At 71.3% G+C, this 51,652-nt stretch carries 38 protein-coding genes and 2 pseudogenes (1 of these 40 cut by a window edge); 22 read left to right on the top strand and 18 right to left on the bottom strand.

Going from position 1 to position 51,652, the window contains the following annotated elements; genetic code table 11:
* Positions 1 to 141 carry the 5' portion of a hypothetical protein gene (locus tag IA22_RS0121090; RefSeq protein ID WP_014152921.1) on the bottom strand. The gene continues 126 nt to the left of window position 1, outside the view, so 141 of the gene's 267 nt are visible here — the first part of the coding sequence; the start codon lies at positions 139 to 141; its stop codon lies beyond the left edge, outside the window.
* A 187-nt stretch (positions 142 to 328) separates the two neighbouring features.
* Here IA22_RS0121090 and IA22_RS0121100 point away from each other — a divergent pair, with 187 nt between their 5' ends.
* Together IA22_RS0121100 and IA22_RS0121105 are read left to right on the top strand one after the other, a co-directional pair.
* A complete protein-coding gene (locus IA22_RS0121100) occupies positions 329 to 955 on the top strand; it encodes a hypothetical protein (RefSeq protein ID WP_030124481.1) in 627 nt (208 codons plus the stop codon).
* 140 nt (positions 956 to 1,095) lie between these two features.
* Positions 1,096 to 1,788: a hypothetical protein gene (locus tag IA22_RS0121105; protein WP_030124482.1), complete on the top strand. Its 693-nt coding sequence runs from the start codon at positions 1,096 to 1,098 to the stop codon at positions 1,786 to 1,788.
* A gap of 47 nt (positions 1,789 to 1,835) precedes the next feature.
* Here the strand turns inward: IA22_RS0121105 and IA22_RS0121110 are convergent, their stop codons facing one another.
* Both IA22_RS0121110 and IA22_RS0121115 read right to left on the bottom strand, forming a co-directional pair.
* Positions 1,836 to 2,336: a hypothetical protein gene (locus tag IA22_RS0121110; RefSeq protein ID WP_015579576.1), complete on the bottom strand. Its 501-nt coding sequence runs from the start codon at positions 2,334 to 2,336 to the stop codon at positions 1,836 to 1,838.
* A gap of 56 nt (positions 2,337 to 2,392) precedes the next feature.
* Positions 2,393 to 2,992 (bottom strand): 3'-5' exonuclease, encoded by a 600-nt coding sequence (locus IA22_RS0121115; protein ID WP_030124483.1) that lies wholly within the window; start codon positions 2,990 to 2,992, stop codon positions 2,393 to 2,395.
* Positions 2,993 to 3,151: 159 nt separating this feature from the next.
* Between IA22_RS0121115 and IA22_RS0121120 the strand changes: the two genes are divergently transcribed.
* From IA22_RS0121120 to IA22_RS0121160, 8 genes and pseudogenes are all read left to right on the top strand, one after another.
* On the top strand, positions 3,152 to 4,435 hold the full coding sequence (locus IA22_RS0121120; protein ID WP_030124484.1) for a cytochrome P450: 1,284 nt from the start codon (positions 3,152 to 3,154) through the stop codon (positions 4,433 to 4,435).
* A gap of 32 nt (positions 4,436 to 4,467) precedes the next feature.
* Complete coding sequence (locus IA22_RS0121125; protein WP_245229594.1) at positions 4,468 to 5,655, top strand: cytochrome P450 family protein; 1,188 nt, start codon at positions 4,468 to 4,470, stop codon at positions 5,653 to 5,655.
* A gap of 205 nt (positions 5,656 to 5,860) precedes the next feature.
* Positions 5,861 to 6,817, top strand: a complete 957-nt coding sequence (locus IA22_RS0121130) for an arabinan endo-1,5-alpha-L-arabinosidase (RefSeq protein WP_030124486.1) — start codon at positions 5,861 to 5,863, stop codon at positions 6,815 to 6,817.
* Positions 6,799 to 8,253 (top strand): family 43 glycosylhydrolase, encoded by a 1,455-nt coding sequence (locus IA22_RS0121135; protein ID WP_030124487.1) that lies wholly within the window; start codon positions 6,799 to 6,801, stop codon positions 8,251 to 8,253. The genes IA22_RS0121130 and IA22_RS0121135 overlap by 19 nt, the downstream gene beginning before the upstream one ends.
* A 202-nt stretch (positions 8,254 to 8,455) precedes the next feature.
* On the top strand, positions 8,456 to 9,256 hold the full coding sequence (locus tag IA22_RS0121140) for an alpha/beta fold hydrolase (RefSeq protein ID WP_030124488.1): 801 nt from the start codon (positions 8,456 to 8,458) through the stop codon (positions 9,254 to 9,256).
* A gap of 41 nt (positions 9,257 to 9,297) precedes the next feature.
* On the top strand, positions 9,298 to 10,536 hold the full coding sequence (locus IA22_RS0121145; RefSeq protein ID WP_360449207.1) for a PP2C family protein-serine/threonine phosphatase: 1,239 nt from the start codon (positions 9,298 to 9,300) through the stop codon (positions 10,534 to 10,536).
* 190 nt (positions 10,537 to 10,726) lie between these two features.
* Positions 10,727 to 11,812: pseudogene (locus tag IA22_RS0121155) on the top strand (pectinesterase family protein); the annotation flags it as partial.
* A 199-nt stretch (positions 11,813 to 12,011) separates the two neighbouring features.
* Entirely contained in the window at positions 12,012 to 13,019 is a 1,008-nt protein-coding gene (locus IA22_RS0121160; RefSeq protein ID WP_014152909.1) for a LacI family DNA-binding transcriptional regulator, read from the top strand.
* Positions 13,020 to 13,063: 44 nt separating this feature from the next.
* Here the strand turns inward: IA22_RS0121160 and IA22_RS0121165 are convergent, their stop codons facing one another.
* The 7 genes from IA22_RS0121165 to IA22_RS0121195 are packed head-to-tail and all read right to left on the bottom strand — an operon-like array spanning position 13,064 to position 23,942.
* A complete protein-coding gene (locus IA22_RS0121165) occupies positions 13,064 to 13,771 on the bottom strand; it encodes a GH12 family glycosyl hydrolase domain-containing protein (RefSeq protein WP_014152908.1) in 708 nt (235 codons plus the stop codon).
* A gap of 33 nt (positions 13,772 to 13,804) precedes the next feature.
* Positions 13,805 to 16,024, bottom strand: a complete 2,220-nt coding sequence (locus IA22_RS0121170; protein WP_030124490.1) for a glycosyl hydrolase family 95 catalytic domain-containing protein — start codon at positions 16,022 to 16,024, stop codon at positions 13,805 to 13,807.
* Positions 16,021 to 17,997, bottom strand: coding sequence for a beta-galactosidase (locus tag IA22_RS0121175; RefSeq protein WP_030124491.1), 1,977 nt, complete (start codon positions 17,995 to 17,997; stop codon positions 16,021 to 16,023). The genes IA22_RS0121170 and IA22_RS0121175 overlap by 4 nt, the downstream gene beginning before the upstream one ends.
* A gap of 15 nt (positions 17,998 to 18,012) precedes the next feature.
* The gene (locus IA22_RS0121180) at positions 18,013 to 20,253 is read right to left on the bottom strand and encodes a sialidase family protein (protein ID WP_030124492.1); all 2,241 of its coding nucleotides are present in this window, start codon (positions 20,251 to 20,253) and stop codon (positions 18,013 to 18,015) included.
* A 53-nt stretch (positions 20,254 to 20,306) separates the two neighbouring features.
* Complete coding sequence (locus IA22_RS0121185) at positions 20,307 to 21,242, bottom strand: carbohydrate ABC transporter permease (RefSeq protein WP_051087225.1); 936 nt, start codon at positions 21,240 to 21,242, stop codon at positions 20,307 to 20,309.
* A 5-nt stretch (positions 21,243 to 21,247) separates the two neighbouring features.
* Positions 21,248 to 22,267 (bottom strand): ABC transporter permease, encoded by a 1,020-nt coding sequence (locus tag IA22_RS0121190; RefSeq protein ID WP_015579589.1) that lies wholly within the window; start codon positions 22,265 to 22,267, stop codon positions 21,248 to 21,250.
* A 1-nt stretch (position 22,268) separates the two neighbouring features.
* On the bottom strand, positions 22,269 to 23,942 hold the full coding sequence (locus tag IA22_RS0121195) for an extracellular solute-binding protein (RefSeq protein ID WP_030124494.1): 1,674 nt from the start codon (positions 23,940 to 23,942) through the stop codon (positions 22,269 to 22,271).
* Positions 23,943 to 24,352: 410 nt separating this feature from the next.
* Between IA22_RS0121195 and IA22_RS0121200 the strand changes: the two genes are divergently transcribed.
* The 12 genes and pseudogenes from IA22_RS0121200 to IA22_RS0121255 all read left to right on the top strand — a co-directional run bounded on the left by IA22_RS0121200 (position 24,353) and on the right by IA22_RS0121255 (position 41,038).
* A complete protein-coding gene (locus IA22_RS0121200) occupies positions 24,353 to 27,286 on the top strand; it encodes a glycoside hydrolase family 3 C-terminal domain-containing protein (RefSeq protein WP_030124495.1) in 2,934 nt (977 codons plus the stop codon).
* A pseudogene (yicI, locus tag IA22_RS34200) lies at positions 27,283 to 29,461 on the top strand (alpha-xylosidase). Before IA22_RS0121200 ends, yicI begins: the two are co-directional and overlap by 4 nt.
* Positions 29,462 to 29,652: 191 nt before the next feature.
* The gene (locus tag IA22_RS0121210) at positions 29,653 to 30,099 is read left to right on the top strand and encodes an SEL1-like repeat protein (RefSeq protein ID WP_015579593.1); all 447 of its coding nucleotides are present in this window, start codon (positions 29,653 to 29,655) and stop codon (positions 30,097 to 30,099) included.
* 267 nt (positions 30,100 to 30,366) lie between these two features.
* Positions 30,367 to 31,914, top strand: a complete 1,548-nt coding sequence (locus IA22_RS0121215; protein ID WP_014152898.1) for an aldehyde dehydrogenase family protein — start codon at positions 30,367 to 30,369, stop codon at positions 31,912 to 31,914.
* A gap of 71 nt (positions 31,915 to 31,985) precedes the next feature.
* On the top strand, positions 31,986 to 33,557 hold the full coding sequence (locus IA22_RS0121220; protein WP_014152897.1) for a GMC family oxidoreductase: 1,572 nt from the start codon (positions 31,986 to 31,988) through the stop codon (positions 33,555 to 33,557).
* Positions 33,554 to 34,618, top strand: a complete 1,065-nt coding sequence (locus tag IA22_RS0121225) for a quaternary amine ABC transporter ATP-binding protein (protein ID WP_030124497.1) — start codon at positions 33,554 to 33,556, stop codon at positions 34,616 to 34,618. Before IA22_RS0121220 ends, IA22_RS0121225 begins: the two co-directional genes overlap by 4 nt.
* Entirely contained in the window at positions 34,618 to 36,600 is a 1,983-nt protein-coding gene (locus IA22_RS0121230) for an ABC transporter permease (RefSeq protein WP_014152895.1), read from the top strand. The genes IA22_RS0121225 and IA22_RS0121230 overlap by 1 nt, the downstream gene beginning before the upstream one ends.
* Before the next feature lies 1 nt (position 36,601).
* A complete protein-coding gene (locus tag IA22_RS0121235) occupies positions 36,602 to 37,585 on the top strand; it encodes an ABC transporter substrate-binding protein (protein ID WP_014152894.1) in 984 nt (327 codons plus the stop codon).
* Between the two features lie 114 nt (positions 37,586 to 37,699).
* Positions 37,700 to 38,269, top strand: coding sequence for a PadR family transcriptional regulator (locus tag IA22_RS0121240; protein WP_014152893.1), 570 nt, complete (start codon positions 37,700 to 37,702; stop codon positions 38,267 to 38,269).
* Positions 38,266 to 39,006 carry an ABC transporter ATP-binding protein gene (locus IA22_RS0121245; RefSeq protein WP_015579599.1) on the top strand — a complete coding sequence of 247 codons (741 nt, stop codon included), beginning with the start codon at positions 38,266 to 38,268 and terminating at the stop codon, positions 39,004 to 39,006. The genes IA22_RS0121240 and IA22_RS0121245 overlap by 4 nt, the downstream gene beginning before the upstream one ends.
* Positions 38,996 to 40,327, top strand: coding sequence for an FtsX-like permease family protein (locus IA22_RS0121250; RefSeq protein ID WP_030124498.1), 1,332 nt, complete (start codon positions 38,996 to 38,998; stop codon positions 40,325 to 40,327). The genes IA22_RS0121245 and IA22_RS0121250 overlap by 11 nt, the downstream gene beginning before the upstream one ends.
* 87 nt (positions 40,328 to 40,414) lie before the next feature.
* Positions 40,415 to 41,038 (top strand): maleylpyruvate isomerase family mycothiol-dependent enzyme, encoded by a 624-nt coding sequence (locus IA22_RS0121255; RefSeq protein ID WP_030124499.1) that lies wholly within the window; start codon positions 40,415 to 40,417, stop codon positions 41,036 to 41,038.
* Between the two features lie 14 nt (positions 41,039 to 41,052).
* On the opposite strand, the gene IA22_RS0121260 is transcribed toward IA22_RS0121255, so the two are convergent.
* The 8 genes from IA22_RS0121260 to xylB form a co-directional block, all read right to left on the bottom strand.
* Positions 41,053 to 42,243, bottom strand: coding sequence for a low temperature requirement protein A (locus tag IA22_RS0121260; protein ID WP_014152889.1), 1,191 nt, complete (start codon positions 42,241 to 42,243; stop codon positions 41,053 to 41,055).
* A 220-nt stretch (positions 42,244 to 42,463) separates the two neighbouring features.
* Entirely contained in the window at positions 42,464 to 43,564 is a 1,101-nt protein-coding gene (locus IA22_RS0121265) for a zinc-binding dehydrogenase (protein WP_245229593.1), read from the bottom strand.
* 16 nt (positions 43,565 to 43,580) lie between these two features.
* The gene (locus IA22_RS0121270; protein WP_014152887.1) at positions 43,581 to 44,066 is read right to left on the bottom strand and encodes a DUF4334 domain-containing protein; all 486 of its coding nucleotides are present in this window, start codon (positions 44,064 to 44,066) and stop codon (positions 43,581 to 43,583) included.
* Positions 44,067 to 44,164: 98 nt separating this feature from the next.
* Positions 44,165 to 46,054 carry an ABC transporter ATP-binding protein gene (locus IA22_RS0121275; protein WP_014152886.1) on the bottom strand — a complete coding sequence of 630 codons (1,890 nt, stop codon included), beginning with the start codon at positions 46,052 to 46,054 and terminating at the stop codon, positions 44,165 to 44,167.
* Positions 46,055 to 46,147: 93 nt separating this feature from the next.
* Positions 46,148 to 47,515: a cytochrome P450 gene (locus tag IA22_RS0121280; protein WP_030124500.1), complete on the bottom strand. Its 1,368-nt coding sequence runs from the start codon at positions 47,513 to 47,515 to the stop codon at positions 46,148 to 46,150.
* Between the two features lie 156 nt (positions 47,516 to 47,671).
* On the bottom strand, positions 47,672 to 48,496 hold the full coding sequence (locus IA22_RS0121285) for a hypothetical protein (RefSeq protein ID WP_030124501.1): 825 nt from the start codon (positions 48,494 to 48,496) through the stop codon (positions 47,672 to 47,674).
* Positions 48,496 to 49,782, bottom strand: a complete 1,287-nt coding sequence (locus IA22_RS0121290; protein WP_015579608.1) for a VWA domain-containing protein — start codon at positions 49,780 to 49,782, stop codon at positions 48,496 to 48,498. The genes IA22_RS0121285 and IA22_RS0121290 overlap by 1 nt, the downstream gene beginning before the upstream one ends.
* Before the next feature lie 71 nt (positions 49,783 to 49,853).
* Complete coding sequence (gene xylB / locus IA22_RS0121295) at positions 49,854 to 51,335, bottom strand: xylulokinase (RefSeq protein ID WP_030124502.1); 1,482 nt, start codon at positions 51,333 to 51,335, stop codon at positions 49,854 to 49,856.
* Between the last annotated feature and the right edge of the window lie 317 nt (positions 51,336 to 51,652).

The raw sequence follows: 51,652 nt of genomic DNA on the forward strand, positions 1-51,652 counted from the left end.
CTGGCGTCCTCCCGCCGCCGAATTGTCGTAGGAGAGAAGACCGAGGACGGACAGGAGCACGCCTGCCAGGTACACCGAGCGGACGCGCCGCAGCTGCCGCAGTGCACGGGGAGCGAGAGCAACACGCTTCACGAGAGCCATGCTTGACCTCGTACCCCCGTTGGCGGGGGATGAGACGTCGGTCGGCCGATTCTCCTGGGACGAATACGGTCCGGCGCCCTGGCCGGGTGCCGTCGTCGCCCTCCGGGTGGGGTGCGGCAGCGTGACGGCGACCGACTGCGGGCACTCGACGGGCTGACCGTCGTTCGCCCACCGTGAGGATCCGGCCATGGCCCTGGTACAGCTCGACCTTCCCGACCCGACGGCGCTGCGAGGACGCTGGGCGGCCCTCGCCGCTGTACAGGCCGCTGCGGGGAACGGCGATCAGTGCCAAGGGAGTTCGTCGCTGTGGCACTACGACGACGGGCACGGCAGCTGGGCCGAGCTGCACCACCTGGACGCGGGGCGGGCGGTGCTGCTCGGGCAGGACCGGAACGAATCCAGGACGTTCTACGCGGAGGCGTCCGACTTCTTCGAGGAGCCCGGGACGGACCTGCTCGCCGGAGCGCCCGGCTGGTGGGAGCCGCCGGTGCGCCGCGTGCGCGAGGCGCAGCTCTTCCTCGGGTTCGTGTACGGCTTCGACGGCGGCGCCTGGAAGCGTGCGGACTACGACGCCGAGGACGGGTTCACGGCCTTGCGACTGCCGGCGCTCAGCGTCGGGTGGACCCGTGAAGCGGTCGTCGCCGTCATCAGGGGAACGGCCGGTGCGGAGAGCCGTGAACCGTCCACGGATTCCGTCGACGCGCTGATCGCCGCCGACGCCGCCCTCGACGCGGCCGCGGTGGCTGCCGTCGTTCCCGCCGGCTGGGACGCGGATGCCGGGGCGGCGGCGGCCAGGGCGTTCCTCCCCGGATGACCGAATGACCGGATGAGCTGACGCGGGCGCACACGTCGCGCCGCTAGGCAACCCTGCCCGAGTGAACTCCTTGACCGGCAAGTATCTTGATTGTTGAAATACATGTAGAGGTGCAAGGTACAGGTCAGAGGGAGTCCCGAGTGATCTCGTCGGTGTTCGCCGTGCTCGCGGTCGCGCAGTTGTGCCTGGCGGTGGCCGTGGGGCGCCACTGGCGTGCGGCGCCAGGGCTGTTGGTCGCCGTGCCGACGCTGGTGTGTGCGGCGTTGGTCTGGGACAACGGCGTGATCGCTCTGGGGAGTTCGGTGGGGGCCGGGCCCCTGCTGGAGTCGCTGAGCGCCCCCCGCTTCGTGGCGCACGCGCTGCTGACGCCCCTCCTCGTGCTCTGGTCGTTGTCCGCGGCGGAACACGCGGGGCTGCACCGGGCGAAGGGTAGGGGAGCGCGCGGCGCCGCCGTCGGCCTCACGGTCCTCCTGGTGGCAGCGGGCGTGCTCCACGACATCCTCGGCCTGACGCTGCGTGCGGAGCGCTGGGCGGACACCCTGCGCTACGTGAACGACGCGGCGTCGCCGACAGGCCCACTGCCGGCCATCGTCACGGGTCTGGTGGTCCTCTCCGCCGGGATCGTGGTGTGGCGGAGTACCGGGTTCGTCTGGCTGGCGGTCACCGCCGCCGTGATGGTCACGGTCTCCGGAGCGGCCGTACAGGTGCCCGTGCTCGGCAACGCGGGGGAGGTCGTCCTCAACGTCGGGCTGCTCCTGACCGTACGCAGGTTCCTGCCCGTGTCCGCGCGACGGGCCCGCGCCGAGGCGGCTCCCGTCGAGGCGCATCCGTAGACCGGTGACTCGCGCCGGGGCGTCCCGGGATCCGGGCCGCCGCCGCGCTACTCGCAGCGCCCCTCGTCCACGCTGACGGCGAGATCCAGCTCGACCTTGTCCAGCGTGGGCTCGGGCTCCGGCGGGGACACGCCGACGCAGTAGACGGTGTCGACGTCCTCGGAGCCGACCTCGAAACGGTCCACCCCCGCCGGGGCGTCCCGGTCGTAGGTGTCGTCCACCTCGGAGACGCTCACCGGGCCACCGCTCGAGGGGCCCTCACCGCTGTCCTCGATCGCGTCACGGATCATGCTCCGGTAGCCGCCGGTCCAGGAGGCGAACGTCTGGTCCTCGGCCTCCAGGGTCCGGGCCGCGGAGTGGACCGCGTCGCGCAGTTCGCCCTCGCTCCATGACGAGCTCGCGTGGAGGGAGTAGAGGGCCACCACCGCGAACACCAGCGAGCCGATGATGAGTCCGAGGCCGATCGGATTGCGTGGGTTGTAGACGTATCGGGTGGTTCCCCACTCCGAGCGTCGGAAGACGGGCTCGTCATCGTGATCTCTGCGCACCGGACGAGCCTAAGGGCCGCGCCGTGATCCTTGATGACCGAGCTCCGCGCCACCCGTCACATGGCGGCGCCGGGCGGGACCGCCGCCGCGGGCCACGCCCCGCGGCCCACCAGATCCAGCACGAGCGCGGCGATGTTCCACGCGTCGTCCTCGCCGCGGTGATGGCGGCCCTCCAGCGGCAGTCCGGCGATGCGCAAGGCCTGGTCCATGCCCGGCTTCCTGCGCAGCCCGTAGGACTCGGCGAAGACGGCCTTGGCGTTGGTGTGCGTGCGCTCCGTCGGGAAACCGAACGGGTAGGCCACCCCGTCGGCCCGGCTCTGCCGGGCGAACTGCCGCCGGTCGTAGTCGCCCCAGCTCGCCCAGGGGCGCTCCCCGGCCCCGTACTCCTCGACGAGGATCCGGCACGCCTCCGCGAAGGTGACCCCCCGGTCCACCTCGGCCTGGGTCAGTCCGGTCAGTTCGGTGCAGAAGCCGCTCACCGCCGAACGGGCGGGGCGGACCAGGACGCGGTGGCGGGACGAGCGGCGCCCCGCCGACAGGTCGACGACGGTGAGACCGATCTCGATGATCTCGTTCACGGAGCCGGGCGGCGGTTGCCCGTCCCAGCAGGTGGCTTCGACGTCCATCACGTTCAGCAGAGAGGGGCCGTGGCGCATGGGGCCGAGCGTAGGGGCGTGTGCCGGGTTCCGGCATCACCTTTTCCATGGTCGCCGGTGTCGCGATCACTCCCCGAAGCTTCACCCGATCTCCCTATAGTGGTGCCGCGTTGATCGTATGGCCGCAACGCGCGAAGCCGTCTCCCAGGAGTCCGTACGATGACGACCCCCTTCTTATCCGGCGCGCCCGCATCCGGCGGCTGCCCCGCCCACGCCGCCACCACGCCCGTGCCGCTCGGCGGGCCCGCCTTCCGGACCGAACCGCAGGCCCTGTACCGGAGCATGCGGCACTCCTACGGGCCCGTGGTGCCCGTGGAACTCCCCGGCGGCTTCCCCGCCTGGCTGATCGTCGGGTACCGCGAGCTCCACCAGGTCACCAGCGACGGTGAACTCTTCCCGAGGGACGTCGGCCTCTGGAACCAGTGGGAGCACATACCCGCGGACTGGCCGCTGCTCCCCATGGTCGGCCGCCCCATGCCCTCCATCTACTTCACCGCGGGTGCCGAGCACCGGCGGCACTCCGAGATGGTGGTACCCGCGCTGGAGGCGGTGGACCCGTTCGAGATCCGCGAGCACTGCGAGCAACTGGCCGACAGGCTCGTCGACAGCATCTGCGCACGGGGCACGGCCGATCTCGTCGCCGAGTTCGCCGAGCCGCTGCCCGTACTCGTCCTCGCCCGTCTCGTCGGGTTCCCCGACGCGGAGGGGGCGGACATCGCGCGGGTCCTGAAGGACCTGGCCGACGGAGGTCCGGGCGCCCACGAGGCGTACGGGCGCTTCGGCGCGCACATGCGGCGGCTGGTGGCGGCCAAGCGGGAGACGCCCGGCGACGACGTGACCTCCCGGATGCTCGCCGACCCCGAGCCCTTCACGGACGAGGAGTACGCCCTCGACCTGATGGCCGTCACAGCCGCCGGGCACCTCACGACGGCCGACTGGATCAGCAACTCCCTGCGGCTCATGCTCACCGAGGACCAGTTCGCCGACTCCCTCACCGGTGGACGGCGCAGCGTCGGCGACGCGATGAACGAGGTCCTCTGGGAGGAGAGCCCCACCCAGATCCTCGCCGGACGCTGGGCGGTCCGTGACACCCAGCTCGGCGGCCGGACCATCCGCGCCGGGGACATGCTCCTCCTCGGCCTGGGCGCGGCCAACACCGACCCGCTGATACGGCAGGAGATCACGTCCGGCGGCGGGCACCACGCGGCCAACGGGTCGCATCTCGCCTTCAGTCACGGGGAGTACCGCTGCCCCTTCCCCGCGCAGGAGATCGCGGAGACCATCGCCCGCACGGCGATCGAGGTCATCCTCGACAGGCTGCCCGACCTCGGACTCGCCGTCCCCGCCGAGGGCCTCGTCCGGCGCCCGTCCGCCTTCCTGCGCGGGACGACCGCGCTGCCGGTCCGGTTCGCTCCCGTACAGACGACAGGAGACCTGCTGTGAAGTGCCCGTACGCCACCGTGGTGATCGACCCCATGGTCCAGGACCTCGACGGTGAGACCGAACAGCTGCGGGCCTCTGTCCCGCTCGCCCGCATCGAGCTCCTCGGGGTCCCCGCCTGGACCGTCACCCGGCACGCCGAGGCACGTCAACTCCTGCTCGACACACGCCTGGTGAAGGATCTGGACGCCTGGGAGCTCTGGCAGCGCGGAGAGGTCACACATGCCTGGCCGCTGATCGGCATGATCGACGCGGGCCGCTCCATGTTCACCGTGGACGGCGAGGAGCACCGCAGGCTCCGGACGAAGACCTCGCAGGCCCTCACACCCCGCCGGCTGGAGGCGATCCGGCCGGACATCGAGAAGTTCACCGACGACCTGCTGGACGCGCTGGCCGAACAGGGCGAGGGCGGGGCCGTCGACCTCAAGGCCGTGTTCGCCCAGCCGCTCCCGATGAAGGTGGTCGGGCTGCTGATGGGGGTGGACGAGGCGCTGCACCCCATGCTGACCCGGCAGTACAAGGCGTTCTTCTCCATGCTCACCCCGCAGGAGGACCGGCTGGCGCTCCTCGCCGAGCTCGACGTCTTCTACACCGAGCTGGTCCGGGAGAAGACCGCGCGTCCCACCGACGATCTCACCAGCGCGCTGATCCTCGCGGAGGAGGGCGGGGAGCCCCTCACCGAGGAGGAGGTCGTGGGCAACCTCAAGGCGATGGTCGCGGCGGGACACGAGACCACGATCGGCCTCATCCTCAACGCCGTACGCGCCCTCCTCGCCCATCCCGACCAACTGCGCATGGTGCTGGACGGCGAGGTCCCCTGGGACACGGTGATCGAGGAGACGCTGCGCTGGGACACCCCCACCACCCACCTCCTGATGAGGTTCGCCACCGAGGACATCCAGGTCGGCGACCAGGTCGTCGCCCAGGGGGAGGGCGTCGTCATCTCCTACCGGGCCATCGGCCGCGACACCGCCCAGCACGGGGACGACGCGGGCGCCTTCGACATCACCCGGCCGACGCCGATACGGCACATGACCTTCGGCCACGGGCCCCACATCTGTCCCGGCGCGGCACTGTCCCGTGTCGAGGCCGGCATCGCGCTGCCCGCGCTGTTCGGACGCTTCCCGGAGCTCAGGCTCGCGATCGAGGACGACGGGATCCGCAAACTGCCGGTGATGACGCAGAACGACATGGAGGCGTTCCCCGTACTCCTCCACGGCTGACGGCCTGCGGGGGAGTCGCGGCGGGACCTTACGAGCTCTCGCCGCAACTCCCCTTGTGTGCCTGTCCGTTCGGGATTCCGGACGGTGTCCGGTCTCTCGGTGTAAGTGGGTGGCGCGCGGCAACCGAACCCCTCCTCCGCGGCGACTGCGGGGTGGACCGCCCACCCCCGACCCCCATGGAGGTCCCCTCGTGAGCCGCACATCGATGAGAGCCCTCGCCGTGGTCCCCGCAGCGCTGCTGCTGGCCCTCGTGCCGGGCAGCGCGTCCGCGTACCCCAACCCGGGTGTCGTCAACGGCGACATCGTCGTCCACGACCCCAGCATGATCCGCGGCCCGTCCGGCCAGTACCTGCTCTACTCGACCGGTGAGGGCCTCCAGCTGCGCACCTCCACCGACCGCACCGCCTTCGGCCGTTCCGGGAACGCCTTCACCACCAAGCCGAGCTGGTGGAAGAACTACTCCTCTGCGTCCGACCCCTGGGCCCCGGACATCTCGTACCGCGGCGGCACGTACCTGATGTACTACGCCGTCTCGTCCTTCGGCTCCAACACCTCGGCCATCGGCCTCGCGGGCTCCGCCACCGGGCAGGCCGGCAGCTGGAGCGACTACGGGATCGTGTACACGTCGAACTCGTCCAGCGACTACAACGCCATCGACCCCAACCTGTTCGTGGACGACGACGGCAGGTGGTGGCTGTCCTTCGGTTCCTGGTGGACCGGTATCAAGATGATCCGTATCGATCCGTCGACGGGCAAGCAGTACGCCGGGGACACCGCCCGCCGCTCCCTCGCCTCCCGGCCCACCGGCACCAAGGCCGTCGAGGCACCCTCCATCGTGAAGCGGAACGGCTACTACTACCTCTTCGCCTCGTACGACACCTGCTGCGCGGGCACCAGCTCGACGTACAAGATCAAGGTGGGCAGGGCGACCAGCGTCACCGGTCCCTACAAGGACAGGAACGGCGTCAGCATGCTCAGTAACGGCGGCACGGCCGTCATGGAGTCGCACGGCCGCTACATCGGACCCGGCGGCCAGTCGATCCTGGCGGACTCCGACGGCGACCTGCTCGTCTACCACTACTACGACGGCCAGGACAACGGCACCCCGAAGCTCGGTGTCAACCTTCTGAACTGGAGCAGCGGATGGCCCGTCGCCTACTGACCCTGCTGAGCGCCCTCCTGCTGGCGCTCGCCCTCGGACAGCCGTCGCCGGCGTCGGCGGCCGAGGGCCGCCCGTACTCCAACCCGGTCAAGGCGCAGAAGGGGGCCGACCCCTGGATCTCCTACCACGAAGGCAACTACCACCTGGTGTCGACGAGCTGGACCGACGTCATCACCATACGGAAGTCACCGACGCTGGCCGGGCTCTCCACCGCGCCGAGCGTGCAGGTGTGGCAGGGCGACGCGGCCTCGCGCTGCTGCAACATCTGGGCGCCCGAACTGCACTACTCGGGCGGGCGGTGGTACCTGTACTACGTGGCCGGCCGGAACATCGCCGACTACAACCCGACGCAGCGCGTCCACGTGCTGCAGAGTGCCGGTTCCGACCCGATGGGACCGTACACGTACCGGAACCAGCTGGGCAGCGGCTGGATGCTGGACCCGAGCGTGCTCACGGTCGGCGGGCAGATGTACCTGCTGGGCAGTGCGAGCGGAGGAGGGACGCAGAACCTCGTCATCGCCCCGATGTCGAACCCGTACACGCTCAGTGGTTCGTTCTCGACGATCTCGACGCCCACCTACGACTGGGAGAGGTCCGGAGGCACGGTCAACGAGGGGGCCGAGGTGCTCCAGCGGGGCGGGAAGGCGTTCGTCGTCTACTCCGCCAGCGGCTGCTGGGCCCCCGACTACAAGCTGGGGCAGCTCACGCTGACCGGGTCGAACCCGCTCTCCGCGTCCTCGTGGACGAAGAAGTCAACCCCGGTCTTCCAGCGGAACGACTCCGCCGGGGTGTACGGGCCGGGCCACAACGGTTTCTTCACCTCGCCCGACGGCGCGGAGAGCTGGATCGTCTACCACGCCAACGACTCGGCGTCCGACGGCTGCGACAACGGACGCACGGCGCGGTCGCAGAAGTTCAGCTGGAACCCGGACGGCACACCGAACCTGGGCACACCCGTCGCCCTCGGCACCACACTGGCCGGTCCCTCCGGTGAGACGGCCGCGACCCCGGCCGCGTACACCGTGGTCAGCCGGGCCACCGGGAAGTGCCTCGACGTGAGCGGTGCGTCGACCGCCGACGGCGCCGACGTCCGGCAGTGGACGTGCGACGGCAGCGCGAAGCAGCGATGGCGCGTCGAGGACCGGGGCGACGACACGAGCAGGCTGGTGAACGTCTCGTCGGGCAAGGTGCTCGACACGGCGGACTGCTCCGCCGCCGACGGCGCCGATCTGCGCCAGTGGACGTGGCTCGACAACACCTGCCAGCGCTTCCGTCTCGTCACCACCGAGGCCGGCGGCTGGGTGCGCATCGTCAACCAGGCCACCGGGAAGGTCGCCGACGTCGCGGACTGCTCCACGGCCGACGGCGCCGACGTACGGCAGTGGACGTGGCTGGACAACACCTGCCAGCAGTTCACACTCGTGCCGGTCACCTGAGGCCGCCCCCGGCCGATCCGTGCCGCAGCTCACGGCTCCTCCTCGTGGGCTGCGGCTCCATGCCGAGGCCCAGAGTGCCCTGGGGTGCACACCGGGTGACGGGCAATGTGTGCATGGCAGATAACCGAGTGTGATTCGCACCGGTGGGAGGCCTGCTGCGTCAGACCGGGCTGTCGTGTGCCGGAAGTGTCACGATGTAGGTATGGATGTGCGGAAAAGGAACCGGGTGTCCGTGACGGGCCGCAAGGACGGCCCGGTGGTGGTGCTCGCCCATGGATTCGGGTGCGACCAGAATCTGTGGCGACTTGTGGTGCCCGAACTGGAGAAGCACTTCCGGGTGGTCCTCTTCGACCACGTGGGGGCCGGGGGGTCCGACGTGTCCGCCTGGAGTCCGGAGCGGTACTCCACCCTGGACGGCTACGTCCAGGACGTGATCGAACTCTGTCAGGAGCTCGGCCTCGGACCCGTGACCTTCGTCGGGCATTCGGTCAGCTCCATGATCGGCGTTCTCGCCGTCGTGCAGGAGCCCGGACTCTTCGACAAGCTTGTCCTTCTCACCCCGTCGCCGTCCTACATCGACGACGGCGACTACCGGGGAGGTTTCAGCGAGCAGGACATCGACGAACTGCTCGATTCGCTGGACAGCAACTATCTGGGCTGGTCCGCGACGGTTGCCCCTGTGATCATGGGGAATCCGGACCGCCCCGAACTGGGCGAGGAGCTGACGAACAGCTTCTGCCGAATGGATCCGGAGATCGCCCGGGTGTTCGCGAGAGTCACCTTTCTCTCCGACAACCGCGCGGACCTGTCCAAGGTGAGCGTCCCGACGCTCGTCGCCGAGAGTGCACGGGACACGCTCGCCCCGCGCGAGGTCGGCGCCTTCGTGCACAGGCAGATCCCCGGCAGCGAGCTGGTCACCCTCGACTCGACGGGCCACTGCCCGCAGCTGAGCGCCCCGCAGGAGACGGCCGAGGCCATCATCGCCTTCGTGCAGGGGTCGTGACGGTGCCCCCGGGCGGCGAGGAGGCCGACGAGTCGTGGGCCGTGGGAGACCGTGACCAGGAGCAGCTGCCGTTCACCGCACTGCTGGAGGACAGCGTCGAGGACCTGTACGAGAACGCGCCGTGCGGCTACCTCTCCACCCTGATGGACGGCCGGATCGCCAAGGTCAACAGGACCCTGTTGCAATGGCTCGGATACCGGCGCGAGGAACTGGTGGGCCACAAGCAGTTCTCCGACCTGCTGACGATCGGCGGAAAGCTCTACCACGAGACGCACTTCTCGCCCCTGCTGCGTATGCAGGGAGAAGTCAGCGGCGTCGCACTGGAACTCAAGGCCGCGGACGGCAGCCGGCTGCCCGCCCTGGTCACCTCCACGGTCAAGAAGGACGGCGACGGTGAGCCGCTGCTGATTCGCACCACCATCCTGGACGCCCACGACAGGCGCGCCTACGAGCGAGAGCTCCTGAGGGCGAGGCAGGAGGCGGATCACGAACGTGAGCGCCTGCAACGGCTTGCCACGACGCTGCAGCGGACCCTGATCCCGCCGGCCCTCGAACCGGTTCCCGGCCTGGAGGTCGCCGCGCGCTACCACTTCGCCTCCGCCGACGAGGTGGGCGGGGACTTCTACGACCTGTTCCCGCTGGCTCCCGGACGCTGGGGGTTCTTCATGGGGGACGTGCGGGGCAAGGGCGCGAACGCGGCCGTCGTGACGTCGCTGGCGCGGTACACCCTGCGGGCCGCAGCGGTGTCCGACCCTGTGCCGGCCGCGGTGCTGGCCAACCTCAACACCGCCCTCAACCGGGAGTTCCAGGAGGACGAACCCCGCTTCTGCACCGTGATCTTCGGCCTGCTCACGTCCGAGGGGGAGGAGACGGGGTTCCATGTCGTCCTCGCGGGAGGCGGCCACCCCCCGGCCGTGCTGCTGCGCGCCGACGGCAGTGCCGACCACGTCCCCACGCCAGGAGGCCAACTGCTCGGGGTCGTTCCCGACGCGCATTTCACCACCGCCACGCTGGAGCTGCGACCCGGCGACACGCTGCTGCTCTACACCGACGGTCTGACCGAGGCGCGCACGCCCGGCCTCGGTGGACGCTACGGCGACGAAGCACTCCTCGACTTCGCGCGGAGCCTCGCCCCCGTTCCGGCGTCCGGAGCCGTGGCGGCGCTCACCGACCTCCTCGGCTCGTTCGGTGAAGGGCTCGACGACGACACCGCGCTCCTCGCGATGGGCGTGCCCCGTGAGCACCGGGACGGTGAGGAGACCGGCGCCGGACCGCGGTAGGCGGGGAAAACGGAGGGCCGCGATGCTGCCGACGGCACCGAGGCCCTTCACCGTGGCCCCCTCCCGGGTCATCGGTGCCGCCGGCGCGGCACCTTCGGCCGTGGCGTCAGGGCCCGGCAACCTTTCGTGCGACCGCGGCGACTGACGGATGGAACCCCACCTCTTCCCTCGACGAACGGATCAGGCCATGGCAGCCGACCGACCACGACGCGCCGTCACTCACCCCGGGCCGCGGAGAGCGATGACGGCGGGGGCGGCCACGCTGCTCGCCGCCGCCACGGTGTGGACCTCCGGGTCCGCGTCCGGCACCGAGGCCGCGACCACCCTCACCGTCGCCAAGGACGGCAGCGGGCAGTACACGACCGTGCAGGCGGCGGTCAACGCGATCCCCGCGGGCAACACCGCGCGGGTCGTCGTCTCCATCAGGCCCGGCACCTACCGGGAACTGGTGAAGATCCCGTCCACCAAGCAGAACGTCACCCTTCAGGGCAGCGGAGCGAGTCGCAACGACACCGTCATCGTCTACAACAACGCCTCGGGCACGCGGAAGCCCGACGGCTCCGGCACCTACGGCACCAGCGGCAGCGCGACCGTCGCGGCGGAGGCCAACGGCTTCCAGGCCCGTAATCTCACGATCTCCAACGACTTCGACGAAGCCGTCAACCAGAACCTGAGCGGGCTCCAGGCCGTGGCCCTGCGCACCGCGGCGGACAAGGTCTTCCTGGACTCCGTGATCGTCACCGGTGACCAGGACACCCTGCTGCTCGACACCGCCTCCAAGGCGACGCTCGGCCGTGTCTACATGACGAACTCCTACGTCGTGGGCAACGTCGACTTCATCTTCGGACGCGCCACCGCCGTGATCGACAAGTCCGTCATCACGCTGAAGAAGCGCTGGGACGGCAGCTCCGCCGGCTACATCGCCGCCCCGAGCACGGCCGCCGACCGCAGGGGCTTCCTGATCACCGGCTCGACCGTCAACGGCGACGTCTCGGCGTCGTCCTTCTACCTCGGCCGCCCGTGGCACGCGGGGGGTGACGCCACGCTCGACCCCATGGCCACCTTCCGCGGCACCACGCTCAGCTCGGCGATCAGGTCCGCCCCGTGGACGGACATGAGCGGCTTCTCCTGGAAGGACGACCGTTTCGCGGAGTACCGGAACGCCGGGCCCGGATCAGGCTCGGCGAGCAGCAACCGGCCCCAGCTCACCGACGCCCAGGCCGCGGAACAGGAGACCGCCGACTGGCTGGCGGGCTGGACACCCTCGGCCTCCTGAGTCACCGTGTGTGAGGGCGGCGGACCGTCGCCCCGAGGTCGGTCGAAGCGCTTCGACTCCACTCTGGACAGTGACTGTGAGCGAGTCTAGGCTCCACGTTGTCTGTGCATGTCAGAGTGCGAAGGGGAGCACAGCACGGCGCTGTCGAAGCGCTTCACCAGCTCTCCCTTGCGGTCGTCCACTGTAGGGGAGAAGCCGAATGGTCACGCTTGCCGAGGTCGCCCAGCACGCCGGAGTCTCCGCGAGCACGGTGAGCTACGTCCTCAGCGGCAAGCGGTCGATCTCGGCCTCCACCCGGGAACGTGTCGAGCTCAGTATCCAGCAGCTGGGGTACCACCCCAACGCCGGTGCGCGTGCTCTCGCCAGCAGCAGATCCAACATCATCGCCCTGATGGTGCCGCTGCGCACGGACATGTACGTCCCGGTGATGATGGAGATCGCCATCGCCGTCGCCACGAGCGCCCGTACGCACGGCTACGACGTCCTGCTGCTCACCGGCGAGGAGGGCCCCGCGGCGGTCCGCCGGATCGCGGGGAGTTCGCTGGCGGACGCGATGATCCTGATGGACGTCGAACTGCACGACGAGCGGCTCCCGTTGCTCCGCGACTCGGGACGCACCGCCGTCCTCATCGGCCTGCCCGCCGACACCTCGGGGCTCACCTGCGTGGACCTCGACTTCGAGGCCACCGGAGCGCTCTGCGTGGACCACCTGGCCGGCCTCGGACACCGCGAGGTGGCGGTGATCGGCGAGGCGGCGGCGGTCTACGAACGTCACACCGGCTTCGCGGAACGGACGGTGGACGGGATCCGGGCCAAGGCGCAGGACGCCGGGGTGCGGATACTGCACCGCCCCTGCGAGGGCGGCTACGCGGCGATGGCCGGCACCCTCGCCCGCATCTTCGACGAGCGGCCGGGGACGACCGGCTTCATCGTCCAGAACGAGGCCGCCGTCGAGCCGTTGCTCAACCTGCTCCAGCAGCAGGGGCGCGCGGTACCGGAGGACGTGTCCGTGGTGGCCGTCTGCCCCGACCAGGTGGCCACACAGGCGTCGGTACGGCTCACCTCCGTGGCCATTCCGGCGCAGGAGATGGGGCGCCGGTCGGTGGAACAGGTGGTGGCGAAGCTGGGCGGCCGGGGCACCGACGAGGTCGACCTGCTGGAGCCGGTCCTGACGGTGCGCGCGAGCTCGGGCCCGGCACCGGTCTGAGCACGGCGACGGGCCGGGACGCGCCCGGTCCGTCGCCGCGGCGATCAGCTCGACGAGACCTTGAAGCCGTTGGTCGTGAAGTTCAGCCCGCCCGACGACGAGGTGATCTCGTAGCCGAACTGGACGTCACCGATGGTCTCGTTGCCCCACCAGCCCTTGGTGTCCTTGATCCACTTCAGGATCGGCAGGATGTTCACGGTGCCGGAGGACGAGTCCGAGGTCCGCAGGAACGAGAAGACCTCGTTGGCGCCGTTGCTGCCCTTGTACACGGCCCAGGTGTGCCCGCCGAGCGTGACGGTCCCCTGCGAGGTGCCCAGGGGCCCCACGGCGCCGTTGTAGTTCACCCAGAGCATCACCTCGTAGTCGTAGTCCGTGTCCCAGATGTCGTACGACGTGTTGTACGCGCCGGACGACGGGACCGTCACGTTGTAGGTGCTGGTCAGCGACGAGAGCGACGTGATCGGCTTGTTCACGATCTTCTTGGCGTTCGGGTAGGACTTGATGCCACCGGTGTTCGGGTGGTTGGCCGTCACGCCCCAGTTGCTCGACGAGTTGGCCCAGATGCTCTGGGTGCCCGCTCCGGAACCCCAGATGTTGTTGTAGAGGATGTAGCCGTCGGACGTGGTGTAGTTGCCCCACTGCTCCGACGAGGTCCAGATCGCGGCGTGGGCGGGCGCCGCCGCGAAACCGATCAGCGCGGCCACTGCCGCCGTCGGGGCCAGCAGCAGCCGGGTCAGGGTGGATCGTGCCATGGGGTGTTCCTTCCATGTGGGGATGGAGGACTGCTACCGCGGCCCCAGGGTGAGGACGCGGTCCACGCCGGCCGTCAGCTCCAGCGGAGCCGTGGGGTTCCCGGCGGAGGTCTCGGTGAGGGTGAGCCCGTCGCCCGTACGCAGGTCGACGACGGCGTCGCGGGTGGGGCGCAGCACGGCGGTGGCACCGTCCTCGGACCACCGCAGGTCCAGGTGGGCACCGAACCGCGTACGCACGCCCCGCAGTTCACCGGCCGGACACGCGGCCGGGACGGCGGGCAGCAGCACCAGACGGCCGGGCGCCGACTGGACGAGTGACTCGATCACGACGGCGGGCAGGGTGTGCGCCGCGTCCGCGTTGTAGACGTTCCGGGAGGGGTAGTGCGCGCTCATCAGGGAGTCGTGGAAGAAGTCGCCGCCCAGCACCGCGCCCAGCGCCGCCGACACCCGCGACGCGTCCCGCAGCCGGGCGGCGATCAGGGCCTGGTGCAGGTGCCCGTGGGCGGAGTCGTTCTCCGAGCCGCGCAGCTCCAGCGCGCGGTGCGCCGCCGTGGCCAGCTCCGGGGTGTCGTACGGATTGATCGCGTCCAGCGGCCACACCGGGTACAGATGACTCAGGTGACGGTGGTCGTACGTCTCCCGCAGACCGGGCCACGCCCACTCGGCGAGCGCCCCGTCCTCGTTCACCAGGTACTCCGGGAGCCGGGCGGCGAGTGACCGCCACAGGCCGGCCGACGGGTGGGCCGGCGCGTGCTCGGCGGCCGTCGTCAGGGCATGGCGGGCCGCCGCGATGTCCATCGTGGCGTTGACCGTGCCCCAGCTCGCGTTGGCCGGCCGGTTCTCCGGGGAGTACGAGGGCACGATCGCCAGGCGTCCGTCCGGATCCTCTCGGCCGAGGAAGTCCTCGTAGAACAGGGCCGCCTGTACGAGGGCGTCGACGAGATTGCTGTCCGGAACCCCCGTCGTGACCTCGGCGTTCTCCAGGAGCGGCTGCAGCAGCCAGTCCGCCCCGGCGGTCCACAGATGCAGCGGATAGGCGCGCTGGAAGTGCCGGGTGTGCCCGGAGGCGCCGTCCGTGTGGGACGGCGCGACGATGCCCCGGGCCCCGAAGAGCGCCCGGGCGTTCTCCTGCCAGTCGGCCAGCTGTCCCTGGACCAGAGCCGCGTGCGCCTCGGTGACCTCGGGGAGGGCGGCCGCGGCGGCGGAGGCGACCTGGAGGTTCAGGTTGGCGTTCGTGGTGAAGGCTCCGGACCACGCGGTGTCCCAGTCTCCCGTCCACAGACCGGTCAGCCGGGGCGGCAGCATCCCCGAGGCGGAGAGCAGGTGGTAGCGGCCCGCCGCGAAGAGCCTCTCCAGCAGCGCGGGGGACGTCGGGTGACGCAGCAGCTCGCTGCCGGACAGCTCCCGTTCCGGGGCGGCGTCCCGCAGGGTGAAGGAGGCACGCCCGTACGCGGCCCGGTGCGGCGTCCGGTGGCGGTCGAGCAACGCGGCGTAGTCCTCCCCGGGCAGCCCGGCCCACAGCTCGCCGAGGTCCGGCCTGCCGGCCCCCCGGACGACGCGGGTCGTCAGAGTGAGGCTCCGCGCCCCCTCGATCCGGATGCCCTCACCGGCCACGAGGACCCTTCCGCCGTCCACCCGCGCCACGGTGACGCCCGTGTAGCCGAACTCGCCGCCCGGATACCCCACCCGCAGCGCCAGGCGCGCGCCGTCCGGGGTCAGCACCGTGGAGCGGCCCACCGCCAGCCGCGCGGGGGCGCCCGGCAGGACGTGGTCCAGCACGAGGTCGGCGGTCAGCCCCGGGTCGGTGACGTGCTGCACGACCACGTCGTCGGCCCGCGACACGAAGACACCGCTGCGCCACGCCTCGTACGACGCGGTCACCTCACCCGTGGTGAAGTCGACCTCACGCCGGTAGCCGGCCACCGCCTCGTGGAGCCCACGGGTGCGGCGCACCCGGGTACGGAAGGCCGGATGGAAGGGCTGCACCCACACCAGCGGGCCTCCCGCGCCGAAGTCCTCCGCGGCTTTCGTGTCCCCCGACAGAAGCGCGTCCTGCAGCCGGCCGAGCCGGTCGGCGAGCTCCGGTGCCCGCAGGCCCTCGCTGCCGTTCGGCCGCACCAGGGTGTGGTGGTTGACGATCACCCGGTCGTCGGCCGGATCGCCGAACACCATCGCCCCGTGACGGCCGTTGCCGCTCAGGAACGCGTCCTCCCAGCGGGTGGCGGGGCAGGGCTCCCACGTGCCGTCGATCATGCGCGGACGTCTCCGAGCACGGCCACGCCGTAGCGCTCCAGCTCCACGCCCCCGTCGGCGGCGTCGCCCGTGAGCAGGTCGACGTAGCGGCCCGGCAGCTCCACCGCGGCGGGGGACCGGCCGTGGTTCAGCAGGAACAGCAGCGCGCCGCGCCGGACCGCCTCCACCCCCGGGGGCAGTCCCTCCAGGACGGGGCGCACACCGGCGTCCGCCGCCACCCGGCCGAGCAGACCGCGCAGGGCCTCGGGCCCGGGGAGCGTCGAGACGTACCAGGCGGTTCCCTTGCGGAGTACCGCCGGAAGCCCCTCCAGCTCACCCCCTCGGTACGCGGCCACGGTCTCCGCGCTGCCGTCGGGCTCCAGCTCCTCCGACCACAGGGTGCCGTCGAAGCCGTCGCACCCCACGGTCGCCCCCGCGTCCAGCGGCCACCACTCGTGCACCGTGCGGATGCCGAACAGCTCACGCAGCCTGGCGTCCATGCCGCCCGGCCTGATCCGGTCGTCCGTGTCCACGACTCCGGTGAAGAACCCGCACACCAGGGTGCCGCCTCCCCGGACGTACGCGACGAGGTTGTCGACGGCGGCGTCGCCGAGGAGCTGGAGCTGGGGCACGAGCACCATGCGGTAGGCGCTCAGGTCGCCGCCGGGGCGGGCGAACTCCGTGCTGATCCCGCTCTCCCACAGCCCCCGGTGCCAGGTCTGCACGAGCTCCGTGTACGAGACGAGGGAGGACGGCCTGCCCTGCTGGGTGCTCGACCACCAGGCGTCCCAGTCGTGGAGCACGGCGACGTCGGCGGTCACCTCGGTACCACTGACCTCGGCGCCGATGAGGGCGAGTTCGGCACCGATGCGCCTGACCTCCCGGAAGGTGCGCCCTTCCTCACCCGCGTGGCTCAGCATCCCGGAGTGGAACTTCTCGGCACCCTGCCGGGACTGCCGCCACTGGAAGTAGCAGAGGGCGTCCGCGCCCCTGGCCACGGCCTGCAGCGACCACAGCCGGTTGAGGCCCGCCGGCTTGGGGTGGTTGACGTCGCGCCAGTTCACCGGCCCCGCGGCCTGCTCCATCACCATCCACGGTCCGCGTGCCTGGGAACGGGTCATGTCGGCGAGCATCGCGTTGTACTGCCCGCCGTGCGGGTCCGTGGGATCCGGGTAGACGTCGACGGAGACGATGTCCTCCTGCTCCGCCCAGGCCCAGGCGTCCTGGCCCGACCACAGCGGCATGAAGTTGGTCGTCACCGGGATGTGCGGGGTGTGCCGGGCGACGATGTCCCGCTCGGCGGTGTAGCACTCCATCAGGGCGTCCGAGGTGAACCGCTTGAAGTCCAGCTCCTGCGCGGGGTTGCGCATGTACTGCGCCCGGCGCGGCGGCAGGATCTCCGCCCACGTGTCGTAGCGCTGGCTCCAGAACGCCGTGCCCCACGCGTCGTTCAGCGCGTCCAGGGTGGTGTAGCGGGAGCCCAGCCAGCGGCGGAAGTGACCGGCGGTCTCGTCGCACCAGCAGTGCGTGCAGTACTCGTTGTTGATGTGCCACACGGTGAGCGCCGGATGGTCCGCGTACCGTGCCGCCAGGTCCTCGGTGAGCGCGGCCGCATAGCGCCGGTAGACCGGCGAGCTCGGGCAGAAATGCTGCCGGGAACCGTAGTTGACCAGCGCGCCGTCCTCGGTACGCGGCAGCGTCTCCGGGTGCAGGGCGCCCATCCACGGAGGAGGGGACGAGGTGGGCGTGGCGAGCACGGCTGAGATCCCGTGGGCGGCCAGGAGGTCCAGAAGCCGGTCCAGCCAGCCGAACTCCCGCGCCCCGGGACGCGGTTCGATCATCGCCCAGGAGAAGACGCCGACGGTGACGGAGTTGACCCCGGCCTCCGCCATCAGCCGGACGTCGTCGGCCCACACCTCCTCGGGCCACTGCTCGGGGTTGTAGTCGCCTCCGAAAAGGATGCGGCCACGGGCGGCGTCGTGCAGGGACGGCATGGACGTCTCGTTCCTCTACTGGGGATCTGCGTACTGGATGCCACGGCCGTTGGTGCCCAGATAGACACGGCCGTGGACGCGGGGGTCGCCGGTGATGACCTCGCCGGTCCACCCCCACCGGTGGGCGTCGTCGTTGATGCGGACCCAGGTCGCGCCGGCGTCGTCCGAGCGCAGCACGGCCACGCCGTCGTACGTCGCGGAGACCCGCCCGGTCTGGAAGACGGCCGGGTAGCCCGCCCGCCCCTTCCGAGGGGCCGCCTTCCCGAACCCGAGGGCGTGCGATGCCTGGCAGCCGGCCACCCGGGTGAACGTCACGCCGCCGTCCGTCGAGCGCAGCAGTCCGGCGTCCTTCGCCGACAGCCACAGGTCGCCGGAGCGTCCCGGTGCCGCGGCGATACGGAACTGCGCGTCCCCCGACGGCAGCCCCTTCGCGCCCTCGGTGAACGTCGCGCCCCGGTCCGTGGAGAGGAGGACCGTCCCGGTGTCCGTGTCGTACGCGTAGAAGCGCCTCGGGTCGAGCGGATCCGCGACCGGCGCGGCGCCTTCGGGGAAGGTGGTCACCTCGGCCCAGGAGGCGCCGCCGTCCGTCGAGCGGTGCGCCGCGTACGTCGTGCCGTCCCAGTGGACGAACGACCACAGCAGCGTCGCCCCGTCGGCGGACACCGCCACCGGGCCGGGGGCCGAAGGGGCGATCGCCGGCTGGGAGGCGAAGGGCTGCCAGCTCACCCCGCCGTCCCGGGAGTACGCGCCGGCCCGGTCGGAGCCGGAGGGCCAGCCCGTCCGGACGACGTACGACGGCTTCAGGGTGGCCAGGGCGAGTCCCGTCGCCGTGCCGAACACCGGGTTCGAGGCCATCCCGAGTGAGGGTGACGAGGTCAGGGAGTCGTGCCGCATCACTCCGATGTCGCCCAGGCCGCTGAGCAGCCGGGCACCCGAGGGCGGCGCGATGAGCTGGCGCACCGCCGACTCCTCCAGGCCCCGGACCTCAGGGGCCCAGTGCACCAGGTCGCGCGTTCCGAAGACCGTCGCGCCGGTTCCGTACAGGACGTGGCGCGAGTCGTACGGGTCCAGTGCGACGGCCTGGATCCACCAGCCGAACTTGGGCTCCCCGCCCCACTTCAGATAGGGCGTCTCCGACACGTCGAGCACGGCCGTGTCCTTGAGCGAGGTCCAGCTCGCCCCGCCGTCCGTGGACCGGAACAGGGTGTCCACCGGCCCCCAGCGGTTGTTGGTGGAGACGACGACCGTACCCGGCCGGGCCGCGTCGACCGCGACCCCGCCGTACCCGAACGCGTCGCCGTCGCCGGGGGCGACGGGGGTCACGTCGGTCCAGCCGCCGGTCGCCGTGTCCAGTCGGTGCACCGAACCGTCGGACTGGTTGTTCGGGCCCGGTCCGTCCGCGTACGTCACGTACAGCGCACGGCCGCCGGCGTCATGGGCCGCGCGGACCGGAACCCTCGTCGCGCCGCCGGCGGACGGCTGCCCGGGTACCGCCTCCCAGCCGCCGGAGGCGGTCCTGCGGTAGAGGGCCGCGCCGCCGCCGTCCCCCCAGCCCGCGTACACCGTGCGGCCGGCCGCCACCAGCAGGGTGACGCCCTGACCGCCGGCGGACGGCGTGGCCGGGAAGGAGGTGTCGGCGGACCAGGTGGCCCCCCGGTCCCGGGAGCGCAGCAGCCCGTCGTGCCGCGTGCCGAGCCAGAGGGTCTCGCTGTCGAGGGGATCGACCAGGAGCCGTTCGCCGCAGCCCCGGCCGTCCTCGTTGGCCCCCAGGCGCACGGTGAGATCCGTACGCGCCCAGGTCGCACCGCGGTCGTCGGACCGCAGAACCGCTCCCGGGGACGCCCACTCCTGGGCGTAGGTACCGAGTGCCAGGTACAGCCGGTCCGGGTGCGCCGGGTCGACCGCCATCGCCTCGACACCCAGCAGATTCCAGTCGTCCCACCCGATGTGGTCGGTGAGCGCCGTCCAGCGGGACCTGCGGTCGTCCCACCGGTAGGCGCCCCCGATGTCCGTGCGGGCGTAGGCGAGACCGCGTACGGCCGGATGGAACAGGAGTCCCGTCACGAAGCCCGTCCCGCCGATCGCCGCGGTGCGCCAGCGGTACGGCTCGGACCTCCCGGGCCGGGGTGCTGCGGCGGCCCCCACCGCCGCCGGAAGCACGGACACCGAGGCCGCGACCACCGCCGCGCCGGCCAGGACGCTCCGGCGCCGGGGGTGCGAGGCGGGTTCCGGCTGTGGGACGGACGAAGCGCGCATGACGGGGACCCTCCGATGGGGGAGTGCGGGACGTGCGGGACGGGTGCGGCGGTTCAGCCCTTGACGGCGCCGGTGAGCATGCCTTCCTTGAAGTGCTTCTGGACGAACGGCGACAGGAACGCGACCGGGATCAGCGCCAGCACCATGACCGCCATCTGGACGGCGAGCAGGGACAGGTGGCCGGTGTTGATGACCTGCGTGAGCCCCGTGGGCCGCTCCTGCTTGAGGACCAGCTGGTTCATCACGTTCTGCAGCGGCAGCATGTCCGGGTCGCTGATGTAGATCGACGCGTTGAACCAGGCGCTCCAGTAGCCCACCGCGTAGAACAGCGTGATCACGGCGATGACCGCGCGGGACAGCGGCATGACGATCTGCCACAGGATGCGGAAGTCGCCCGCGCCGTCGATACGGGCGCTCTCGATGAGTTCCTGAGCCGTGCTCATGAAGAACGCCCGCAGGACCAGGATGTTGAAGACGTTCAGCGCGCTGGGAAGGATCAGCGCCAGATACGAGTCCGTGAGACCGAGCCCCTGGACCACCAGGTAGGTCGGGATCAGTCCCGCGCCGAAGAACATCGTGGCCAGCATGAAGACGAGCAACGGACGGTGCAGCACGGAACCGGTACGCGAGAGTCCGTAGGCGCACAGGACCGAGACGGTCATGCTGAAGAGCGTCCCGACCACGGTCACACAGACGCTGATCAGAGCCGCGCGGGTGACCTGGCCGCCGCCCAGGAGCTCCTGGTAGGCGACGAAGGTGACGCCGCGCGGGATCACCACGAGCCCGCCGGCTTCGGTGATGGTCCTCACCGAGGACAGACTGGTGACGATCACGACCCAGAGGGGGAAGAGGACGGCCAGGCAGATCAGGACCATCATCACGCCCTTGGAGGCGAGGCCGGCCTTCGACGGCTCCTCCTCCCACACGGGACGCAGACGACCACGGGTTCCCGGCTTCACACCACCCAAGCCGGTCAGGCCGGAGAGCAGGCTGCTCACTTCCTGTACACCCCCTGCTCACCCATGAGATGGGCGACCTTGTTGGCCCCGAGGACCAGCAGCAGACCGAAGATTCCCTTGATGATTCCGACGGCCGCCGCGTAGCTGAACCCGCCGTTGGTGATGCCGACGTTCCAGACGTAGGTGTCCAGCACCTCCGACGCCCCCGGGCCGACCGCCGTGCGCTGGAGCAGGATCTGCTCGAAGCCGACGGTCAGCGCGTTGCCCACCTGGAGCACGAGCAGCAGGGCGACGACGGGACGCAGGGCGGGCAGGGTGATGTGCCACATCCGGCGCCACCGGTTCGCGCCGTCCATGGCGCTCGCCTCGTAGAGGTCGGGGCTCACGGCCGCGAGGGCGGCGAGGAAGACGATGACGCCCCAGCCGGCGTCCTTCCAGATCATCTCGAAGGTGATCAGGAACTTGAACAGACCGGGGTCGGTCATCAGGTCGAAGCCCTCGTGACCGTTCTCCCGGAGTGTCTGGGCGATCAGCCCGGCACCGCCGAACATCTGCTGGAACACCGTGACGACCAGCACCCAGGAGAAGAAGTGCGGCAGATAGAGGATCGCCTGGGCCACCGCTCGGACCCGGGGCCGCACGAAGCTGTTGATGAACAGCGCGAGCAGGATCGGCACCGGGAAGAAGAGCGTCAGCTGCAGGAGGAAGATCGTCAGGGTGTTCCGCAGCGCCGACCAGAACAGCCGGTCGTTCACCATCTGCTGGAACCACTCGAACCCGACCCACGGGCTCTGGGCGATCGCCTGGAACGCGTTGTCGGCGATGTACGGGTCGTAGTCCTGGAACGCCACGACGTTCCCCGCTAGGGGGATGTACGCGAAGACCAGGAGCAGGACCATCGCCGGCAGTGTCATCAGGATCAGCGTGCGGTCCCGGCGCAGCCGGTGACGCAGCGGCATGTCCTTGGTGACGGGCCGGTCACCGGCCGCCGCCCTCGTCTTGACCGGCGGCGTCCCTGACTCCTGCGCGCGCCGGTCGTCTGTGCTCAGTGACATGTCAGGAGGCCGACTCACCGGTCTCGTCGAGCAGCTTCTTGTACCAGTCGCGGAGCTTGTCGCCGCCCTTGGTCTTCCAGTCGGAGACGGCCTGCTGCATGTCGCCGACCTTCTTGCGGCCGCGCACGATGTCCTTCTCGAGGTCCTCGAACTGCGCGTTCAGCTCGGTGTAGCGGGTCGGCTCCTGGATCTGCATCCCGTGGAAGAGGGGCTTCTTGAGGTGCGCGCCCTGGCGCTGCTGCCACTCGATGACGCCCTTGGCGACGTCCGGGAAGTCCGGGTAGGCGCGGAACGGGGCCGGGGACGCCACGTACTCGTAGGTGGCGAACACCTGGTTGTTGCCCTGCTCCGTCTTGACGAGGATGCCGTCCTTGAGGGTGTGGTGCGTGCCCTCCAGGCCGTAGGCCTTCAGACGCTGCTCCTTGGTCCCGTAGGGGGCGGCGGTGTAGTTGGCCAGGGCGAGGACGTCCTGGATGGTCTTCTTGTCGGCGTTCTTGTTGACGAAGCACCAGATGTTGGACGGCGACGCCTCGTAGATGACCGGGTCACCGCCCGCGGCGGCGAAGAAGTCCATCGCCCCCATCCGGAACTCCGGCTTGTCGAGGCGCTGGACGGCGGTCGCGGCGTACCAGTCGGAGATGTCCGCGTTGTACATGAGGACGTTCCCCGAGGAGAACGTGGTCCGCATGTCACCGGTCTCGGCCTTGGCGTCCGGGTGCACGAAGCCCGCCGAGTACAGGGAGCGCGACCACTCCAGCGCCTCCAGGTACTCGTCGGTCTCGTAGCGGTTGACCAGCTTGCCGTCGACGAGCTTCCAGTAGTACGGCTTCTCCGGCAGGACCCCGAAGAAGACGAACGCCGACCACGTCATGTCGCTGCACGCCCACACCTTGCTCTTCGGGGCGTTGATCTCCTTGCAGAGGTCGTAGAACTCCTGCGTGGTGGTGGGGACCTCGTACCCCTTCTCCTCGAAGATGTCCGCGCGGTAGAAGGGCGTGATGTTCGGCGTCGCCTCGGCCGGCATGGGGAGACCGCGCAGCTTGCCGGCGAAGATCGCCCGCTGCCAGGCGCCGGTGGGGATGGCCGCCAGGTTCGGGTAGTCCTTGACCTTGTCCCCCGACAGGTAGGGGCCGAGGTCGGCGAACTTGTTGGCGATGGCGCTCGGTATCTTGCCGCCCAGTTCCCACCCGGGGACGACGACCGCGTCGGGGATGTCGCTGGAGGCGAGCACCGCGCCGAGCTTCTGGCCGTAGACGTTGCCGTCCTGGTTCTGCCACTTGACGGTGACGCCGGCCGCCTCGTCCATCGCCTTCCAGTACGGGTTGCCGTCACCCGGGGAGGTGCCCCACAGCGGTGCCATGACCCTCAGCTCGCTGCCCTGGCCCAGCTTCTTCGGCACCGACACCGCGAGCTGGTCGGCCGGGAGCGCGGTCGTGAAGCCGTCCGCGGAGCCGTTCTTGCTCGGTATGTCCGGGGTGACCGCCTTCGAGGGGACGTAGGCCGGAAGGATGTCCTTCAGCTTCTTGCCCGTGGTCGTGCCCTCGTTCTTCGCACCGCCGGAACCGCCGCCGCAGGCGGTGAGCAGCGGCATCCCGCCGCCCACGGCTGCCGCGACGACCACGGAGGAGGCGAGGAATCGTCTCCGGCTGGGAGCGGAGGGGGAGTTCGGCGTCATTGCGTCAACCCTTCGTGGTGCAACAGGACGGCCCGCGGCGGCGACTGCCGCTCGGCCCTGTGTCTGAGGTAGGGGCGTTACCGGCCGAGCCGGTGGAACTGCACCGGCTGAGCTGAAGCGGTCAACGGGCTGCCTCGTCGAAGCGCTTCGATGTTGCAGCGACATTAAGTGAAGGGTCCCGGGGGCACAAGAGTTCGTTTCGAGATTCCTCCGACCTGTTTCCGAACCGTTTCCCGGGCCGACGCGGCTTCGATACGTCCACATGAACCTCTTTGCGGCGGTAGCACCCTTGACACCCGCGGGGTGGGGCGCAGAGCATCGAAGCGCTTCGAAAGATCTTGTCTGCGTATCGAACGGTCTTTCGGTGCCGGCAGACCGGAAACCTCCCACCTCTCCAAGGGGCCCCGCACGTGACGGACCATCCGCTTCCCTTCCGCGACCCGCAGCTGTCCTTCTCCCGGCGCACCGACGACCTGCTCGGACGGCTCACGCTCGACGAGCGGATCGCGATGCTGCACCAGTTCGCCCCGGCGGTGGAGCGGCTCGGGCTCGGCCCGTTCCGTACCGGACAGGAGGCCCTGCACGGGGTCGCCTGGATGGGCCCCGCCACGGTCTTCCCGCAGGCCGTCGGCCTCGGCGCCACCTGGAACGACGAGCTGGTCCGCCGCGTCGGCGAAGCCGTCGGCAACGAGGTGCGGGCCAAGCGCGCCCAGGACGACCGCGTCGGCCTCAACGTCTGGGCGCCGACGGTGAATCTGCTGCGCCACCCGCTGTGGGGCCGGGGCGAGGAGGGATACTCCGAGGACCCGGCGCTCACCTCCGCCATCGCCGTCGCCTACACCCGGGGGCTGCGCGGGGACCACCCGCACTACTGGCGCACCGCACCCGTGCTCAAGCACTGGCTCGCGCACAACAACGAGACCGAACGCGACACCGCCTCCTCCTCGGTCCGCCCGCGCGTCCTGCACGAGTACGACCTGCGGGCCTTCCGCGACGCGGTGCGGGCCGGGGCCGTGGCCGGTGTCATGCCCGCCTACAACCTCGTCAACGGGCGCCCCAACCACGTCTCGCCCCTCCTCGAGCAGCACCTGAGGAGCTGGACCGACCAGCCGCTCGTCGTCTGCTCGGACGCCGGCGCGCCCTCCAACCTGGTCGATTCCGAGCACTACTTCGACACCCACGAGGAGGCCACCGCGGCCGCCCTGAAGGCGGGCGTCGACAGCTTCACCGACCACGGCACGGACTCCACGGTCATGACCGGCCGCATCCGTGACGCACTGGCCAAGGGGCTGCTCGACGAGAGCGACATCGACACCGCGGTCCGCCGGCTGCTCGCCATGCGCTTCGCGCTGGGTGAGTTCGACCCGGAACTCGACCCGTACGCCCAGGTGGACGACCTGGACACCGCGGAGCACCGGGCGCTGGCGCTGGAGGCGGCGGAACAGGCGGTCGTCCTCCTGAAGAACGACGGGCTGCTGCCCCTCGCGCCCGGGCAGGGACGAACCGTCGCGGTGGTCGGACTGCTCGCCGACGACTGCAAGCTCGACTGGTACAGCGGCACGCTCATGCACCGCTCCACCCCGCTCGACGGGATCCGCGAACGGTACGGCGCCGAGAACGTCCTGCACACCGAGGGCGTGGACCGGATCCGGCTGAAGACCTCCGACGGCTGGCTCCGGGTACCGGAGGCCGACGGCACGCAGGACGGGGAGGCGCGAGGCGCGGAAGGCGCGCTCGACCCCGCGCTCCTCGCCGGCCGCACCGACCTCCCCCCGCTGACCTGCGGCGACGAAGCCACCGAACTCGCCCTCGTCGACTGGGGGGACGGTGTCCTCACCCTGCGCACCGACGAAGGGCTGTACCTCTCCGTCGCCGACGACGGATACGTCAGGGCCTCCGCGGACGAGCCGGGCGGCTGGGTCGTCCAGGAGACGTTCCGCAGGGAAGAGGTGGAGGGGCACGACGGCGGGCACCGCCTTCTGCACATCGGGACGGGTGGGTACGTCTCTGTCGCCGCCGACGGCGCGAAGGTTGCCGTGTCCGGCGAGAAGATCTCCCGGGAGGACGCCACGGTCTTCGAGTCCGAGACCGTCGAGTCCGGCGCGGACGCCGTGGCCCGGATCGCCGCGGCCGCCGACACCGTGATCGTCGTCGCGGGCAACGACCCCCACATCAACGGCCGCGAGACCGAGGACCGCACCACCCTCGCCCTCCCGGCCCAGCAGGACCGTCTGTGGCGCGCGGCCCACGCCGCCAACCCGCGTACGGTGCTCGTCCTGTCCTCCGCCTACCCGTACGCCGTCGTCGACGCGGCCGCCGCACTGCCGGCCCTGCTCTGGACGGCGCACGGCGGCCAGGCCGCGGGCACCGCCCTCGCCCGTGTCCTCGCCGGTGACGTGTCCCCGGCCGGGCGCCTGCCGCAGACCTGGTACGCGAGCGACGACGATCTGCCCGGCCTGTTCGACTACGACGTCATCGGCTCACGGCAGACGTACCTCTACTTCGGCGGCACCCCGCTCTTCCCGTTCGGACACGGCCTCGGATACACCGACTTCACCTACTCCGGACTGCGGGCCGAGGCCGACGGCGATCAGCTGAGGGTGTCGTTGACGGTCACCAACGACGGGACGACGGCTGCCGACGAGGTGGCCCAGGTCTACGTCCGCGCTGCCGGCCCGGCCGAGGCGCCCGCCCCCGAAGGGCTGGGGCGCCGGCTCCCCGGGCTCGGCGACCCCTCGGACCTGCCGCTGCGCAAGCTGGTCGGCCACCGCCGATTGCACCTGGCCCCCGGCGCGGCCCGAAGTATCGAATTCACCGTCCCGTTGGAGGAGTTGGGGCACTGGAACGTGGCGCACGGCCGGTGGGCCGTCGAGCCGGGCGGCTACGAGATCCTCGCGGGCGCGTCCAGCGCCGACATCCGCCTCACCACCACGACCGAGGTGGGCGGCGAGGCGCTCGGCCCCCGGCCGGTGAAGGAGCGAGGCATCGAGGCAGCCGACTACGACCGGCAGCAGGGCACGGAGCTCGTGGACCGGGCGAAGACGGAGGGCGACGCCGTGGCGCCCGCCTCCGCCGACGACGAGGGGCGTCTCGTCTACCGGGCCTGCGACTTCGGCGACGGCGTGCGGGCACTGGCGTTTCAGGTCTCGGGGGAGGGGCGTGTCACCGTCAGCGCGGCCGGGCACAACTCCCTGATCCAGTTCCCCGACACCGGTGGCCCGTACTCCTACCGCACCGTGGAAGTCGCTGTCGACCTCCGCGGAGTGCAGGAACTGCGCATCGGCCTCACCGGGTCCGTGCGCCTCGCCCGGATCGACGTCGTCCCCGGCAAGGAGTCCGCGTGAAGTTCACCGACGGCTTCTGGCTCATGCGCGAGGGCGTCCGCGCCTCGTACGCGACCGAGATCCGTGACCTGAGGGTCGAGGACCACCGGTTCACCGCGTACGCCGCGGTCAAGCGCGTCGCCGCACGCGGGGACACGCTCAACACCCCCTTGATCACAGTCGAATGCTTCTCCCCGGCCGAGGGCGTCATCGGCGTCCGCACCACCCATCACGCGGGGAAGGCCCGTCGGGGACCCGACTTCGCGCTGTCGGCCGACGACGCCACGGCCCCCTCGGGCACCACCCGCCGGGACGGAGCGGTCACCGAACTCACCAGCGGGCCCCTGACGCTGCGGATGGACGGCGACGGGCCCTGGGGCATCACCTTCCTCGACGGCGACGGCAAGCGCCTCACCCGGGTGGACCCGAAGGGGACGGCGTTCGCCACCACGCCCGACGGCGTCCACCACATGATCGCCCAACTCGCCCTGGACGTCGGCGAGAACGTCTACGGTCTCGGCGAGCGCTTCACCCCGTACGTGAAGAACGGCCAGACCGTCGACATCTGGCAGGCCGACGGCGGCACCAGCAGCGAACTGGCCTACAAGAACATCCCGTTCTACCTGTCGTCGCGCGGCTACGGCGTCTTCGTCAACCACCCCGGCAAGGTCTCCTTCGAGGTCGGCTCGGAATCCGTCGGGCAGGTGCAGTTCAGCGTCGAGGACCAGTCGATCGAGTACTACGTCGTCGCCGGCCCGACCCCGAAGGACGTCCTGTCCCGCTACACGGCCCTGACCGGCCGGCCCGCGCTGCCGCCGGCCTGGTCGTTCGGGCTCTGGCTGACCACGTCCTTCTGCACGTCGTACGACGAGGCCACCGTCACCTCCTTCGTCGACGGCATGGCCGAGCGCGGCATCCCGCTGAGCGTCTTCCACTTCGACTGCTTCTGGATGCGCGAGCTCCATGTGGATCAACCCCTACATCGCCCAGAAGTCGGCCCTGTTCGCGGAGGGCGCCGAGCACGGCTATCTGGTGCGCCGGCCCAACGGCGACATCTGGCAGTGGGACCTGTGGCAGCCCGGCATGGCCCTGGTCGACTTCACCAACCCCGCAGCCCGGGCCTGGTACGACGACAAACTGCGGGCCCTGCTCGACCAGGGCGTCGACTGCTTCAAGACCGACTTCGGCGAGCGCATCCCGACGGACGTCGTCTGGCACGACGGCTCCGACCCTGAGCGGATGCACAACTACTACGCGCAGATCTACAACCGCACCGTCTTCGAACTCCTGGAGAGGGAGAGGGGCGCGGGGGAGGCGGTGCTGTTCGCCCGGTCGGCTACGGCGGGCGGCCAGCAGTTCCCCGTGCACTGGGGCGGCGACTGCTTCGCCTCGTTCACGGCGATGGCGGAGTCGCTGCGCGGCGGGCTGTCACTGAGCCTGTCCGGCTTCGGTTTCTGGAGCCACGACATCGGCGGCTTCGAGGGGACCCCCGACCCGGCCGTCTTCAAGCGCTGGCTCGCCTTCGGCCTGCTCTCCTCGCACAGCCGCCTCCACGGCAACGTCTCCTACCGTGTGCCGTGGGAGTTCGGCGAGGAAGCGGTGGACGTGGCACGGAAGTTCACCCTGCTCAAGCACCGGCTCATGCCCTACCTCTACGGCGTGGCCGCCGAGGCGCACCGTACGGGTGTCCCGATGATGCGGCCCATGCTCGCGGAGTTCCCCGGTGACCCCGCCTCCCGCACCCTGGACCGGCAGTACATGCTCGGCCCGGACCTGCTGGTCGCGCCCGTCTTCACCGAGGACGGCGAGGTCGAGTACTACGTCCCCGAGGGCACCTGGATCTCGCTGCTCACCGGCGAGCGCGTCACCGGGCCCGCCTGGCGGCACGAGACCCACGGCTTCGACAGCGTGCCCCTCCTGGTCAGGGACGGTGCCGTACTCCCGTGGGGCGCCGACGACCAGCGCCCCGACGGCGACTGGCTGGAGGGCCTCACCCTGCGGGTCTTCGGCCCCGGCACCGGGGGGACCACGGTCACCGTCCCGGACCTGGCAGGCGACCCGGCGGCGGTCTTCCGTGTCGTCCGGGACACGGCCGGGGTGCACGTCACGGCGGAGGGGACCGACCGTGCCTACCGGGTGAGCGTCGAGGAGTCCGGCTCGGTGGCCGAGGGGTCCGGGACGGTCACCGTCGTCTGAGCCGTCCGTGCCGACCGGCAGCCCGCCGTGCGCCCCCGCAGGGTCGCACGGCGGGCTGCGTCTTTCCCCGGGGCCGGTCCGCCGCGGCCACCGGACCTGCCGGTCCTCACCCGCGTGTGCTCACATGTGCGATTTCCCCGCTGTGAGGGGGAACGGCCCTCTACTCTTCCTCTACACGGAGGGGGATCGCCATGGCCGGCTTCCTGCTGTTCGTCGCCGCGGTACTGAGCATCGTCGGAGCGGTGTCGGAGCGCGAGGTGTTCACCGAAGTGAGCTGGATCGTCTGGGCACTGGGCATCCTCCTGCTCCTCAAGTGGTTCGTGCGGCACCGGAAGTACGGAACCCCCGAACGCCTGATGGCCTCCGTGGCGGCCGGCGACCCGCGCGCCCTGCGGAGCCTGGCGATGATCGCGAAGACCGGCAACGACTACGACGAGGCCGAGCGCCTGCTGCGCATCGGCGTCGACGGCGGCGACGTCGAGTCCATGTGGGAGATGGGGCGCCTGGTCGAGCACCGCGACGGCCTGGAGGCCTCGGAGCCGTGGTTCCGGATGGCTGCGGAGCGCGGACACTTCGTCGCCAAGCGTTTCTTCCGGCCCGGCAGCGCCCTCAACAGGGACGGCGAGAACCCGCTGTAAGCGCGCGATCACCGCGCCCCGCCGCGTGCCATGTCCCGCTGCGGACCCCGTGCGCACACCGGGCGGCGGCCGCGCCGTGCCGGTCGCCACCGCGCACGCCGGGCAGTGAGACATGTCACTGGCCGTGAAGTGTTCGGCATACATTCCGCCCGCTCGGAGAGATGTCCAGGCTGCCGGTGTGTGCCGAACCCGTGGCCCACCGGTCCGGAACAGCTCTCCGCGCCCCGGCCGGCGCGGAGTCCCAGGCACGGAAGGCGGACCTCATACATGTCGGCTACCCCTACGTCGGCTCCTCACGCAGAGGCGCCCGCCCCGGTGGCGCTCGAAACCGTCCACATCGACGGGAAGTGGCTCCCCGCGGCCTCCGGAGCCACGCGGGAGGTCCTCGACCCGGCGGACGCCACCGTCCTGGCTCTCGTCGCCGAGGGCGGCGCCGAGGACGCCGACGCAGCCGTGGCCGCCGCACGCCGCGCCTTCGACGACGGCCCCTGGCCCCACAAGCCCGTCGCCGAGCGCGCCGAACTGCTGCGCAGGGTCGCCGGACTCCTCCAGCGGGACCGCGAGGAGATCGCGATCACCGAGAGCCGCGACACCGGCAAGACCCTGGAGGAGGGCCGCGTCGACGTCGACGACGTCACCAACGCCTTCCGCTACTTCGCCGACCTCGTCATGAACGAGAGCGGCGGCCGGGTCGTCGACGCCGGCGACCCCGATGTGCACAGTGTCGTCGTGCACGAACCGGTCGGCGTCTGCTCCCTGATCGCCCCGTGGAACTACCCGCTGCTCCAGGCCAGCTGGAAGATCGCCCCGGCCCTCGCCGCGGGCAACACCTTCGTGCTCAAGCCCAGCGAGGTCACCCCGCTCTCCACGGTCCACCTGATCCGGCTCCTCGCCGAGGCCGGACTGCCCGACGGTGTCGCCAACCTCGTCACCGGCGCCGGCGACCCCGTGGGCGCCCGGCTCTCCGAACACCCCGACGTCGACCTCGTCTCCTTCACCGGCGGACTCGCCAGCGGTACGAAGGTCGCCCAGGCGGCCGCACCCACCGTCAAGAAGGTCGCCCTGGAACTCGGCGGGAAGAACCCCAACGTCGTGTTCGCCGACGCCTGCGCCACCGAGGAAGGCTTCGACACCACCGTCGACCAGGCCCTGAACGCCGCGTTCTTCCACAGCGGCCAGGTCTGCTCCGCCGGCGCCCGTCTCATCGTCGAGGAGTCCGTCCGCGACCGCTTCGTCACCGAACTCGCCCGCCGCGCCGACGCGATCCGGCTCGGCCGGGGCACCGTGGACGGGGTCGAGTGCGGACCGCTCGTCTCCGCGCAGCAGCTCGCCAAGGTCGAGGCGTACGTGGCGTCCGCCCGCGAGGAGGGTGCCGTCGTCCGCTCCGGCGGCGCACGCCCGGAGCCCTCGGACATCCGGCCCGCCGCGGGCTACTTCTACCGTCCCACCGTCCTGGACGGCTGCCACCGCGAGATGAAGGTGGTCCGCGAGGAGACCTTCGGCCCGATCCTCACCGTCGAGACCTTCCGTACCGAGGAAGAAGCCATCACCCTGGCGAACGACACCGACTACGGTCTCGCCGGCGCCGTATGGACCACCGACGCGGGCCGTGCCCGGCGTGTCGCGGGACGGCTGCGGCACGGCACCGTCTGGATCAACGACTACCACCCCTACCTTCCGCAGGCCGAATGGGGAGGCTTCGGCAAGTCCGGCACCGGCCGCGAACTCGGCCCCACCGGGCTCGCCGAGTACCGCGAGTCCAAGCACATCTACCAGAACCTCAACCCGCGCCCCCAGCGCTGGTTCGCCGGCTGAGAGCGACCGCCCCGCCCGGCTGTTCGCAGCACCACGTACACGCAAGAACCTTGCAGAAGGAGCAGTGACCGATGCCCCCGTCCCCCAGCACCGCACGCCCCGAACCTGTCGACTACGTGATCGTGGGAGGCGGTACGGCCGGTTCGGTCATCGCCTCCCGCCTCACCGAGGACCCCGACGTCACCGTCACCGTCATCGAGGGCGGCCCCACCGACATCGACCGCGACGACGTCCTCACCCTGCGCCGCTGGCTGGGCCTTCTCGGGGGCGACCTCGACTACGACTACCCCACCACCGAACAGCCCCGCGGCAACTCCCACATCCGGCACAGCCGCGCCCGCGTCCTCGGGGGCTGCTCCTCGCACAACACGCTGATCAGCTTCAAGCCGCTGCCCGGCGACTGGGACGAATGGGCCGAGGCCGGGGCCGAGGGCTGGGACGCCGCGGCGATGGACCCCTACTTCGACCGGCTGCGCAACAACATCGTGCCCGTCGACGAGAAGGACCGGAACGCCATCGCCCGCGACTTCGTCGACGCGGCGCAGACCGCGGCCGGTGTCCCGCGCGTGGACAGCTTCAACAAGAAGCCCTTCCACGACGGCGTCGGCTTCTTCGACCTCGCCTACCACCCCGAGAACAACAAGCGCTCCTCCGCGTCCGTCGCCTACCTGCATCCGCACATCGAGGCCGGAGACCGCCCCAACCTCACGATCCTGCTGGAGACATGGGCGTACCGCCTCGCGTTCGACGGCAAGCGGGCGACCGGGGTGCACGTGCGGGGCAAGGACGGTACGGAGACGCTGCTGCGCGCCACCCGTGAGGTGATCGTCTGCGCGGGCGCGGTGGACACCCCGCGCCTGCTGATGCACTCCGGCGTCGGCCCCGCGAAGGACCTCACCGCACTCGGCATCCCCGTCCTCCACGACGCGCCCGGCGTCGGCGAGAACCTGCTCGACCACCCCGAGTCGGTCATCGTCTGGGAGACCGACGGGCCGATCCCGGAGAACTCCGCCATGGACTCCGACGCGGGCCTCTTCGTGCGCCGGGACCCCGGATCCAGGGGGCCGGACCTGATGTTCCACTTCTACCAGATCCCCTTCACCGACAACCCGGAGCGCCTCGGCTACGAGAAGCCCGAGCACGGTGTGTCGATGACCCCGAACATCCCCAAGCCGCGCAGCCGCGGCCGGCTCTACCTCACCAGCGCAGACCCCGAGGTCAAGCCCGCCCTGGACTTCCGCTACTTCACCGACGAGGACGACTACGACGGCCGCACCCTGGTCGACGGCATCAAGCTCGCCCGCGAGATAGCGAGGACCGAACCGCTGGCCCACTGGCTCAAGCGCGAGGTGTGCCCCGGCCCCGAGGTCACGTCCGACGAGGACATCAGCGAGTACGCCCGCAAGGTCGCGCACACCGTCTACCACCCGGCCGGAACCTGCCGGATCGGGGCGGAGGGCGACCCGGCGGCCGTCGTCGACCCGCAGTTGCGGATCCAGGGCCTGGAGGGCATCCGCATCGCCGACGCGTCCGTCTTCCCGGCCATGCCCGCTGTGAACCCCATGATCGGCGTCCTGATGGTGGGCGAGAAGTGCGCAGAGCTGCTCCGAGCGACCCCGACCACCGGAGGCGATGTCCGATGAGTGAAGCCAGTACCCCCGTGTTCAGCGTCAGGAACCTCTGGAAGGTCTTCGGCCCCAAGGCCGAACGCGTCCCCGGCAGCGAACTCGCCGAACTGCCGGCCGCCGAACTCCGCGAGCGCACCGGCTGCACCGCCGCGGTGCGCGACGTCTCCTTCGACGTCGAGAAGGGCGAGGTCTTCGTCGTCATGGGCCTGTCGGGCTCCGGCAAGTCCACCCTCGTGCGCTGTCTGACCCGGCTCATCGAACCCACCAGCGGCACCCTCGCCATCGACGGCGAGGACGTCCTGGCGATGGACACCCACCGGCTGCGCGAACTGCGCCGCCACCGCGCCGCGATGGTCTTCCAGCACTTCGGGCTGCTCCCGCACCGCACTGTGCTCGACAACGTCGCCTACGGCCTGGAGATCCAGGGCCTCGGCAAGGCCGAACGGCGTGCCAAGGCCGCCGAACTGGTCGAGAAGGTCGGCCTCGCAGGCCTGGAGGACCGGCGCCCCTCGCAGCTCTCCGGCGGCCAGCAGCAGCGTGTCGGGCTGGCCCGCGCCCTCGCCGTCGACCCGTCCGTCCTCCTCTTCGACGAACCGTTCAGCGCGCTCGACCCGCTGATCCGGCGTGAGATGCAGGACGAGGTGGTCCGCCTGCACCGCGAGGAGGGCCGCACCATGGTCTTCATCACCCACGACCTCAGCGAGGCCCTCCGCCTGGGCACCCGCATCGCGCTGATGCGCGACGGCGGCATCGTCCAGCTGGGCACCCCCGAGGAGATCGTCGGCTCGCCCGCCGACGACTACGTACGCGAGTTCGTCCGGGACGTCCCCCGCGAGCAGGTCCTCACCGTCGCCACCGCCATGCGGCCGCCGACCGCGGGCGAGAGCGAGAGCGGACCCGCCCTCCGGCCGCGCGCCACCGTCTCCGAGGCCATCGAGGCCGTCTCCCGCTCCGGCGGCCCCGTCGCCCGGGTGATGGACGACGGCAGGCTGCTCGGAGTCGTCGACCACGCGTGCCTGCTCGACGTCGTCGCCGGGACGGGCGAGGGCATCGCAGCGCGTGAGGTGACCGTCTGATGGCCACCGCCCAAGCCACCACCCGCACCGCCTCCGGACCCCCGGGCAAAGGCGCCCTGGCCGCCCTGCGTGAGCGGCCCGCCCTCGCCAAGATCCTGGCGCTGCTGGTCGTCGCCGCCGTCGCCGTACCCCTCGCGCACGCCCGCTGGGGCGGCGGGGTCTGGCCCGGCGCGCTGACCGTCGACCTGAGCGGCCCGCTCGGCGAGGTCAACGACTGGATCATCGGCAACCGCGACAGCCACCCGCTCTTCCTGTACTTCTTCGGCCACATCAGCAACGCCGTCGTCCTGTCGGTGCGCGGGGTCTACCTGGCGCTGCTCGCCCTGGGCTGGGCCGGTGTCACCGCCGTCGCCGCCCTCGTCGCCTGGCGGACCGCCGGATGGCGCCTCGCGCTGACCGCCGGACTCTCCTTCCTCCTCTGCGGGCTCCTCGGCATGTGGGTGCCGACCATGCAGACCCTGGCCCTGATGGTCGTCGCGGTCCTCGTCTCCGTGGTGCTGGGCCTGCTCCTCGGGCTCGCCGGGGGCCTCTCGGACCGTACGTTCCGTGTCCTGCGCCCCGTCCTGGACACCATGCAGGTGCTGCCCGCCTTCGCGTATCTGCTGCCCGTCGTGCTGGTGTTCGGCATCGGCGTGCCCGGTGCGGTCCTCGCCACCGTCGTCTACGCGGCGCCCCCGATGGCACGGCTCACGGCGCTCGGACTGCGCGGGGCCGACCCCGGTGTGATGGAGGCCGTCGCGTCGCTCGGCGCGACCGGGAGGCAGCGCCTGCTCAGCGCGCGGCTCCCGCTGGCCCGCAAGGAACTCCTCCTCGGTCTCAACCAGACCATCATGATGGCGCTGTCGATGGCGGTCATCGCGTCCGTCATCGGCGCCGGCGGCCTGGGCGACCGCGTCTACCAGGCGCTCTCCTCCGTCGACGTCGGAGCCGCGCTCGCCGCAGGCATCCCGATCGTGCTGCTCGCCGTCGTCCTGGACCGGACGACCGAGGCGGCCGGCCGCAGGATCGGCGCCGAGCCCACCGGCCCCGCCGCCCTGCGCGGAGCGCGCGGCTGGGGGCTCGCCGCGCTGATCGCCGCGGCCGTCGCCGTCGTGGGCCGCTTCACGGGCGGCCGGATCTGGCCCGAGGGCACTGTCGTCCCCATCGCCGAGCCCGTCAACACGGCCAAGGACTGGATGGTCGATCACCTCTACACCGGCGTCCCCGTCATCGGCGGAACCGCCGACTGGGCCGCGCACTTCACCAACTGGGTCCTCAACCCGCTCCGCGACGGACTGCAGGGGCTGCCCTGGTGGGCCGTACTCCTGATCGTCGCCGCCCTCGCCTGGACCATCGGCACCTGGCGCACCGCTGCCACCGCCGTGCTGGCCATGGCCGCCATCGGTGTGCTCGGTGTCTGGGACCTGTCGATGGACACGCTCAGCCAGGTCGTCGCCGCCGTCGCCGTCACGCTCGTCCTCGGCTTCGGCATCGCCGTCGGCGCCGCCCGCAGCCGACGCCTCGAACGGCTGCTGCGGCCCGTCCTCGACGTCTTCCAGACGATGCCGCAGTTCGTCTACCTCATCCCGGTCGTCGCCCTGTTCGGCGTGGGCCGCGCCCCCGCCGCGGCGGCGGCGGTCGTCTACGCGCTGCCCGCCGTCGTCCGCATCACCACCCAGGGCCTGCGGGGCGTCGACCCCGCCGCGATGGAGTGCGCCCGCTCGCTCGGCGCCACCAGCGGCCAGCGACTGCGCCAGGTCCAGATCCCGCTGGCCAGGCCCGCGCTGCTGCTCGCCGTGAACCAGGGCGTCGTCCTCGTCCTCGCGGTCGTCATCATCGGCGGACTCGTCGGCTCCGGCGCCCTCGGCTACGAGGTCGTGTTCGGCCTCGCCCAGGGCGACCTGGCCACCGGTCTCGTCGCGGGCGCCGCCATCGTCTGCCTCGGACTGATGCTGGACCGGGTCACCCAGCCCACCACCCGCCGCCAGCGGAAGGAGAGCTGACATGGCTCGCACCCGTGACCGCGCCCGTCTCCGTACACCTGCGGCCGTCGCCTCGGCCGCCGCCCTGCTGGCCGTCACCGGCTGCGGCGCGGCGGACATGACCAAGCAGGCCTCCCCGTTCGCGGCCCCCGCCGACATCAGGACCGTGACGCTGTCCGTCCAGTCCTGGGTCGGCGCCCAGGCCAACGTGGCCGTCGCCCAGAAGATCCTCGAGGACGAACTGGGCTACCGCGTCGACCTCGTCCAGACCGACGAGGTGCCCGCCTGGGACGCTCTCAGCCAGGGCAGGGTCGACGCCATCCTGGAGGACTGGGGGCACCCCGACCAGGAGCAGCTGTACGTCAAGGACAAGAAGACCATCGTCCCGGGCGGCGACCTCGGAGTCACCGGCCACATCGGCTGGTACGTCCCCAAGTACTGGGCGGACGAGCACCCCGACGTCACGGACTGGAAGAACCTCGACAGGTACGCCGACGAACTGCGCACCGCGGAGAGCGGCGACAAGGGCCAGCTGATGGACGGTTCCCCGTCCTACGTCACCAACGACAAGGCGCTGGTGAAGAACCTCGACCTGGACTACAAGGTCGTCTTCGCCGGCTCCGAAGCCGCCCAGATCACGCAGATGCAGCAGTTCGCCAAGGAGAAGAAGCCCTTCCTCAGCTACTGGTACCAGCCGCAGTGGCTGTTCAACGAGGTACCGATGGTCGAGGTGAAGCTCCCGGAGTACTCCGACGCCTGCGCGGCCAAGGACCCGGCGGACATCGACTGCGCGTACCCGACGACCCCGCTCCAGAAGTACCTCAACGCGGACTTCTCGAAGCGCGGCGGGGACGCGGCGGCCTTCCTGAAGAAGTTCCGCTGGTCCGAGAAGGACCAGAACGAGGTGTCCGAACTCATCGCCTCCGAACGGCTGTCACCGGACGAGGCGGCGGGCCGCTGGATCGAGGAGCACCCGCAGACCTGGAAGCGGTGGCTGCGGGGGTGACCTCGGCGTAGGACTTCCTCCCCGCTTCCCGTCAGCCGCCGCGGCACCAGCCGCGGCGGCTGACTCCGTCCTCACTATTCACTCAGTACATGTACTGAGGATATAGTCGGCGGCATGAGCACCCGACACGTCCTCCTGGGGCTGCTCGCTGCCGGTCCCTGCCACGGCTACGACCTGAAGCGGCAGTACGACGCACGGTTCCCACAGGCCCGTCCGCTCGCCTACGGGCAGGTCTACACCACCCTGCAGCGACTGGTGCGGGACGGCCTGGCCGCTGTCGACGGCACCGATTCCGACGGCGGCCCGGAGCGCACCCTCTACCGTTCGACCGACGAGGGTTCACGCGAACTGGCCCTCTGGACGGACCAGATCACCGCCCCGGCCCCCTTCGTGACGAACGAGATCTTCGCCAAGGTGGTGGTCTCGATCCTCGTCGCCGCAGCCGGAGCACCGACAGGACCCGACGGGCGGAAGCCGGACGCCGCCGCGCACCTGAGGGCGCAGCGCGCCGCCCACATGGAGCGGATGCGCGAGCTCACGGCGCTCAAGACCGCACCGGGCGCAGATCTCAGCACGGTGCTGTCCGCCGACTACGCCCTTGCCCATCTCGACGCCGACGTGCGCTGGATGACCACCACGACGGCTCGCATCGACACCCTGACAGCGGAGGTCAACGCAGCATGAGCACACGGGAACCACGGCCCTCCCCGGAGTCGTCCGCGCTGATCTCGGCGCACGGACTGAGGAAGTCGTACGGAAGGACCGAGGCGTTGCGGGGCGCGTCCCTCGAACTGCGCGAGGGCGAGATCCTGGCTGTCGCCGGGGCGAGCGGCAGCGGCAAGTCCACCTTGCTGCACTGTCTTTCGGGCATCGTGCGCCCGGACGAGGGCGTCGTCACCTACGGGGGCGAACAGCTCGGTCTGCTGCCCGAGGGCCGGCTCGGCGAGCTGCGTCGCAGCGACTTCGGGGTGGTGTTCCAGTTCGGGCAGCTCATCCCCGAGCTCACCGCGCTCGACAACGTGGCGATGCCGCTGCTGCTCGCCGGTATGCGTCGCGGTCCGGCGCAGCAGCAGGCGGGGGAGTGGCTGGAGCGCTTCGGTGTCCGGGGGCAGGCGGAACTGCGGCCCGGTGAGATGAGCGGCGGTCAGAGCCAACGAGTCGCGCTGGCAAGGGCGTTGGTCACCGGTCCCCGCGTGGTTTTCGCCGACGAGCCGACGGGGGCCCTCGACACCCTCGCCGGGGAACAGGTGATGACCGCTCTCGTCCACACGGCGCGGGAGTCGGCCACGGCGGTACTGCTGATCACCCACGACGCGCAGGTCGCGGCGTACGCGGACCGCGAGGTGGTGATGAGCGACGGAGTCCTCCGATCCGGATCGGACGACGTCGTCGGTCAGGAGGCTGCCCGCCGTGAAGGCTGACATCCGTATCGCCTGGATCCTCGCGCGCGGCTCGGAACGCCGCGAGTGGTGGAGAGCCTCGCTCACGCTGATCGGTGCCCTGCTCGCCACCGGCTCGGCGCTCGCCGCCGTGACCGTCGCCGCCGTGTCGGGCCAGGTGTCGCTCCCGTACGCACACGGTCTGCTGGACCGGCCCGGTGAGCGCGCGGGGGTGGTGTTCACCCTTGTGCTCCTGCTCGTGCCCGTGCTCGGTTTCCTCGGCCAGTGCGCGCGTATCGGAGCCGTGCACCGCTACCGCCGGATGGCCGGCCTGCGGCTCGCGGGGGCGTCCCCCGGGCAGGTGCGCAGGATCGCCGCCGCGGAGTCCGCGATCGCCTGCCTGGCCGGCTCGTCGGCCGGACTCGCCCTGTTCCTGGGGCTGCTCGCCCTGACGGGGCACACCCCGCGTCCGGTGGCCTGGGCGGGCCTTGTCGCCGTCGTGGTGGCCGTGCCGGTGGCCGCTGCCCTGGTGAGCGCCCTCGCCCTCCGTCATGTCGTCGCCGCGCCCCTCGAGTACGCGCGCAGGACGGTTCCGTCCGCAGGCCGACGGGCGGCCCTCGGCTTCCTGATCGCGGCCACGTCGATCGCCCTGTCCGCACTGCTCCTCCTGTTTCCGGTCGGCCGCCGCGTGACACCGCCCGTGCTGCTGGTCCTGGCGCTGGTGCTCCTCACCGGAGCCGGCGCGATCTGGGCGGCGGGCGCGTCGGCCGCGTTCATCGGCCGCACGCTCACCCGCCGGGCGAGGCGACCGGCGGTCCTCATCGCGGCGAGCCGGCTCGCGCACGACCCGTGGGCCGCCGCGCGCACCCACGCCGCCCTGCTCCTCGTCACCGTCGTCGCCGTGGGCTTCGTCGGGGTGCGCGCGGTCCTGCTCGACACGCTCACGGACTCCGCCCGCCCGATGAGCCTGGCCTTCTACACCACCGGGATCGACCTCGCCGGATCCGCCGTGCTGGTCGCCCTGGCGATCAGCGCCTGCGCGCTCGCCGTGGGCACGGCCGAGTCCCTGGCCACCCGTCGCAGGGGCCTGGCGGCCCAGGCCGCGGCCGGGGTGCCGCACAGGGTCCTGGCCGAGGCGGTGCTCCTCGAGACCGCCCTCCCGCTGGCTCCCGCACTCCTGCTCGCGGGGCTCGGCGGCACGGTGGTGTACGTGGGCTACGCCATGATCGTGGTCACGGCATCCGTGCCCCTGCTGCCGCTGCTCGTCCCCGTGGCGGTCCTCGTGCTGTGCCTGCTGGCGGCGGCGACGTCGTTGCCGCTGCTCCGGCGCGCGGTGAATCCGGCGGAGCTGCGCTTCACCTAGCGGATTCCGCGGTACACCCGACCGATGAGTTTCCCGGACGCGGTGGGTCTGCAGGGGTGGAGGGTGCAGTCGGCCGAGGAGGTAGCCGTGAACGATGTCTGGCCCCTGGTGCACGCGGAGCGTGCGGCGCTCGTCGGGGACCTCGAGAGCCTCGACGACGGGCAGTGGGAGGAGCCGTCGCTCTGCTCGGGGTGGACCGTGCACGACGTGGTCGCCCACCTGGTCGACACGGCCCGGACGACACGTCTGGGCTTCCTGCTCGGTCTCGCCGGGGCACGGTTCGACTTCGACCGTCAGAACGCCCGGGGAGTCGAGCGCGAACGGTGCGCCTCGCCGCGCGACACGCTGGAGCGGCTGCGGCAGGCCGCCGCGCGCACGTCGACCCCGCCGGCGCCCCTCGACAGCCGGCTGGTCGAGGAGATCGTGCACGGAGAGGACATCCGCCGGCCGCTGGGGATCGCCCGCTCCTACCCGCGGGAGGCCGTCGTCCGGTCGCTGCGTCTGCAGGTCCGGACTCCGGCCTCCTTCGGCGGGGCCAGGGAACTCGTGGCGCGCACCAGGCTGACGGCCTCGGACGCCGGACTGTCGATCGGCGAGGGGCCCGAGGTGTGCGGGCCCGCGCTGTCGCTGCTCCTGGCCGTCTCGCGTCGGCGGGTGGCGCTCGACGACCTCGGCGGACCGGGTCTCAGCGCACTGGCCGCCGGGATCTGACGGGTCCGTGCGCGTCAGTCCTCCGAGAGGTCCGCCCCACCGCGCGCTCGCGCCGACACGACCAGGGTCGCGGCGACCAGCGCGGCGGCGATGACTCCGGTGGCGAGCACCGGGCTCGGGGTGAACGTCATCGCCAGCACCGCGACGACCGCCGTCGGGTGGATGAGGTCGTTCCGGCTGCGGATCTCGGCGCCCCGGTGGTGCAGCACCCATACCAGGGTGATGAACACCGCCACCGGAACGGTGAACGCCGCCGCGGCGGCGTGGTCGGAGAGGTGGCCGTGACCGGTGGTCCGGGCGACGCCCAGGGCCAGCCCGGCGCCGACGGCGGCGGCCGACGCGAAGACGGCGTAATGCCCGTAGCCCCAGAGGATCGCGGACCTCAGGTTCGTCAGCCGGCGTGGGGCGTTCTGGGCGAAGTAGAGCCACCACAGGGCGAAGACGGTCAGCAGGCCGCCGACGACCAGGGTCGCGATGTCCCCGAGTGCCGTCTCGTCGTCGAGGGCCGTACGGACGGCCACCGTCGCCGCGGTGATGGTCTCGCCGAGGACGATCAGGGTGAACAGGCCGTAGCGTTCGGCGATGTGGTGGGGGTGCCAGGTGGTGTTGCCCGCGCTCTCCGCCCAGACGGGGACGGCGAGTTCCGCGACGACCAGGACCGCGAAGAGGGGCAGCCCCCAGTCGTCGGGCAGGGCCAGACGGGCGACCCAGCCGATCTGGACGACCAGGATCCCGACCGCGTAGCGCATGCAGCAGCCGCGGTGCTCGGGATCGGAACGGGCCGCCCGCAGCCACTGGGTGACCATGGCCAGCCGCATGACGACGTAGCCCCAGGTGATGACGGTGAAGTCCTCGTGCTCCAGGGCCTCCGCCGCGCCGGCGGCCAGCACGAGCGCGCCGGCGATCTGGACCAGGGTGAGCAGCCGGTACGGGACGTCGTCGGTGTCGTACGCGGAGGCGAACCAGGTGAAGTTCATCCACGCCCACCAGATCGCGAAGAAGACCATCGCGTAGCCGAGGACCCCGTGGCCGACGCGGCCTTCGGCGAGTTCGTGCTCGAAGGCTCCCGCGGCCTGGGCGACGGCGGCGACGAAACACAGGTCGAAGAACAACTCGAGCGCGGTCGCCGCGCGGTGTTTCTCACTGGCGAGGCGGGCGACCATCGGCCGGTGCCACGTGCCGGCGGGGGACTGGGGCTGACTCATTCGTACCTGGTTCCATCGGTGGGGAGACGTTCGGGCCGGGCCCGTCCCGAGGGTGGGCCGGACATGTCGGGACCGATCGCGCAGACCACCGGCCTGGTCGGCCGGCTCGACGGACACCGGTCACGTTACGAGCGCTCCCCGAGGACGCGCAACGACGACAGGCCGTCGCCACCGGGCAGGGCCCCCGCGCGGACCTCGCGCCGTGGCACCGTGCGCGGGTTCAGAAGGACGTGATGACGACCCGTGCGACGTCCGGGTCCCGCAGGGCGGCGTAACCGGCGTCGATCTCGTGCAGCCCGATCCGCCGGGAGACCAGGTCGTCCAGGTTCATGCGCCCGCGCAGATAGAGATCCGCGTACCGGGGGATGTCACGCCGGGGGTCGCCCGATCCCATGACGAGGCCCTGGATCCGCTTCTGCTCCAGCAGCAGCCGGGGCAGGGACAGCTTCAGGTGCGCCCGGCCGGCGGCCAGCCCCACGAGGTGGACGCCGCCGCCGAGAGCCGTCATGCGGAGCGCCTGCTCCGCCGTCGCCGCCACGCCCACCACGTCGAGGGCGTGCCGCACCCCGCCGCCCGTCAGTTCGCGGACCACCGACACGGCGTCCGTGGACGCGGAGTTGACCACGTCCGTGGCGCCGAAGGCGCGCGCACGCCGCAGGACACCGTCCCGCACGTCGACGGCGATGATCGGTGAGGCACCCGCGATCCTGGCCGCGCCGATCGCGTTGAGCCCGACGCCTCCCACGCCGATCACGGCCACGCTCTCGCCCGGCCGGACCCGCGCACCGTTGAGGACGGATCCCGCGCCCGTCAGCACCCCGCAGCCCAGCAGGGCGGCCTGGGCGAAGGGCAGCCCGCGGGGGACGGCGGTCAGCTGGTTCTCATGGACGAGGGCCCGTCCGGCGAAGCCGCCCAGGCCCATTCCCTGGGTGACGGGACGGCCGCCGTGGCTGAGCCGCGGCCCCTGCGTCCCGGGATCCCGCAGGATGGTCCCGGGACGGCCGCACTGGTACACCCGGCCGTCGAGGCACGCCGGACAGTCGCCGCACCACTGGACGAGACAGCCCACGACATGGTCGCCCACGGTGAACTCGCGGGACCGGGAGCCGGTCGCGACGACCACACCGGCGACCTCGTGCCCCAGGACCACGGGCGGCGGGAAGTCCGCCAGGGCCTGGGTGGCGACGGTGAGGTCGGTGTGGCAGAGACCGGACGCCCTCACCTCCACCAGGACCTCCCGGCCCTCGGGGGCCGCGATGTCGATGTCCCGGAGGGTGAATCCGGCCCCCACCGCCTCGACCACTGCTGCTCTCACCCTCACGGCCGGCTCCTTCCTCCTACGGCCGTTCCTCCGCCGGGATCCGGTCGAGGACGAAGTAGAAGAAGGGGCCGTCCGCTCCGACGCCCTTGCCGTTCATGATGCCCATGAGGGTGTGGTCGTCGACCGCCTTGAAGTGGTCCAGTACCGGTTGGCCGTCGTAGACCATGGTGGCCGTCGACTCGTCCCGGAACTCGACCATCCACAGACTGGCCTCGCCCTTGCCGAGGCGGGTGTCGCTGTACAGCTCGCCGTCCTCCCCGCGCATGACCAGCGGCTTGGCGTCGTCCGCCGAGAGGAAGGTCTTGCCGTACCAGCCGGATTTCCGCAGACGGCCGTTGAGCGGATGTCCGGTGTCGAACTCGTCGCCCCGCCACGCGCCGAGGATCTCCTCGACGCGGACGGTCGGCAACGCGGCCCACACGGCGTCGAGTTCCCCGGCAGGGACGGCGGACCGCTCGGCACGCAGGACCGCGAAACGTGCCCGTGCCTCGTCGGTGTCCATGGGCTTACCCCCTCAGCGGTGAAACAAGCATCCGAAGTATGTATCAATGTTTCGGCCGAGGCTAGGGGGCGGGCGCCGTGCGTGCCGGTGCCGTGGGATCAGCGCACCGGCTGGTCCTCGGCTGCCCCCGGCCGTTCGAACTGGGTGCGATGCAGCTCCTCGTACCGTCCTCCGGCGGCCAGCAGCTCCTCGTGCGTGCCCCGTTCGACGATCCGGCCGGCCTCGACCACCAGGATCAGGTCGGCGGCCCGGACCGTCGACAGACGGTGGGCGATCACCACGGCCGTGCGGCCCTCCAGCGCCTCGGCCAGCGCTTCCTGGACCGCGGCCTCCGAGGTGGAGTCCAGGTGTGCGGTCGCCTCGTCGAGGATCACCACCCGCTGACGGGCCAGCAGCAGCCGGGCGATGGTGAGCCGCTGGCGCTCGCCGCCCGAGAGCCGGTAGCCGCGTTCGCCGACCACCGTGTCCAGGCCGTCGGGCAGGGACGCCACCAGGCCGTCCAGCCGAGAACGGCGCAGCGCGTCCCAGATCTCCTCCTCGGTGGCCTCCGGCCTGGCGAGCAGCAGGTTCGCCCGCACCGATTCGTGGAAGAGGTGTCCGTCCTGCGTGACCATGCCCATCGTCTCGCGGATCGAATCGGCCGTCAGATCGCGTACGTCGACGCCGTTCAGCCGCACGGCGCCCGCGTCGGCGTCGTACAGCCGGGGGAGCAGCTGCGCGATCGTCGACTTCCCGGCCCCGGACGACCCGACGAGCGCGACCATCCTGCCCGGCTCCGCGGTGAACGAGACGTCGTGCAGCACCTGTGTGCCGTCCCCCGCGTCCAGGGTGGCTACCTCTTCGAGCGAGGCGAGGGAGACCTTGTCCGCGGAGGGGTAGCCGAAGGAGACCCCGTCGAACTCCACCGACACCGGTCCGTCCGGCACCCGGCGGGCATCCGGCTTCTCCGCGATCAGGGGCTTCAGGTCCAGGATCTCGAAGACCCGCTCGAAGCTCACCAGGGCGCTCATCACCTCGACCCGCGCTCCGGCCAGCGCCGTCAGGGGCGCGTAGAGCCGGGTGAGGAGCAGGGCCAGTGCGACGACGGCCCCCGGTTCCAGACTGCCGCTGAGCGCGTAGTGGCCGCCCAGCCCGTAGACCAGGGCGAGTGCCAGTGCCGACACCAGGGTGAGCGCGGTGACGAAGGTGGACTGGAGCATCGCCGTACGGACGCCGATGTCCCGCACCCGGCCGGCCCGCTCGGCGAATTCGGCGGACTCCTCGGCGGGACGTCCGAAGAGCTTGATGAGCGTCGCGCCCGGCGCCGAGAAGCGCTCGGTCATCTGGGTGCCCATGGTGGCGTTGTGGCCGGCGGCCTCCCGCTGGAGGTCCGCCATCCGGGCGCCCATCCTGCGGGCGGGGACGACGAACACGGGAAGCAGGACCAGGGCCAGCAGGGTGATCTGCCAGGAGATCGTCAGCATCACCGCCAGGGTGAGCAGCAGGGTGACCAGGTTGGAGACGACCCCGGACAGCGTGTTGCTGAACGCGCGCTGTGCGCCGATCACGTCGTTGTTGAGCCGGCTGACCAGCGCACCTGTCCTGGTCCGGGTGAAGAAGGCGACGGGCATCCGCTGCACGTGGTCGAACACGGCGGTGCGCAGATCGAGGATCAGCCCCTCACCGAGGGTGGCCGACAGCCACCGGATGAGGAGGCCGAGTCCCGCCTCCGCGACGGCGATCAGAGCGATGAGCAGGGCGAGCCCGGTGACCGCCCCGCCGTCCCCGCCCCGCACGATCGTGTCGACGACCCGTCCGGCCAGCACGGGGGTGGCGACCGCCAGCAGGGCGGTGACCGCGCTGAGGAGAAGGAACCGGAGGATCCTGCCCCGGTGCGGCCGGGCGAACGCCGCGATGCGGTGCAGCGTCGCCTTCGAGAAGGGTCTGCGGTCCTGCTGGGCTTCCATCGCGCTGCGCAGCGAATGCCACGCGGTGACTTCCATGTCCATGGTGACTCCTGGGTAGGCCGGTACTCAGGGCACGCTAGGACCTCGACCAAAGTCGAGGTCAAGCGTTCCCGTCTTCTTCACCCGTGAGGGCGGTCAGCGCGCCCTCACGGTGGCCATGACCTCCCGGTCCGGCTGCAGGGTCAGTGTGGGGACGGGGTTCACGGCGCCGGGGTCCACCTCCAGCTCGAAACGACGTGCCAGGACGGCGAGCACGAGCACCGCCTCGACCATCGCGAAGCGCGTACCGAGGCAGACCCGGGGGCCGCCGCCGAACGGATACCAGGCGTACTCCGGGATCTCGTCCCCCTGCTCCGCGTCCCAGCGCTCCGGGCGGAACACCTCGGGTTCGGGGAACCACCGGCCGTCCCGGTGCGTGGCCCACTGACTGCTCCACACCCGGGTGCCCTCCGGCACCGGAAGGCCGCCGAGCCTCGCCCCCTCCTTGGCGATCCCGGTGACCAGCCAGATCGTCGGATACAGCCGGAGGGTCTCCTTCACCACCGCCTGGGCGTACGTCAGCTGTGCGTAGTCCTCGATGCCCGGCTCCCGGTCGCCGAGTACCCGGTCCAGCTCCTCGGCGAGCGCCGCCCGGGCCCGCGGGTTGCGGGAGAGCAGGTACCAGGCCCAGACGAGCGTCGAACTCGTCGTCTCGTGACCGCCGATGTACAGGGTGACGGTCTCGTCGCGTATCTCCTTGTCGGAGAGGTGCGCCCCCGTCTCGTCCACCGCGGTGAGCAGCCGGCTCAGCAGGTCGGGGCGCTCCCCGTCACCGTCCCGGTGGCGGGCCACCACGCGCGCCACCTCGGCGTCGATCACCGCCGCGGCCTTCTTGATCCTCGCCCGTCCGGGAGTCGGCACCCAGTCGGGCAGGACCGCGCCGAGGCCGCTGAACTCCTTGCCGATCTCCTGCTGGGCGATGTCCATGGCCCGGCCCATCGACTCCGCGTCGGCCGGGGTGTCCACCCCGAAGATGGTGCGCACGGCGATCTTCTGCGTGAGGGCCGCCATCTCCCGCTTGATGTCGACGCGTGCGCCGGCCGACCAGGTGCCGGCCAGCTCCACCGCGCACGACGTCATGGTGGAGGCGTACGACTTCACCTGCCGGGGCCGCACCGAGGGCTGCACCAGCGACCGCTTGCGCCGCCAGTCGGCGCCGCGCGCCACCACGACACCGTTGCCCATGACCGTACGGAAGGCGATGCCCAGCAGAGGCTGGTCGAAGGTGCGTTCCGTCTCGGTGAGCAGTTCGCCGATGTACTCGGGATCGGCGACGAAGAGGCAGTCGTGGCGGCCGAAGCGCCAGCGCACCATGTCCCCGTAGCCGCGGAGCTGCTCGAAGAAGGCCAGGGGGTCCCTGCCGAACCGGGGCAGGGACCCCAGTAAGGGAAGGCCCCTCGGCCCCTGGACGATCCGGTGACCGCGCGGCTCGGTGCCGGAGGGCGCGCCGGTTTCCGTGGACATGGGGACTCCTGTCATCTTCCGTACGCGAGAGGTGAGTTGATGAGCCTAACGTCAGTCGGCCATGAGTTCGACGGAGATGCGCGGTGTGCCGCCCCGGACGCGCCGGAGGGCCGCAGGCGGTTCCCTGCGGCCCTCCGGCGGTGGTGCGCCCCGTGGTCAGACGCCCGGCGGCACCCGGGAGGGACGGCCGTTGCCACGGGTGAGGCCGTATCCGAACACCCCGGCCAGCGCGGCGAGTACACCACCCCCGACGGTCCACAGCCAGCGGCTGGTCCACCAGCCGGAGGACCAGCCGTCCTCCGGTTCGGTGGCGGCCGGGGCGCTGCCGCCCTTCGCCGAGACGGCGGACGCGCCCGGCACCACGGGCTCGGCGAGGGCGCCGTCCACGTCGGCGGCGCCGCCCTGGTCGGCCGAGTCGGCCTGCGTCTCGACGTGGACGGGAAGACCGAGGTCCTCCTCGGCCAGACCGACCACCGTCAGGCGTACGTAGTAGCTGCCGGGCAGCGGGTCGGACGCCCACGGCTCCGACCAGGCGCGCACGGTGCGCAGCACGCAGGAGAGCTCGACGGTTCCCGCGTCCGGCGCCGCCTTCCTGGTCTGGTGGCCGTACATGCAGGCCTGCCTGCGGCGGAGACCGTCGTACACGTCGATCTGCCAGGTGGACGCGCCGTGCCGGGTGGAGCTCTCCGGCAGGCTCACCTTCGCCCGGACGGTGGGGCGCTGCCCGGCGTCGGCGGGGAAGGCCCAGTACAGGTAGTCACCGGTGGAGGCTTCCGCCGTGGCCTTCTGCCCCTGCTGGATCGCCGTGGCGGTGCGGAAGGTGGTGCCGGCCTCGGTCGGACCGGCGGTCCCGCCGTCCGCGCTCGCGCTCGGTGACGGGTCGTCCGCGACCGCGGCACCCGCCGAGGTGAGCAGGGTGACGGCCGCCAGCAGCGCGCCGACGCCTCCGCGCCTCAGGGTGTTCCTGCGGGTGGTACGCATCAGTTGGTCCTCCATACGGCGACACGCCAGCGCGAGATCCAGCCGAACAGCAGGCCGGCGATCAGTCCGGTCAGGACCATGACGCCCAGCAGCCACCAGCCGCGGCCCAGGCCGAACGCGGCGACGTCGGCCGACTCGTCGGGAGCGTCCACCAGGTCGATGGTCAGCTCGACGGGCATCCCGGGCGTGGTCTTCACGGACGCGGGGGCCGAGAAGGAGTTGCCGAGCTGGAGGCACACCGCCTCGGCGGCGGGCTTCACGTCGCTGTCGGAGACATCGGCGTCGTCCTGCTCGGGCTTCGGATAGCGCAGCCCGGTGGAGATGGCGTCCGTACGTCCCGTGCCGGACTCCGCGCCCCGGACGATCTCGCGGCCGTGCGCGGTCACGGCACGCAGCAGGATCCCGTAGTCGTTGTCCACGGCGCGGTCGGCCGCCACGCTCACCGAGGCCCGCAGTTCCTGGCCGGGCAGGACGTTCACCCGGTACCAGCGGTGCTTGCCGATCTCCTGACGGTCCGTGTAGAGACCTGCCTGCAGCTCCGGGGCCGAGGCGCAGCTGCCCGCGCCCTCGGTCGCGACCGGGGTGACGACGGGCTCGGCGGCCCGGTCCACCAACTGCTTCACGCGGCCCGAGAGTTCATCGGTGTTCTGGACCGCGGTGTACGTGCCGCCGGTGGCCTCGGCGATACAGGTCAGCTGCTGCCGGATCTTGGCGTCGGGCACCAGGCCCAGCGTGTCGATGACCAGGTGGATACCCCGTGCGGCGATGTCACGCGCGACCTCGCAGGGATCGAGCGGGCCGCAGGTGTCCTCGCCGTCGGTGATCAGGACGATCCGGCGGGTGGAGTCACCGCCGTCGAGGTCGTCGGCGGCACCGAGCAGGGCGGGACCGATCGGGGTCCAGCCGGTCGGCGCCAGGGTGGCGACGGCGGTCTTGGCCTCCGTGCGGTCGAGCGGACCGACCGGGTAGAGCTGCTTGGTGTCCTTGCAGCCGACCTTCCGGTCGTCGCCCGGATAGTCGGCGCCGAGCGTGCGGATGCCGAGCTGGACCTCCTCGGGCACCGCGTCCAGGACGTCGTTGAACGCCTGCTTGGCGGCGGATATCCGGGACTCGCCGCCCATGTCCCGGGTGCGCATGGAGCCGCTGACGTCAAGGACCAGTTCGACCTTGGGTGACGCGGCGGCGGAAGGTTCGTCGGCGGCGGCCGGGAGGGCGGTGCCGAGCCCGGCGGCCAGGGTGGCGAGAAGGACGCACACCCCGGCCGTCAGCCGTTTTCTTATGATCATCGCCGGATCCTATTGAAGATCCGCGGTCATCCCCAAAACATCTGCGGCAGGCGCGATTTAAGGGTCCTGCCTCAGCCGCCGAGGAGGGGCTCCGAGGCCCTGTCCAGCACCGAACCGATCCGCTCCCACGTCTCGGTGTCCCTCTCGGCCGCGGGGAGTTCGGCGTCCTCGGACTTCTCGTTCCACCGGGCCGCGACGGCGACCGGATCGCCGCCGCCCGCCGCGGAGGCGGCGAGCGCGGCCGCGCCGAGCGCGACCAGCTCGCCGCTGCCCGGCACGATCAGGGGGCGGCCCGAGAGGCGGCGCACGGTCTCCACCCAGGTGCGGCCCTGCGCGCCGCCGCCGATCAGCCGGAGGGGCCGGCCGGCGACCTCGGGGTCGGCGGGGTCGAGGCCGCAGGCCAGCAGCAGTTCGTCGAGGGCGCGCAGCACGGTGAACGCCGCTCCCTCGTACGCCGCGCCCAGCAGTTGCTGCGGTGTGGTGTCGTGGCGCAGCCCCGTGAGCAGGCCGGACGAGGTGGGGAGGTCCGGGGTGCGCTCGCCGTCCAGGTAGGGCAGGAGCACGGCCTCGCCGCCGGGCGTCGCGTCGTCCCGGTGCAGTCCGAGCAGGGACGCCACCTTGTCGACCGCCAGGGTGCAGTTGAGGGTGCAGGCCAGGGGGAGGTACGTACCGTCGGCGCCGGCGAAGCCGGAGAGGGCCGTGGACGCCGGACGCGTCCGGGACGCGGCGAAGACCGTTCCCGAGGTACCGAGGCTCAGGACGGGGTGGTCCAGCAGTCCCGCGCCGCCCAGGCCGAGGCCCACGGCGGCGCTCATGTTGTCCCCGGTGCCCGCCGCGACGGCGATCCCGGCCGGCAAACCGAGTGCCTCGGCCGCGGAGTCCGTCAGCGAGCCGATCCGGGTCCCGCCCGTCGCGGCGACCTCGGGCAGCATGGAGACGCTCAGACCCAGTCGCTCCAGGAGGTCCGGGTCGTACGCGCCCGTCGCGGTGGAGTACCAGCAGGTGCCCGACGCGTCACCCGGGTCCGTCGCCGCGACACCGGCCAGCCGCTCCGTCAGGAAGTCGTGGGGCAGCCGCACCGAGGCCGTCGCCTCGGCGTTCGACGGGTCGTTCTCGCGCAGCCACCGCCACTTCGTCGCGGTCATGGACGCGACGGGCACGGTGCCGGTGCGCGCGGTCCACGCCTCGGGGCCGCCCAGCTCGGCGACGAGTGCCGCCGCCTGCGGCGCGGAGCGCGTGTCGTTCCACAGCAGCGCGGGGCGCAGCGGCCTTCCGGCCCGGTCGAGGGTCACGAGGCCGTGCTGCTGACCCGCGACCGCGATGCCGACCACGGAGGACGGGGAGAGCCCGGACTCCTTGAGTCCGGCCGCGACGGCGTCGCACAGGGCCAGCCACCAGACCTCGGGGTCGGTCTCGCGGGCCCCGCCCTCGCCGGTGACGACGTGCGGAGCGCGGCCGACGGCGAGCAGCTCACCGGTCTCGGTGTCGGTGACTGCAGCCTTGGTGGACTGGGTGGAGCTGTCCACGCCGATGACGACGGTACGCGGCGGCATGGGCTACCTCTTCTCGTGCGGGTTCGGCTGTGCTGGTTTTGGGAGTGCGACAAACAAATTACGTGATCGACGGCGTCCGGAACAGGGGCGCCCCTCGATTTGCCCTCCAGGGGGTTACCTCCTCACGGTGCCGTGTGCATAATTAATCATGTCAGTGAACAAATAGGCCCGGGGTACTGGCGACGGCTCCGGGGCCCAGGCAGGCGAAGGTGGACACCATGACGGACCGCTTCACTCCCACTCCCGCGGACAGGTTCACGTTCGGTCTGTGGACGGTGGGCTGGCGTGGCAACGACCCGTTCGGTGACGCGACGCGT

It is taken from the genome of Kitasatospora papulosa, from assembly GCF_000717245.1.
Lineage (GTDB): Bacteria > Actinomycetota > Actinomycetes > Streptomycetales > Streptomycetaceae > Streptomyces > Streptomyces papulosus.

Bases quoted from the DNA above. Each gene is read 5' to 3' on its own strand.
- IA22_RS0121100 (WP_030124481.1), top strand. From the start codon at position 329: ATGGCCCTGGTACAGCTCGACCTTCCCGACCCGACGGCGCTGCGAGGA.
- IA22_RS0121115 (WP_030124483.1), bottom strand. From the start codon at position 2,992: ATGCGCCACGGCCCCTCTCTGCTGAACGTGATGGACGTCGAAGCCACC.
- IA22_RS0121120 (WP_030124484.1), top strand. From the start codon at position 3,152: ATGACGACCCCCTTCTTATCCGGCGCGCCCGCATCCGGCGGCTGCCCC.
- IA22_RS0121125 (WP_245229594.1), top strand. From the start codon at position 4,468: ATGGTCCAGGACCTCGACGGTGAGACCGAACAGCTGCGGGCCTCTGTC.
- IA22_RS0121130 (WP_030124486.1), top strand. From the start codon at position 5,861: ATGAGAGCCCTCGCCGTGGTCCCCGCAGCGCTGCTGCTGGCCCTCGTG.
- IA22_RS0121135 (WP_030124487.1), top strand. From the start codon at position 6,799: ATGGCCCGTCGCCTACTGACCCTGCTGAGCGCCCTCCTGCTGGCGCTC.
- IA22_RS0121140 (WP_030124488.1), top strand. From the start codon at position 8,456: ATGGATGTGCGGAAAAGGAACCGGGTGTCCGTGACGGGCCGCAAGGAC.
- IA22_RS0121160 (WP_014152909.1), top strand. From the start codon at position 12,012: ATGGTCACGCTTGCCGAGGTCGCCCAGCACGCCGGAGTCTCCGCGAGC.
- IA22_RS0121165 (WP_014152908.1), bottom strand. From the start codon at position 13,771: ATGGCACGATCCACCCTGACCCGGCTGCTGCTGGCCCCGACGGCGGCA.
- IA22_RS0121170 (WP_030124490.1), bottom strand. From the start codon at position 16,024: ATGATCGACGGCACGTGGGAGCCCTGCCCCGCCACCCGCTGGGAGGAC.
- IA22_RS0121175 (WP_030124491.1), bottom strand. From the start codon at position 17,997: ATGCCGTCCCTGCACGACGCCGCCCGTGGCCGCATCCTTTTCGGAGGC.
- IA22_RS0121180 (WP_030124492.1), bottom strand. From the start codon at position 20,253: ATGCGCGCTTCGTCCGTCCCACAGCCGGAACCCGCCTCGCACCCCCGG.
- IA22_RS0121190 (WP_015579589.1), bottom strand. From the start codon at position 22,267: ATGTCACTGAGCACAGACGACCGGCGCGCGCAGGAGTCAGGGACGCCG.
- IA22_RS0121195 (WP_030124494.1), bottom strand. From the start codon at position 23,942: ATGACGCCGAACTCCCCCTCCGCTCCCAGCCGGAGACGATTCCTCGCC.
- IA22_RS0121210 (WP_015579593.1), top strand. From the start codon at position 29,653: ATGGCCGGCTTCCTGCTGTTCGTCGCCGCGGTACTGAGCATCGTCGGA.
- IA22_RS0121215 (WP_014152898.1), top strand. From the start codon at position 30,367: ATGTCGGCTACCCCTACGTCGGCTCCTCACGCAGAGGCGCCCGCCCCG.
- IA22_RS0121220 (WP_014152897.1), top strand. From the start codon at position 31,986: ATGCCCCCGTCCCCCAGCACCGCACGCCCCGAACCTGTCGACTACGTG.
- IA22_RS0121225 (WP_030124497.1), top strand. From the start codon at position 33,554: ATGAGTGAAGCCAGTACCCCCGTGTTCAGCGTCAGGAACCTCTGGAAG.
- IA22_RS0121230 (WP_014152895.1), top strand. From the start codon at position 34,618: ATGGCCACCGCCCAAGCCACCACCCGCACCGCCTCCGGACCCCCGGGC.
- IA22_RS0121235 (WP_014152894.1), top strand. From the start codon at position 36,602: ATGGCTCGCACCCGTGACCGCGCCCGTCTCCGTACACCTGCGGCCGTC.
- IA22_RS0121240 (WP_014152893.1), top strand. From the start codon at position 37,700: ATGAGCACCCGACACGTCCTCCTGGGGCTGCTCGCTGCCGGTCCCTGC.
- IA22_RS0121245 (WP_015579599.1), top strand. From the start codon at position 38,266: ATGAGCACACGGGAACCACGGCCCTCCCCGGAGTCGTCCGCGCTGATC.
- IA22_RS0121260 (WP_014152889.1), bottom strand. From the start codon at position 42,243: ATGAGTCAGCCCCAGTCCCCCGCCGGCACGTGGCACCGGCCGATGGTC.
- IA22_RS0121270 (WP_014152887.1), bottom strand. From the start codon at position 44,066: ATGGACACCGACGAGGCACGGGCACGTTTCGCGGTCCTGCGTGCCGAG.
- IA22_RS0121275 (WP_014152886.1), bottom strand. From the start codon at position 46,054: ATGGACATGGAAGTCACCGCGTGGCATTCGCTGCGCAGCGCGATGGAA.
- IA22_RS0121280 (WP_030124500.1), bottom strand. From the start codon at position 47,515: ATGTCCACGGAAACCGGCGCGCCCTCCGGCACCGAGCCGCGCGGTCAC.
- IA22_RS0121285 (WP_030124501.1), bottom strand. From the start codon at position 48,496: ATGCGTACCACCCGCAGGAACACCCTGAGGCGCGGAGGCGTCGGCGCG.
- IA22_RS0121290 (WP_015579608.1), bottom strand. From the start codon at position 49,782: ATGATCATAAGAAAACGGCTGACGGCCGGGGTGTGCGTCCTTCTCGCC.
- xylB (WP_030124502.1), bottom strand. From the start codon at position 51,335: ATGCCGCCGCGTACCGTCGTCATCGGCGTGGACAGCTCCACCCAGTCC.